Below are 57,671 nucleotides of genomic sequence, written 5' to 3' on the forward strand. Positions count from 1 at the left end.
GTTCATGGGCATACGCATGCGCCGGATAGCGTCAAGGCGCTCGTCGGCGTCATCATTCTGACGACCACCATCTTCGCAGCCGAAGTTATCGGCGGTTTCCTGTCGGGCTCACTATCGCTGCTGGCAGACGCCGCCCACATGCTGTCGGATTCTGCTGGGCTAATCATGGCCCTGGTTGCCGCGATCATCGGCCGCCGGGAGGCCAACAACAAAGCCACCTTCGGTTACAAGCGCGTCGAGGTGTTGACCGCAGCCATTAATGCTGCAGCGGTCGGCGCGATTGGCCTATGGATCATCGTGGAAGCGGTAATGAAGCTCTTCCGGCGGGTCGAGGGCCAACCCATCGATACCGGTTTGATGCTCATCGTCGCCTTGATCGGCCTGGTCGCCAATGGCGCCTCCGCATTGATCCTGGCCAGGGGTTCGCACGACAGCCTTAATATGCGCGGAGCCTACTTGCATGTCTTGTCGGACTTGGCGGGCTCGGTCGCGGTGATCATCGCGGGCTTAATCATCCGCTACACCGGGTTTCATTACGCCGACGCTATCGCCTCGATCATCATCGCGATCATTATTTTGCCGCGCACCAAAAAGCTTCTTGATGACGCCGTGAGGGTCCTTCTCGAACACGCGCCTGCGGGGATCGACGTGGATGAAGTGCAGTGCACTGTTCTCGCCATCGACGGCGTGATTAGCGTGCACGATCTCCATGTATGGTCCCTGGACGGGGCAAAGGCGTTGGTTAGTTGCCACCTTGTCGTCAATGCGGATGCCGATGGCAGCCCAGAGTGCGTGTTAAAAAATCACGTCAATCAGTGCGCGGTGCTTGACGAAGCGGAGCGACGTCTAGGGGAACTAGGTATTTCACACACCACCATCCAGATCGAGGGGGCCCAGCACTTGGGGCATGAACACGACGCTAATGACTGCGGAGCGACCGCAGCCAGCGCGCCCAGTAAGCACTAGTGCTACGCCGTCGGTGCAGGTGAATGGCCCACCGGAGTAGCGTTAAAGCCATGGGTTTTTCTACTCCGAGCTACGACCTCATAGACCTTTTTGCCCGCATTGATCGCGGCGATCTGCAGCTTCCAGATTTCCAGCGGGAGTACTCCTGGGATATTGATCGGATGCGCGCACTAGTAGTGACCGTCCTGCGCGGTTATCCCATGGGGTCGATTATGGCCCTGGATACTCGCAATACGCCGATGCGTTTCCGTCCGCGTCCTTTGGCCGACGCGCCCGACCATGGGGTGAACCCGGGCTTGCTGTTGCTCGACGGCCAGCAGCGTTTGACCACTTTGTATCACTGCCTCCGAGGTGACGGATTTGTCGATGCACGGGATTTTAGGAACAAAAAAATCAGGCGTGCTTTTTATGTGGACATCGCCAAGGCTGTCAGCCAGGATGTGATGCCGGATGGCGCCGTGATTTCAGTAGATGGACGCGGCGTCATACGTAGTCATTTTTCTACCCTAAAGCCGATCGATCTTGATGATCCTGCCAGCGCCCTGTCCCACGGGGTGATCCCTGTTGCCGCATTGCTCAGCGACGAGGGCACCGATATGTTGTTCGATTTGGCCGAGCACAAGCCCGACATGAAGGAGGCAATCAAGAGCTTCCACAATCAGGTCGCAAAGCCTCTTATCCGCTACCAGGTCCCCATGATCAGGCTCGATCGTGAGACCGCTCAAGGTGGAGTTGGTTCCATTTTCGCCGCAGCGAATAATGCGGGCCTGCCGATGGGCATTTTTGACCTACTCACCGCGGTGTTTTCCTCCCAAGACCCAGATTTCAAACTGGTTGAGGATTGGGAACGCACCTCGGCACAACTGCGCCAGCACCCCAACCTCGACGGGATCAAGCGAACTGAGTGGCTCCAGGCCGTCGCCCTGTACGTGACTGCTCGCGCCGGGCATTCCAGCGGTCAGTGCGAAGACATTTTGAACCTCACGTTGAAGGACTACCTCGCCGTGGCACAACCTTTGCGGGAGGGCTTCATCAAGGCTGCAGATTATCTGGCGGAGCGCTGCATGCTGGCCCGCAGTGATGTGCCCTATACCTTCCAGATCGTGCCGTTGGCTGTCATTTTGACGCTGCTTGATCGAAAGCTCGCAGCCGAGGGCGAAGCAGCGATGACTCAACCCCAGCTCGATCGGCTCAACCGGTGGTTCTGGTGTGGTGTGTTCGGTGAGCTTTATGGTTCCAGTGCGGTGATCCATCGGGCCGCCATCGACATCGCTGAGGTACCCGCGTGGGTGCTGGATGCGCCCGCACCGGGTGAAAAGGGCAGTAAAGACAGTAATGACGTCGCGGGGCGACCTGGCGTTCAGGTTCCCTCCAGCGTGCAGGGTGCAACCTTCAACGAATCACGATTGCTGTCGGGCACCGACAAGTCGGCCGTGTACAAGGGCGTGTATGCACTGATCCAGGGGCGTGGTGCTAAGGATTGGCGCAGCACGCTACCCTTCAAGGGCAACCAGGAAGAACTTGACCCGGATTTTGCACCGATGTTCCCACTGGCGTGGTGTGCGGAAGTGGGCATCGAGCCTGCGCTGGCCACCTCGGTGATCAACAGGACACCGATGTCACCAAAAACACAAGTGTTGATCGATGGAACCCTGCCCACCCGATACCTGCCACGGGTGCAGTCGAAATCACTACTTGATGACGCAGAGTTTGACGCTGTGCTCACCTCCCATTTGATTGATCCAGAGCTGCTTCACCGTGGTCAGGCCATGGAATTCTTAGCCGATCGACGCGACCGGCTAATCGGCATGGTCGAATACGCGATGGGTTCTACTGCGGTACGCGACGTCAACGAATCCGATCTCAGGGGCGGCGAGGAAGGACCCAACGCCTTTATCTGATCCCCCCACCCATTAACCCCGGCACCAGCTTTGGCTAGCCTGCCAGCTAAACTTTGTGCCGGTATCGCGCTTGCGATGCAAACAACAAAAGACGCTTTCAGGAGCATGAAGCTAGTGAGCCAACCGGTAGTACTTATTGCAGACAAGCTCGCCCAGTCCACAGTGGACGCCTTGGGCGATAAAGTAGAGGTCCGTTGGGTAGACGGCCCCAACCGACCCGAACTTCTGGCCGCTGTGGCGGACGCCGACGCACTGTTGGTACGAAGCGCCACCACCGTTGACCGGGAAGTCCTCGAAGCCGCACCCAACCTGAAGATCGTCGGCCGCGCGGGCGTCGGTCTCGACAACGTTGACATCCCCGCCGCAACCGAACGCGGAGTCATGGTGTGCAACGCACCTACCTCCAACATCCACTCCGCATGTGAACACGCAATCGCCTTGCTGCTGTCCACGGCCCGTCAGATCCCCGCAGCAGACAAAACTCTGCGTGAGGGCGAGTGGAAGCGTTCCTCCTTCAATGGAGTCGAAATCTTCGACAAGACTGTCGGCATCGTCGGCTTCGGCCACATCGGCCAGCTGTTCGCCCAGCGTCTTGCTGCATTCGAAACCACCATCATCGCCTACGACCCCTACGCCAACCCCACCCGTGCAGCCCAGCTGGGCGTGGAATTGGTTGAGCTTGAAGAGCTCATGGGTCGTTCGGACTTTGTGACCATTCACCTGCCGAAGACCAAAGAAACCGCAGGCATGTTTGACAAGGACCTCCTGGCGAAGGCCAAGAAGGGTCAGATCATCGTCAACGCAGCACGCGGCGGCCTGGTTGACGAGCAAGCTTTGGCAGACGCTATCACCTCCGGCCACATCCGTGGTGCGGGCTTTGACGTCTACGCAAGCGAGCCCTGCACTGATTCGCCTTTGTTTGCTCTGCCTCAGGTTGTCGTTACTCCGCACCTCGGAGCCTCCACCGTGGAAGCTCAGGACCGCGCAGGTACCGACGTTGCAGATTCTGTGCTGAAGGCTCTGGCTGGCGAATTCGTCGCAGACGCAGTCAACGTTGAAGGTGGCCGCGTGGCCGAAGAAGTCGCGCTGTGGCTTGATCTTGCGCGCAAGCTCGGTCTGGTTGCCGCCGAGGTGCTGGATTCTGCCTGCGACACCATCGAGGTTGAAGCACGCGGTGAGCTCTCCCACGAGCAGGTTGACGCACTGGGTCTGTCCGCTATGCGCGGCGTTTTCAGTGGCATTGTCGACGAGCCCGTCACCTTCGTTAACGCTCCTCGCATTGCGGAAGAGCGCGGCGTCACCCTGAAGGTCAGCACTGCACCCGAGTCCGCTACTCACCGTAGCGTTCTGGAGGTCAAGGCCATTTCTGCTAGCGGCCAGGTTGTATCTGTCATCGGTGCGCTGACCGGGCTTGAGCGCATCGAAAAGATCGTCCGTATCAATGGCCGTGGCTTGGACATGCGCGCCGAAGGCCGCAACCTCTTCCTGCACTACAGCGATGTTCCCGGCATGCTCGGCAAGGTCGGCACCATGCTCGGCGCTTCCGATATCAACATCAACGCGGCTGCACTGTCCCAGGACTCTGATGGTGAGAAGGCCACCTTGATCTTGCGTGTAGACAAGGAAGTTCCGGAGGCTTTGCTCGAGGACATCCGCGCCGATCTTGGTGCCGTTGCCTTCCAGCTTGATCTGGACTAGCCCTAGCCCTTAGCTAGAAATCCCGCCGCCCACCCTTGTGTGGGCGGCGGGATTTGTGCTTTGTGCTGTGTTTTAAGTGATTAGTAGACTGCTCGGTCCGTTTAAACTAGACAAAGTAGTCTCTAGGCGGCTAGGGTGGTTAATGCTTCGCCAAACGGCGTCGTTTTACACACATCCTCCGGCCCCGCAAGCCATGGGGCTCGAGTATCGAGTACAAGGAGCACTCACACTATGTCCCTCACCCCGAACCACCTCCAAGGGCAGCCCCTCGAGCCGATCGACGCGCAGCGTCTGAGCGAACTAGCGCAAAAAAATATTGACAACCCGGAGGGTGGCCGCAAGACCATCCGCACCCACACCGAGGCCGACGGCCAGTTCCGCAACTACACCCAGATTCGCGACCTCAAGCCGGTACTCGTATCGGAGCCCCCAGCACTACTTGGTGACGATAGCGCCCCCAACCCCACCGAGGTCGCCCAGTCGGCCTTGGCCGCGTGCATCTCCGTAGGTATTCAGGCAATCGCAACCCATCGCGGCGTCACCCTGACCAACATCTCCATTGATATTGAAGGCGATATCGACATCTCTCCGACCTGGGGCGTGGGCGACCTGGGTGAGCACAAGCGACCGGGTGTATCCGACGTGAGGGTGAAGGTGACGCTCGAGGGGGATGCTGATCGCGAGACGCTGCAAAAGATCCACGATGATGCGATCGCCTGGTCGCCCGTGGTGAATACATACACCCGTCCCGCCACTCTGACCTCCGAACTGGTATAAGCCATGGCACAGCTGAGTACTAAGGTCGCGCGGCGCCTGGACGACAGTAAACCGGCTCTTTTAGACACGGTGGGTGACCGTGCTGCGGCCGTTGATAAAGGAGAGCTCTCGGCGTACTACATTTTCGAGGAGCTCGCCGCCCGGCACGGCTTTGCGTCCAGCAGTCTGGCTGCCCGCGCTCAACTGCTGTTTGATCTTGCAACCAGGGATCTCTCCGTCGCTTTTTCAACCTGGGCTCAGCTGATGACGCTCGAATACTTGCGGCATGGAAATGCCAGCGCTTACATACAACAGCGCATCTCCGAGTTGGAATCTGGTCGTCCCGGTGTCACAGGCATGGCGGCCGCGTTTAAGTACGCCAGTGGCTGCGGCGACATACCGCTCATTGCAGAGCCGCAGCCTGACGGTGCATGGCGAGTCAAGGGGCGTTTGGCCTGGGCGTCAAACCTCTATCCAAACGCGGTGATTATCACGGCGGCGGCTGTCCGGACCGGTATAGAACACGAGTGGGAGGGCTGCGAGCATGCTCGACAGGGCGAGCGTCCGCAGGTGTTGATCTTTGCTGTTGACGCCAATGCACAAGGCGTCACTATTGGCGATGAACTGTCGCTACTTGGATTGAACTCCACGGCAAGTTCCTGGGTCGATATCGACATTAGGGTTAGGAAGGAACAGGTTCTGAGCTTCGATTTCTGCGATTTTGTCGCCGCCGTGCGCCCCACTTTTTTGCTGTTGCAGGTGGCCGAGTGCCTGGGAGTTGCGCAGGCCGCACTCGACGGCGCTGCGCCGCGTTTTGTGGGCGTCAACCAATCCCTAGGGTGTGAATACCGCACCGTTGTTGAATCCTTAACGCGTGCGCGGCGTCATCATTCCGAATTGATCTCCGAGGTCGAGTTGGGTGCTTCTGTAAGTAAGGTGGACTTGCTGACGCTGCGTTTAGAGGCCGCAGAGCTGGCTACCCAGGCTAGCCGCTTGGAAACTCGAGTGGCTGGCGGTGCGGGGTATGCGCGGTTTAGCCCGGCATCGCGCCGGATGCGGGAGGCTGCGTTCCTGCCCGTGCAGTCGCCTTCTGAGGCGCAACTGCGTTGGGAGCTGGCTCGTGCAGAGGCGGCCGAGGTGTCAGAGTTGTTTTCGCAACTGCTGTTGTCTAGCGGTGATCACTCTAGGGGGAGCAGGTAGTGTTGATTGCCATGGATACGGTCACGGGTCAGCAACTGCGAGCTTCGGTGGGTAGCTTCCCCTCTGGTGTCACTGTGGTTACCGGCGTTGATTCTTCGGGTAGAGACCATGGGCTGACTGTCAGTGCTTTTTGTTCGCTGTCTCTGGAACCTGCGATGGTGCTGGTGAGCATTGATAGTCGCTCGCAGACCCTTGGCAAGCTTGAACCTGGCCAGGCCGTGGGGGTGAGTGTGTTGTCCGAGGATCAGCTTCAGATCGCAACCCAATTCGCTCGTCATGTGCCCGATCGCTTCGCTGGTGTCGAGGTGGAACGCCACGGGGGTGTGGCGTTTATTGCTGGCGCTGCGGCGTGGTTCTTGGGCACCGTTGAGAGCTGGCTGCCGGGGGGAGATCACACAATCATTACTATCCGCGTCAATGATTGTGGGCATGATGACGCCGTGTTTCCTCTGCGTTACATGCGGGGAAAGCTTGAAACGTGGGGTGGGGGATCGGGCAGTCGCCCCTGAGGTGGGGGTGTTGGTCGGTGGGGCTGCTACTATAATTGCATTAGTTCCATGTAGTGGGAAAGGTATTCCGCAAGATGAAAATTGCAGTTATTGGTGGGGACGGTATCGGCCCCGAGGTTACCGCAGAGGCGTTGAAAGTCCTGCAGGCAGTCCGCGACGACATCACCACGACCGACTTCGACCTTGGCGCTCGCCGCTACCTGCGCAACGGCGAACTACTCACCGATGCTGACATTGAAGTTCTACGCGAACATGATGCCATTCTGCTTGGCGCCATCGGCGCTCCGGGGGCAGTGCCGCCCGGGGTTTTGGAACGTGGACTTCTGCTCAAGATGCGCTTTGCTCTCGACCACCACGTGAACCTCCGCCCCTCTAAGCTGTACCCCACCGCGACCAGCCCCCTGGCCAACCCTGGAGAGATCGACTTCATCGTTGTTCGTGAAGGGACCGAGGGACTGTACTGCGGAAACGGCGGCACCCTGCGTGAAGGCACGCCACATGAGGTCGCTTCGGAAGTCAGCCAAAACACCCGCTTTGGCGTTGAACGGGTTGTTCGCGACGCGTTCGAGCGCGCGCAGGCCCGCCGCAAGCACCTCACCCTAGTTCACAAGACCAACGTTCTGGTCAACGCGGGTTCACTGTGGCAGCGTACGGTCAACGAGGTCGCCCAAGAGTTTCCAGAAGTCACCGTCGACTACAACCACATCGACGCTGCAACGATCTACATGGTCACCGACCCAGCCCGCTACGACGTCATCGTCACTGACAACCTTTTCGGTGACATCCTCACCGACCTGGCTGGTGCAGTAACCGGCGGTATCGGCCTCGCCGCCAGCGGCAATATTGACGCCACCGGAACAAACCCGTCGATGTTCGAGCCCGTCCACGGCTCCGCGCCTGATATTGTCGGCCAGGGCATCGCCGACCCCACGGCAGCCATCCTGTCAGCCGCAATGATGCTTCGCCACCTCGGTGACGAAGACAACGCCCGGCGCATCGAAGAAGCAGTAGCCGAGGACGTCGCCGGGCGTGGCGATAGCCCCATTCGTACGGTTGAGGTGGGGGACCGTATCGCTAACGCGATCCGTGGCGGGGCCCAGCGATAGCGAACGTCTGTCTTTGTTGCTTGGTGAGCCTTATGTTGCATGCGCGCCACAGGATAAAGTGATTAGCATTGTTATCCAGATGCGCTAGTTGCCTTAGACACACCAGGCAGGAGGATACTTAAACATGAAGGGCGTCAAGGTCTCCGAGGTTGACATTGCTTTTTTAGGCCACCGTTTGGAAGGCGCGCGGACAGTCCGTTTTTTCGTATCCTTCCTTATCGACACCGCACCTGCTGTGTCCCGTAGAGAGTTCAACCAGGCGCCATTAGGGTTGGGTGCTAGCACCCACATGGTCGTCACACCACGCACGAAAGACGGCGAGATCTCAGAGGATTCTCCCGCAGGTCGCTCGGCTGCGCACACCACCACCGTCAAAAGCTATTGGGTTCAGCCTTTGGCCAGTGACAGTCGCAACTGGCTGAGTGAAATCACAGAATGGGCCTCCCGCCAGCACTTTAACGAAGGCCGGGTGGTGCACTACGCCGTTTATGTCGGTTCTGCGGCAGATGACCGGGACACACGTGTAGAAAGCACGATCGACGCCCCGGACCTTCTTCTATTGCACCAAAGTGCCTGCTAAAACCGCACGGAATAGCCCACAAGGTCGCTAGAATCGCCATGTATGAGCGTCGAATTAGAAGAAGTACGCGGTTTTCTTGCAGGAATCGAGCCCTTCGCGCATCTTCCCCAGCAGGAGCTTGAGGGCCTCCCCAGCCGGATGACGATGCGCTACGCACGCCGGGGCGACATCGTGGTGAAACAGGGCGAGGTCAACTCCACCCTCTACATCATCCGCAGCGGCGCGATCGACATTGCTGGTGATGAAGGAATCCTGCTTGACCGACGCGATGCTGGGCGAACCTTCGGGTACTCCACCTTGGCCATCGGCACCCACCCTGCGGCGCCCTCCCGCTACGACATGATCGCCGTGGAAGACACTCTATTGCTGTGCCTACCAGCTGAGGTTGTCACAGAATTGGCCGAACGCCATCCCGACCTTGCCCGCTATTACTCTGGCCAATCCGCCCGCATCAAAGCCGCTGCGGAAGAACTACGCCACCACTCTTCAAGCGAGATCCTGCGCACGAGGGTGGGCGATTTTATGACGTCCGCTCCAGCCCACGTCGATACCAACGCCACTATTCAGCAAGCTGCTCACACCATGGAGCAAAACAAAGTGTCCTCTCTCCTTGTGATGGACGGTGGCACACTCGTAGGCATCGTGACCGACCGTGACATGCGTGGCCGCGTTGTCGCTTGCGCCTTCGACGTCAACACCCCCGTAAACGCCATCATGACGCCGCGTCCGCTCACGGCAGCACCGGACACCCTAGCGTTCGAAGCGATGCTGCTCATGGCCGAACACCGAATCCATCACCTACCCATCAGCGATGGTCAAGGCGGAGTCTGCGGAATTGTCGCCACTGCAGACATCATGCGTTTGCTGCAGGATGACCCCATTTACCTCACGGCGGATCTCAACCAACGCAGTACTCCCGAAGAACTACGTGAAACCTACCAATCCGCCGGAAAGGTTGCTGCGCGCTTTATCGAACGAGGTGCCAGTGCCGAGGAAGTTACCGGCCTACTCACCGTCGCCGCCGACGCGCTCGCCGGACGGCTGCTCACGCTCGCAGAAGAACAGCTAGGCCAGCCACCGGTGCCCTACGCCTTTGTGGTTTTGGGAAGCCAAGGCCGCCGGGGAATGGGGCTTGCGTCAGATCAAGACAACGCCATCATTTTGGGCGACGACTATGACCCAAGCAACCCCCAGCACGTTGACTACTTTTCTGAATTGAGCCAATGCGTATGCACCGGGCTCGACGTAGCCGGCCAAGTACTGTGCCCCGGGGACATGATGGCTAGTAATCCCGAATGGCGAAAAACCACCAGCGAATGGGATCGCACCTTTCACCAGTGGATCACAGCGCCCGAACCCGATGCACTGCTCAATGCACAGGTGTTCTTCGACATGCGTGCCATCCACGGTGACCGCGAACTAGCAGAGCGGGTGCACAGTTACGCCGTCAGTACTGCCAAAAATGCGCGCCGCTTCCATGCCCACCTGGCAGCTCTGGCCGCGCGACGCGAGCCGCCCCTGGGCTTTTTCCGCGGTCTCGTCGTTGAACGCGGGGGCGATTACGCCAACACGCTCGACGTCAAAAAAGGTGGTATTGCGGGCATCGTGCAGATGGCCCGATTGTTCGCCCTGGCCAGCGGTAGTGAAGAAGTTGGCACCCGGCAGCGTCTCGCCGCAGCCGCTGGAGACTCAGTGTCCGAGCGTGGCGCGTCGGACCTAACCGATGCCTTCGACTTCCTTAACTCCATCGTGTTGCGCCACCAAGCAACGCACATCCGTGCGGGGCAAGACCCGGATTATCATATTGATCCGCAGTCGTTGGGGCGTCTTGATCGTGACCACCTCCGCGATGCTTTCCGCATCATCAAATCCATGCAAGACGCGCTAGCAACCAAGTTCCCGGTGAGGAACATCTGATGGCAGGCTGGCTAAAACAACTGATCACGGGCGACACCACCCGCCCAACCTCTGCGATGCGCGCTGCCTCAACGGGAGCTCTCCGCCAGTTTTACGAGGCCGGAACCCCCGCGGCGTCAACACCGTCCGAGCAACTGCGCCTGCTCGCCGTCGACGTCGAAACCGGGGGCCTCGACCCCCACAAACACCCCCTGTTATCCATTGGATGGGTTCCCATTAACGGTCGGGAGATTGACCTGTCTGGGGCCGGATATTATGTCCTCAACGATGGTAATGACGCCGCGGGGGTCGGAGAGTCAGCCACCATCCACGGACTCACAGACGATGCTGTGGCGGCAGGCGCTGACCCACAGCAGGCACTCACGGCGTTACTAAAAGCTCTCAGCGGGCGGGTGATGTTGGCGCATTTTAAAAACATCGAGCAAGGGTTTTTGTCACACGCTTGTCGGCGTTACTTTGGTGCGGCGCTGCATGTTCCCATCGTCGATACCTTCGCCCTTGAGCGCAGACATATGGAAAAAATGGGTACCTATCCACGCGGCGAAGACCTCCGGCTTGCACGAATCCGGGGGAGGTATGACTTACCCTATTATCCGAGCCATAATGCCCTCACGGATGCTCTGGCCTGCGCAGAACTCTATTTAGCCCTTGATGTATCCACGGGCGCTATCCTCAAGCAGCTGCTAAACCCCTGAATAAAGTTGTACACTACTGTTTCATGCGTTACGGACGAATTGCGACACCAGACGGAATGACCTTTTGTGTAGTGGAAGGGGAGGGTGACTCCATCCGCTACAAAGCCATCGAAGGGCACCCTTTTAGCGAATCGGTATACACCGGCAAAGAGTACGGTGCGGAGGAAGCACGCGTGTTGGCTCCCATGCTGCCCTCCAAGATAGTAGCGATCGGCCGCAACTACGCCGACCACGTCGCTGAGGTGTTCAAAAAGAGCGCTGAGTCCCTGCCTCCGACAATGTTCCTGAAGCCCCCGACGGCTGTTGTTGGCCCCGAGGCTCCCATCAAAATCCCGGACTTCGCCACCCGCGTCGAGTTCGAAGGCGAGCTCGCTCTGGTCATCAGTCGCCCCTGCAAAAAGGTCAAGGCGGAAGACTGGAAGTCCGTCGTGCTGGGCTACACCATCATGAACGATGTGTCTTCCCGCGACCTTCAGTTCGCTGACGGCCAGTGGGCGCGTGCGAAGGGCATTGATACTTTCGCCCCGATGGGCCCGTTTATCGTCACCGACCTTGATTCCATCGACCTGGACAACCTGCCTATCAAGGCGTACCTGACTCACGAGGGCAACACTGAGCTGAAGCAGGATTCGAATTCGGATCAGATGATCTTGTCGATCGGCGAGATTATTGAGCGCATCACCGAGTCCATGACTCTCCTGCCTGGTGACGTCGTGTCTACCGGATCTCCGGCAGGTACCGCGCCGATGGTGCCGGGTGACTACATCCGCATCGAGATCCCGGGTGTCGGCACCCTGGGTAACCCGGTCGAGCGCGCCTAAGAGGTGGTTTAGACGCCGAGGGCGCGGCCAATCGTGCGAAGCTTAGCTTCCGCCTCCGCAACCTCGGCGTCAGGCGACGATGCGGCGACAATGCCGCCTCCCGCCCACGCGCGTGCACTCAAGCAATCGGGTGCGACCTCCGCGCAACGAATCGCTACCATGTATTCGCCATCGCCCTGGCTATCGCACCAACCGACCGCGCCGGCATAAAAACCACGATCGAAGGGTTCTAAGTGGGCGATCTGCTCATAGGCATCTGAGGTGGGGGTACCGCAGATCGCGGGCGTCGGGTGCACAGCCATCGCGAGCTCTAATGCTGTCGTCGAGCCGTCCCGCAACCTGCCCGTGATGGGCGTAGCCAAATGCCACATCTCTCGGGTGGCAGTGACCTCCGGCTTTTCCGGGATGCTGAGCTCGCAGAACGGGGCCAAGGACTGCCTGAGGCTCTTTACCACAAAAGCGTGCTCGGCCAGATCCTTAGCTGAAGACAGCAGCGCGTCGCGGCGTCGTAAATCTTCCTGACTGTCTTCGCTGCGGGGCAGGGAACCCGCTAGGGGATACGCGGACACAACGCGCCCGTGGCGCCGAACCAGCACCTCCGGCGAACAGCCAACAAGCATGCCACCGCCAGCCGGAGACAAATCAGCAATAAAACCATTGCCGTGCAAAGATCCATCGATAAGGCGAGCGGCGATCAGCAGGGGATCAGTGGGGGAGTCGAAGCGATAATCCACCGCACGCGCCAAAACAACCTTGTCTAGGGCAGCGTCTGAACGCAGTACATCGACCGCTTGGGCGACTAGCGCGGCGTGCTGATCAGCAGAAGGCGTCGTGTCCACCGTATGCGCGCTGGGAGCCGGCCCCCGATAATGCTGGTGCGGGTGGAGCTTGGTAGCCTCGCGTCGGATCACCTCGGGCACAGTCAGGGCTGCAGCCGCGCCACCAGCTCCTGCTGGGAGGAAAGGCAGCGCCCCCACCACCATCTCCACCCGGGAACTCTTCAGCGCATCCACCGCTGCCGAAGGATCCGTGAACGTCTCTACAGACCCCTGCGTGAGCACCGAACCAGTGGAACGGGAGAGCAAAAAATCCGGAGCCGTTGAAGGGCGATCCGGAAAAAGAGAAGCCATGTGGGAGACGAGAGCAGAAGTCACAACTAGCCGATTCTAGCAGCCAGGTAAGATAGAGCCTTATGTCTGACGTTCGCGTACGCTTTTGCCCCTCACCCACCGGAACACCCCACGTTGGGATGGTGCGCACCGCGCTATTCAACTGGGCTTACGCCCGCCACACCGGCGGCAAACTGATCTTCCGCATCGAAGACACCGATGCAGAACGAGACTCCGAAGAGTCCTACCAAGCAATCATTGACTCGCTGAAATGGTTGCACATGGACTGGGACGAAGGCGTCGAAAAGGGCGGCCCCAACGAGCCTTATCGTCAGAGCCAGCGCATGGACATTTACCTCGACGTGTTGGAAAAGCTTAAGGTAGCAGGGGAGATCTATCCCGCCTACTCCACGGCCGAAGAGGTCAAGCAGCGCCACATCGACGCCGGCCGCGACCCGCAACTGGGTTACGATAATTTCGACCGCGACCTCACCGAAGAGCAGATCGCAGCGTTCGAAGCGGAAGGGCGTAAACCTGTGTGGCGTCTACGGATGCCGAACAAGGTGTGGAAGTGGAACGACCTCGTGCGTGGCGAGATCGAGTTCAAGCCCGAGACTCAGCCTGACTACGTTGTGGCCCGTTCCAACGGTGCCCCGCTGTACACCCTCGTCAACCCAGTGGACGACGCGCTGATGGGCATTACCCATGTTCTGCGTGGTGAAGACCTTCTGCCCTCCACCCCGCGCCAGTTGGCGCTTTACGAAGCCCTGATCCGCATCGGTGTCGCGGAACGCACCCCGGAGTTTGGTCACTTGCCCTTCGTGATGGGTGAGGGCAACAAGAAGTTGTCCAAGCGTGACCCGCAGTCCAACCTGTTCAATCACCGTGATGCGGGCATCATCCCCGAAGGCATGCTCAACTACCTGGCGCTCCTCGGATGGTCCCTGTCCAAGGACCAGGACATCTTCAGCATCGATGAGCTTGTCGCGAACTTCGACGTGGCCGACGTATTGGGTAACCCTGCGCGCTTTGATCAGAAGAAGCTCGAAGCGATCAACGCCGATCACATCCGCTTGCTGGAACTCGATGACTTCACCACACGCCTGCGTACCTACCTGGAGGAGTACAAGGACTTCCCCGCTGATTACCCGGCGGACAAATTCGCTTTTGCGGCAGAGCAGGTGCAGACACGCATCAAGAAGCTCGAAGACGCATGGGGCTTGTTGAAGTTCCTCGTCACTGCAGATGAGGACATCAAGCTGGATGACAAGGCGGCGAAGAAGAATCTCAACGATGACGCCGTGCAGCCACTGACCGAAGCCATCAACGTTCTTGAAGGCGTTGACGACTTCACCACTGACGCCATCGAAAAGGCCCTCTCAGCCAAGCTGATCGAGGAGCTTGAGCTGAAGCCGCGTAAGGCCTACGGCGCACTCCGAGTGGCCGTATCCGGCGAAGCTATCTCACCCCCACTGTTTGAGTCCATGGAACTGCTGGGCAAAGAATCGACGCTCAACCGTCTGCGATCCTGTTTGGCCCAAACCCCGTGGGGGAGCGAGTCTGCGCAAGGCTAGGTCTACACCCTCACAGTTTTAATCACGTGGCCTGCTGATTTGCAGGCGCGTGTTTGCTGTGGTTATATTATTCCTCGTTGCTTACGCGGCCGACTCAGATCGCGAAAGTAAACGATGGCCTATGGTGTAATTGGCAACACTACGGTTTCTGGTACCGTCATTCTTGGTTCGAGTCCAGGTAGGCCAGCTGCAGTTTCTACTGCTAACGCTAGCCCCGTTCGTCTAGCGGCCTAGGACGCCGGCCTCTCACGCCGGTAACACGGGTTCAAATCCCGTACGGGGTACGAAATACAGCGCCTCACCCACATAGTTGGGTGAGGCGCTGTTGCGTATCTGCCTGAGTTCAGACGGGCACCAGGGCGCTATGATGACAGAATGCTTGACCCTTCCCGCATTCCACGCGTCCTCGAAGAACTGCGCGACACCTGGGAAGGGCAGCCAAGACTCTCCCTTCCTGCACTATTCGGAGCGCTCGAACTGCGCGGCATCGGTTGGACATCTACAGATGAAGAACTCATTCAAGCCCTCCAAGACCTACGTGCCACCTACCCCTCACGCATCAGCCAGATAGAACCCGGCACCTGTGTGCGCGTGCAAACCGACGGCAGTGTTGTCTACATCGACCATCGCGACGTCATTACCCTGCCTGGAGGTGAGGTACGGCCATCTGTGTGGCACTACGCCTCGATTGACGTTTGCGAAGTGGGGCGGCCGCTGCGCCTCACCACCGCCGATGGGGTAAATGCGCGGTTGGGAGTAGTCGAGGCACTCAACCCAATGACGATCCCTCGTGCCGGGCTATCGCTGAATTCGACTGAAGGGGCAGCACAGCCGCAACCGTGGTTCGCCGCCGATATCGACCCCCATGGGGTGCGTCTACTCATCGACATAGAAAGCGAAGATTCGCATCCGCACGCAGCGCCGTCTGCTGCGGAAACCACCTCCGACAGGAGCATCGGTGACGCTAGGGATCAGGCGCGGGAGTGTCGGTGCATGCTGGGACACGATATTCATACCTGGGTACAGGGTCGGCGCGAAACCCAGCACGCGTCGCGCGGTTGGGATCGCATTGGGCCGGTGGCGCTGAACCGGTTGGTTATCGTGGACGGTCGCAGCCTGGGTCGGGCACGGGCAGTGTGGGTGTTGCCGCAGTTCAGCGACCTTATTTGGTAAAGATCGCTGCGCTCTATATAGTTGATCTTCGTCGCATAGAGCGCATATGCCCCGTTCGTCTAGCGGCCTAGGACGCCGGCCTCTCACGCCGGTAACACGGGTTCAAATCCCGTACGGGGTACAAAAATAATCCCGGAGTTTTACAGGCTCCGGGATTTGCTATGTCGTCAGCTACTGGGCCGGCGGCTGATAGTCGGTGAAGTCGTCAATCAGCGCTGTGGTCCCCATTGCTGGGTCATCGTCGCCGTCGGCGGTGTAGTGCAGCTCGATGAACAACGACTGGATGTCGTCGTCCTTGGCCTTAGCTGGCAAGTGTGCGGCTACATCGCTGAGCGCCAGCGTGGCGGCAATACGGCCAAGCCCACCGACGTGCGCAGGCTGGACAAGGGTGCCGTCGTAGTGGTGCCGGGCTTCGACGGGTTCGAGGCCCACGTGGGCAAAGACTTCATTGAGGTGAACTACGAAGGGGAAAGCGCGCGTATCACCGACGGCAAGGTCGACTTCTCATAAAACCCTGGGGCTGAGTTTTAGAGCATGGCTTGGGTGATCGCCTCGGATGCGCTGACCAACGTTGGGCCGAAGCGCTTGCCTGGGGTGTCGCCCAAACGCTCTGCAGGGCCTGAAATGGATAAGGCAGCAATAAGTTTGTCCTCAAAGAACACAGGTACCGACACGCTGGCTAGACCCGGTTCGCGTTCGCTGATCGACTCTGCCCATCCTTTAGAGACCACCCCGCTAAGTTCTTCGGTGCTAAACGGGGCTTGCGGTAGTACTGCTTCGCGCAGTGTTTCATCGCCGAAGGCTACAAAGACCTTCGCAGCGCTACCGGCTCGCAGCGTCATCCTCGTACCCACAGGGACAGTGTTTTGCAACCCGGTTTTGGGCTCCATGCTGGCGACACAAATACGTTGAAGCCCTGTCTGGCGGTAGAGCTGCACGGATTCTTTGGTGTCGTCGAGCACCGTGCTCATGATGTGTTCCGCGACGTCAAGAAGCCTGTCCTGTTGCAAACCCGCCAGTTGTTCTGCGCGCGGACCGATTGCCCATTGGTTGCTGCTTGTGCGCCACAAGAGACGGTGTGCTTCTAACGCGGTGGCTAGTCGGTGTGTGGTTGCGCGGGGGAGTCCGGTGGCTTCCGAGAGTTCCCCTAAAGAGCGCGGTTTGGTGGCAATTGCTTCCATGATCAGCACGGCGCGGTCAAGGACTTTGATGCCGCTGACGTCCTCGGGGGTGGAGCGGGTGCCCTTGCTTCGTGTTGTTTCGCCCTCTGCGTTATACTGTCCCATACAGTGATATTAACATCTCGCATTGTGGGAAGCTATCTTGTGAGTTACTCACGCGAGATCGGATAAGGAGACGACGAATTATGACCGCAGTCAGCCAGCCCCTGACTATGGCAGAAAAGGTGTGGAACGACCACATCGTCGCGCACGGTAGCAACGGCGAACCGGACCTCATCTACATCGACCTCCACCTGCTCCATGAGGTCACATCACCGCAGGCTTTCGATGGCCTCCGTCTCGCCGGACGCAGCGTTCGGCGGCCCGACCTGACCATCGCAACCGAAGATCACAACGTCCCCACTGAAGGTATCAAAACCGGGGCCATCACCGAGATTAAGGACATGATTTCTCGGCTGCAGGTGGAAACACTGCGTAAAAACTGTGAAGAATTCGGTGTGCGTATCCACCCGATGGGCGACTTAGACCAAGGTATCGTCCACGTAGTCGGCCCCCAGCTGGGACTCACGCAGCCCGGTATGACGGTGGTGTGCGGCGACTCCCACACCGCGACCCACGGCGCATTCGGGTCTATCGCCTTCGGCATCGGTACTTCCGAAGTCGAGCATGTTCTAGCCACCCAAACCCTGCCGCTCAAGCCCTTCAAAACCATGGCTATTAACGTCTCGGGCGAACTGCAGCCCGGCGTGACAGCCAAAGACCTCATTCTGGCCATCATCGCCAAGATCGGTACCGGTGGCGGGCAAGGTCACATCATCGAATACCGCGGTGAGGCCATCGAAAAGCTGTCGATGGAAGCCCGCATGACCATCTGCAACATGTCGATCGAAGCGGGCGCCCGTGCCGGCATGATCGCCCCCGACGAGACCACCTTCAATTATCTCAAAGGCCGCCCCCACGCGCCGACTGGGCAAGACTGGGACGATGCTGTAGCTTATTGGCGGAGCTTGCGCACAGACGATGACGCCGTGTTCGACACGGTGGTCGACATCGACGCCAGCAGCCTCACCCCCTTTGTTACTTGGGGAACCAACCCCGGACAAGGCCTGCCGCTGGGTGCGGCCATCCCCAGCCCCGAGGACTTCACCAACGACGCAGACAAAGCCGCGGCACAAAAGGCACTGAATTACATGGATCTCACGCCGGGTACCAAGCTGCGTGATATCAAGATCGACGCAGTATTCGTAGGCTCCTGCACCAACGGACGTATCGAGGATATTCGCGCAGTTGCGGAAATTCTCGATGGGCGCAGCATCCATCCCGATGTACGCATGATGGTGGTTCCTGGTTCTGCGCGTGTTAGCCAGCAGGCCCAGGAAGAGGGCCTCGACCAGATCATCACCAAAGCTGGGGCTCAGTGGCGCCAACCGGGATGCTCGATGTGCCTAGGCATGAACCCCGATCAGCTGTCCCCGGGCGAGCGCAGCGCGTCGACCTCAAACCGTAACTTCGAAGGACGCCAGGGCAAAGGCGGTCGCACCCACCTTGTGTCACCTCAGGTAGCTGCCGCTACGGCCATCGTCGGAACGCTAGCCAGCCCCGCAGACATTTAGACAGCTAGCAGAGAGTTAAAGGTCATGGAAAAATTTAGTATTCACATCGGTGCTGGTGTTCCACTGCGCCACTCCAACGTCGACACCGACCAGATTATCCCCGCCCAATACCTGAAGCGTGTGACGCGCACTGGATTCGAAGACGGGCTGTTTTCAGGATGGCGCAACGATCCTGATTTCGTACTCAACCAGAACGGCTACCGCGAGGGCTCTGTGCTGGTCGCAGGGCCGGATTTCGGTACTGGTTCTTCCCGCGAGCACGCAGTCTGGGCGCTCATGGATTATGGCTTCCGCGTGGTGTTTTCCTCCCGCTTCGCCGACATTTTCCGCGGCAACGCGGGCAAGGCAGGTCTGCTTGCCGCCCAAATGAGCCAGGATGACATTGAAACGCTGTGGAAGCTACTGGAACAAACCCCGGGTCTTGAGCTCAGCGTTGATCTTAACGAGCGCCTAGTGACGGCTGGTGGAGTCATCCTCCCCTTCGATGTTGACGACTACACACGTTGGCGTCTGCTCGAAGGCCTCGACGACATTGGGCTTACCCTGCGCAAGGAAGAGGCCATCGCTTCTTTTGAAGCCCAGCGTCCAGCGTTTAAACCAGTCACCCTCTAGCCACTGCGGACCTTAGGCTCTCGGGCATGTGGTGCTGCCGGGGCTATTTCACCGGCAGCGGGGATTCAATATAGTCGGCAGCAACCAGGCTGCCCTTGTGGAAATCAAGCACCCACACGGAGGCTTTTTTCGCGCTCGCGCCACGCAAGGATTCATCGAGGCTGCCTAAAAGCTCCGGGATAACCAGCCCCTGGGAACACACCACTGTGGTGCCGCCGGAGCTGACGATTGTCGACAGCGCTTTGGTTGCTGCCCGGGGGTCTGTGGCATAGGTGTCGTCATCGAAGGCTGGCTCAATTGTGAGGTCCATCATCGTTGCCATGGCGAAGGGGCGGATGGTCGTCATGCATCGATCCGGGCTTGCTGTATACAAGCCCGTCGGATTGTATACGTCCAGCACTCGAACTAGAGCGTCGGCCTGGCGGCGTCCTTTTTTATCCAGTGGGCGCATCGAATCGTCCCCGGTCCAGGTACGGCGAGGGTGTGCATGTGCGTGGCGTACCAACAATACGCGCGCATCGACGGGGTGGGCGGTGCGCTTTACAGCGCGTTCGATGATGTCTTTATCCATCGGGTAGCTGACCCTGGCGGTGGCTTCCTCCGGGGACAGCCACAGTAGCTGATCGCATTCATTGTTGGGCTCGAATTCGCCCTCGGGTGCGTCCGCAGTGAAGTAGTAGACCACTTTGGTGCGCTTGCCCAGGGGATAGCTGACATGGCCGAGTAACCCTCCGAGGGTAACGTCAAACCCGGTTTCTTCCTTGATTTCCCTCACTGCGGTTTCGGGTAGCGACTCACCGGGGTCGACTTTGCCTTTGGGTAAAGACCAGTCGTCGTATCGGGGACGGTGTACTACAGCGACGCGTCCCTGTCTGAACAGCACCGCTCCTGCGGCGAAAACTGGCTTGGTGAATAGTTGCGCGGGGTGCGCGGGAATCACGTTGAGAGGGGCGAGTGAATCAGTGCTGTGTGTAGCTTGCATACCACAAACTTACCGCCTATTCGGGTAGTTTCGTCTGTATGGATACCCACATGTCTTCTCCCACGGTTGCTGTTATGGGGGCTGGTTCCTGGGGAACCACGCTGTCGAAGGTTTTCGCGGACGCAGGTTCCAGCGTGCGTTTGTGGTCCCGGCGCGCGGATGCTGCGCGTAGCATCCAGATCACGCGGGAAAATCATGATTACCTGCCTGGTTTGATTCTGCCTTTTGGTATTTCGGCTACTGCGGATGCGGCGCAGGCTTTGGATGGTGCGGATATCGTGGTACTTGCGGTTCCTAGCCAGACGCTGCGCGGTAACTTGGCCCAGTGGCGGGATTTGATTGGCTCGGATGCGTCGATTGTGTCTTTGGCTAAGGGCATCGAAAAGGGGACGGGTAAGCGGATGAGCGAGGTTATTGCTGACGTCGCGGGGGTTGATGCTCAACGTATTGCGGTGTTGTCTGGGCCAAACCTTGCTCGCGAGGTTGCGTTGGAGCAGCCTGCGGCGACGGTGATTGCGTGCCCTGATCAGCAGCGTGCTGAGTTTATTCAGAATGCGGTTGCAGCTCCGTATTTTCGTCCCTATACCAACCCGGATGTGGTTGGCTGTGAGATCGGTGGTGCGTGTAAGAACGTTATTGCTTTGGCCTGTGGCATGGCTAGTGGCCAGGGGTTGGGGGAGAACACTGTGGCGTCGTTGATGACGCGTGGGCTTGCGGAGATTACGCGTTTGGGTGAGGCGTTGGGGGCCGATGCGCGGACGTTCGCGGGGCTTGCTGGTGTGGGTGACTTGATTGCTACCTGTTCGTCTCCGTTGTCGCGCAATCGTAGTTTCGGTGTGCGTTTGGGCAAGGGGGATACGTTGGAGCAGGCGGCTCATGCAACACACGGTCAGGTGGCGGAGGGTGTGACTAGTTCGCGTTCTGTGTATGAGCTGGCTGTGGAACATGGTGTGGAGATGCCTATCACCCGCGCGGTGTTTGATGTGTGCCACAACGGCTTGGCGGTAGCCGACATGGTCGGCGCGCTCATGGGGCGCTCTAAGAAAGCAGAGTAGCGGGGGGTAGAGTAGTTGGTCGTGACTGAGCAATCCGCTAAGAATTCTTCCGCACCCATCCGAGTAGCGATCATTTATGGTGGTCGCAGTTCGGAGCACTCTGTATCCTGCGTGACCGCCGGTGCGATTATGAGCCACCTTGACCCTGACGCCTATGAGGTTTTCCCCGTGGGTATTACCCGCGAGGGTGTGTGGACGGTGGGGCAGCGCGACGTCACCAAATTGGTGGTTGATGGGCGCACGTTGCCCGAGGTAGAGCTCACTGAGGCGATTACTTTGGCGCTCGACCCCGTGCACAAGGGGCAGTTCACAACCTCTGACGGGCAGCTGCTATTCGAGGCGGACGTGGTATTCCCCTGCCTGCATGGCCCCTTCGGTGAAGACGGCACGATCCAGGGCCTGTTCGAGCTATCCGGTGTGGCCTATGTTGGGCCCGGTGTGCTCGCATCGGCTGCCTGCATGGACAAGGAATACACGAAGAAGATTCTGGGTGCCGCGGGTCTTGCGATCGGCCGCGAACACATCCTCTACCCAGGCGACAGCACAGACTTGGGCCAGCAACTGCGGGAAGAACTCGGGCTCCCGGTGTTTGTGAAGCCCGCCCGTGGTGGTTCCTCCATCGGTATCTCTCGTGTCACCTCCTGGGAGAATTTCGATGACGCCGTGACGCTAGCCCGCGAACACGACGCGAAGGTCATCATAGAATCGGAAATCATCGGCGACGAAGTAGAAGTAGGTGTTCTTGAACTTCCTGACGGCCGTGTCATCGCATCCGTACCCGCGCAATTGCAGGGAACAGATGAAGGGGAAGAAGGTTTCTACGATTTCGACACCAAATACCTCGACAACGTAGTTGCGCCGCTAATTCCCGCCCCAATCGGCGAAGAAGCAACATCACAACTGAAAAACCAGGCCATCACAGCGTTCCGCGCTCTCGGCTGCCGTGGACTCAGTCGCGTGGACTTCTTCCTCACTGACAACGGGCCCGTCGTCAACGAGGTCAACACCATGCCCGGATTCACCCCGATCTCCATGTACCCGCAGGTGCTTCAAGCCAGCGGCTACAGCTACCAGCAGCTACTCGACATACTGATCGAGCGAGCACTGAGCACTAACTAACTCACTCCAGCCGAATCCAGCCCTAGCAAGGCCAGCCCCGCGCAACCCCCGCCTCTACAAACCTGGGGCCAGCGTAGAGGACTAAGGGCTAGGGCTGGGGCTGTTCGGGCAGATTCTTCGCAATCGCATTCGATAAAGGCGTCAACACTTCGGTACCAAGAGCTTGCGGTAAATTAACAGCCACAACCTCCTGATAACCCAACCCATACAACGTCGACGCAGTCGTACCGTTGCCCAACGTGCTGTCCTCCAGCCACGCGACGTCATTAACCTGCTGCAACGCAGCACCGGGCTCATAGGCTTGGGGGAGCGCCACACCACAACGCACCACGACCGGCTCTCGGCCCTCAGCCACCCACGCAGCCATCGTCCTATCAGCAACCCCAGGGCCCACCTCGGAGGCATCCAACACACGCAACGTGTAACCATGCACCTGCGGCAGGGCCGCCATCAAACCACGGCATTGTCGCGACAGCACCTCGGCCCCATCTCCGGAAGGATCAAGAGTTGACAAAGCCACCGGATGCGGATCAGCCGCAGGCCCATCACCACTACCAACCTGCTCAAGCAACTCAGACACAGCAGAATCCGCATCTTGATCCGCCGTCACAGCCACAACAGGGGTAGAACCCACCCGATACCACGTCGACAACGTCGACCCAGGGGTCTCATCCCCGACACGCATCCACCCGTCATCCACCACACTCAGCGCACTAAACTGCGCAGGAGCATCAACACCACACCGCAACGTCACCCGCTGCTGGGAACTCTTCGCCCACGCAGCAGCACCCTCCGGCGCAGGATCCACAAGATCGACCGCCCGAAAACTCCCAACCTTCGACGGCAGGCGCTCAAGAAGATCAGAACACTGCTGGCTGGACGCCTCTGGAGCATCAATAATAGACAAAGCCACCGGAGCCTGAGCATCAGACAACGCCAGATGACGCCCCACCCCGATAACACCAGCGACCAAACCCACAGCCAACACCAACGATACGATCGAACCGTTGACCACCACACGCGACGACGAATCCATGGGCGTCATACTAGTGTTAAACCCCTATGAATACCGCACCCACTCCCGCCACGCTATCCAGTGTCGGCGAAAGAGCAGCTATCGACGCCATGCTGGAGCACATGCCCAGCAGCAGAAACGGTGATGACGCCGCGGTCCTGCCGGTTCTCGCACCGAACTCGCGCACCGTCGTATCCACCGACACCCTCGTCGAAGGTCGCCACTTCCGCCTCGACTGGTCCACCCCCTATGACGTCGGCGTGAAAGCAATCACCCAAAACTTCGCCGACATCGAAGCGATGGGCGCACGCCCCATCGCCGCATTACTGGCCATCAGCGCGCCGGGCACAACGGAACTGTCCGTTCTCACGGAACTAGCGCGCGGCGTCGGCGACAGCGTGGAACGCTACAGTGCACAGACCGTCGGCGGCGACCTTTGCTCGGCAGACAGCATCATTATCGGGGTGACAGCCATCGGAGTGATCGGGGGGAGCATGTCCGCCCTCACCCTCGACGGCGCACGCCCGGGGCAGCGACTGGTGGCAGCAGGAAGGATCGGATACTCGGCAGCGGGTCTAGCGTTACTGAATTACTTCGGCCCCGATGAGCTACCGCTGGGATTCGATGCACTCATCGACGCTCACTGCGCCCCCACCATTCCCATCGGCCGTGGCGTCGTGGCACGCGCAACCGGTGCTACCGCTATGACTGACAACTCAGACGGACTTGTCCACGACCTGAACACCATGGCCGAGCGCAGTGGCGTGTACATCGATCTCAGCCGCCAAGCGATCGCTCCGGACGCCCTGATGATTGCGGCCGGGCGGGCCGTCGGCACCGACCCCTGGGAGTGGGTGCTGCACGGTGGGGAGGATCACACGCTGCTCGCCTGCATCAATAAATCCACCCCCTCGGGGTTCCGCACCATCGGAAAAATCCTCAGTACGCAGAACAATCAACAAGCGCAAACACACGCGCACAGTCGCATCACCCTGGATTCGCAACCCGTCCAGCCCCACGGTTGGGATAGCTTCGCATGACCACCGCCGACTGCTACCACGGGTGCGACTACACAGAAGCAGCACTGCTGGCCCCCGTCGACCACAGTTGGCTTGATGCCGGCCTACAACCGGAAGCGCTCCGCGACGTCATCAATCACCTTGCCCAGGACACGCGCACGATCCATCCGAACCCCGAGAACGTCCTCCGAGCGCTCAGCATGCCCGTCGCCGAAGTCAGAGTGCTCATCCTTGGGCAAGACCCGTACCCCACGCCAGGACACGCAGTCGGATTGAGCTTTGCCAGCGACGCACCCCGACTGCCCCGAAGCCTCGCCAACATTTACAAAGAACTGCATGACGACACAGCGACCACCCGAACCACCGGCAACCTCGATGATTGGGTAGACCAAGGCGTGCTGCTGCTCAACACAACACTGACCGTGGCCTCCGGGCAAGCGGGTTCCCACAGTCGCATCGGGTGGAAGAAGTTCACGGACACCATCATCGGCATCGTCGACCGTCCCGGTGTGGTGGCCCTGGCATGGGGTGCACACGCGGCACACGCACTCGCCGACTGCCAGCACATGGAGGTTATCGCCAGCGCCCACCCCTCGCCACTATCCGCACGCAGGGGTTTCTTCGGCTCCCGCCCCTTCAGTCGAGCCAATGAGGCCTTGATCGCAGCCGGCCGCCAACCCATCAACTGGTAGAATTTCAACCTATGGATTCAAAGGTTACGGGGGCGTCTGCGGATTCCCCCTATCCGACCGCCCTTGACGGCGCCGGCGTGTATCGCTGGGCATGCGTAGCAGCTGCCGCGCTAGGGGAGCACAGGGCGGAAATCAACGCCATGAATGTCTTTCCCGTCCCCGATTCCGATACCGGATCCAACATGGCACACACCATGGCGGCGGCGGTGGAAGAAGTTCACCGACGTTTCGGGCCCGACCCCGACGTAGAATCCCTCACCCTTGATGACGTCGCGGGGGCACTGGCGGCAGGATCCGTGCGCGGCGCGCGCGGCAACTCCGGGGTTGTGCTCAGCCAAGTGTGGCGGGGGATAGCCGAAGCAACCGCAGGTGGTCGAGTAGATGGCAACACCATCAGCCGCGCTCTTACCCTCGCTCGAGCCATGGTCGACCGGGCTATCGCGGACCCCGTCGAAGGGACCGTCATCACCGTGCTGCGCTCCGCAGCAGTCGCCGCCGAAGACGCCGTCAATCACCAGGCGCCCCTGTATGACGTCGTCCAGCAGGCCACAACAGCCGCAAAAACAGCATTGCAAAATACCCCCTCGCAACTCAGTGCCCTGCGCGAAGCAGGGGTGGTAGACGCAGGTGGTGCAGGCTTCGTCGTGCTGCTATCCAGCCTGCTGTCCTACCTCGAAGGCACACCGGTTGAAACGCATCCGACAATTGTCGATGACCTAGCCAACCAGCCAGAAATGGAGGTCATGGCGTACCTGGAATCGACTGGTGAGCGGCAGATCGACCTTGACGCCCTGCGTACAGCACTCGAAGGCATGGGCAACAGCCTCATCATCGCCCCCGAAGGCCACGCCGCCCAGACCCACATTCACACAACCCAACCAGGCGAGGTCGTGGAACTGCTCTACACCAGCGCCCCCATCGTCAGCGGCCTGAGGCTCGAAGTGCTGCCCCCAGCTCCCGCGACGTCACAACCCGAACGCGTCCTGGTGGCCGTGGTGCCCGAAGGGCCCCTCGTGAACCTCTTCGAGGACGCAGGCGTGCGCGTGCTCAGCCCCAGCAACAACACCAGCCCCACTGCCACCTTCAACGAAGACGCCGTCAATGCCTTCGCCGCATCCCTACGGGCAGAAGCCGCCACAGAAGTCGTCCTCATCCCCAACGGTGTGCTCAGCCGCCGCGACTTGATCTCCGCAGAACTCGCGTGCACAGCCGCCGGCAAAACACTGAGCATCGTCCACAGTGACTGCCCCGTCCGCGGAATCGCCGCCCTCGCCGTCCACGACCCCGCATCCCCCTTCGCCGTCGACTGCTTCAGCATGGGCGACGCAGCCTCCAGCATGCGGGTCGCACGCATCGTCGATAACACCACCCCCAACACCTACGCATCCTACGCAGACTGGCAATACGGAGCCTTCAACGCACGTGTCTTCGACGACGCACCACTAGCCACCGCAACCACCGTCCAACAATGCCTCCTAGACACCTGCACCCACATGCTCCAACGTGGCGGCGAACTAGTGACCCTCCTACAGGGCGAACCCTTCCTAGACGACAATGACGTCGCTGAACTTCAGCAACAACTCAACCACGCGCGCGACGGACTCGACGTCGGCGACATCTCTGTCGTCAGCGTCCACGCCGAGGGGATCCGCCCACTGGTTGAAATCGGGGTCGAATAATGCTTGGCTGGCACGACGATCGCCCACTCGGCAGCATCATCCCACCCAAACAAGCCGCCAAGCTCGACTTCGACAACGTCTACGAACTACTGACCTACTATCCGCGCGCCTGGGCATCCCACGGCAGCGGAGTAGACATTGACGCCGCGAACGACGGTGACGTCGTCACTTTCGTCGGCACCATCGCACGGGCACAATCCGGCTACACCTCCGCCGGAAAATTCATGCACCGGGTCGACGTTGACGTCCAGTCACCCCTAGGGGCACGAAGCATCAACGCCACCTTCTTCCAAGCACGCCTGCCCGCCAAACAACTCACACAAGGCGCCCGCGTGATGATGTCCGGAAAAGTAAAATTCTTCCGCGGCAACCCCCAAGTCTCACACCCCACCTACGTCGTCATCACCGACCCAGACGCACACACCACCACACCCCGCCGACGCACCACCGGTGGAGGGGGCCTGACACAGCTCAGCGACTACGGATCCCCCGAACAACTCCAAGAACTCATGGAATCCCTGGACTACCTCGCCATCTACCCCGCGCGCAAAGGCACAACCTCCTGGGCCATCCTCGGAGCAGTCAACGCCGTCCTCCAAGCCACACCACCCATACGCGAACCACTCGGCGACACACCAGAAGACCTCCCCAGCTTTGACGAGGCAATCCGCGGCATCCACCAACCAGACCACCGCGGCCCACGCCCCTTCGTCGACCGCATTAAGTACAACGAAGCCCTCGCCCTCGCCCTCGTCATGGCACTGCGCCGAGCGGACACCGCCCACCGCACAGCACCCCCATGCCCACCCACACCAGAGCCCTCATGGCAGCAACTCACAGCAAGCCTGCCATTCGAGCAAACCAGCGGCCAACGCGATGTCATCGCTGACATCTCCCGCGACCTCAGCAGCACCCACCCCATGAGCCGACTACTACAAGGAGAAGTTGGCTCGGGTAAAACACTGGTCGCCCTGGCTGCCATGCTCCAAGTCGTCGACGCCGGAAAGCAATGCGCCTTCCTCGCCCCCACCGAAGTACTCGCGGTCCAACACGCACGCGGCATCACCAACATGCTCGGCCGCGCGGGGCTGGGAACTTCTGTGGTGTGCCTGACCGGCTCCATGAGCACCGCCGCCAAACGCGACGCCCTGCTATCGATCATCTCCGGGCAGGCCGACATTGTCGTTGGCACCCACGCGCTCATTCAAGACAGCGTCGAATTTTTCGAGCTGGGGCTCGTGATCGTCGACGAGCAGCATCGCTTCGGTGTCCAACAGCGCGATCGTCTGCGGCACACCGGTAGCGATGTCATACCCCACCTGCTGGTCATGACCGCCACCCCCATTCCCCGCACCATCGCGATGACAACATTCGGCGACTTGGACGTCTCCACACTCACCCAGCTACCCGGCGGGCGTAAACCCATCACCAGCGTCGTTGTGCCCGAAGAAAAACCCGCGTGGGTGGCGCGCGCCTGGGAACGCATTCGTGAAGAAGTCAACGCAGGCCACCAAGCGTATGTAGTGTGCCCGCGCATCGAAGGCGACGGTGGGGTAGAGGCCGTTGCCCTCATGCTCGGACAACAGATTTTCCCGGACCTGCGGGTGGCAGCACTCCACGGGCGCATGCACCCAGAAGACAAAGATGCTGTGATGGCATCCTTCGGTCGAGGTGATATTGATGTGCTGGTGTCAACCACCGTCATCGAAGTTGGCATCGACGTGCCCAATGCCACCGTGATGTACATCCGCGAGGCCGATAATTTTGGGGTATCACAGTTGCATCAGTTGCGGGGACGCGTCGGGCGTGGCGGGCACGCGTCATTGTGCTTGCTGCACACCCACCAGCCGATCGACAGTGATTCCTATACCCGGTTGAGCGACATCGCCGCCACCAGTGACGGTTTTAAACTTGCCGAACTTGATCTGCGCTCCCGTCACGAGGGCGACGTGTTGGGTACCGTCCAGTCCGGAAAAACGAAGTCCGTCAAGCTGCTGTCGTTGATTGATGACGCCGCGTTGATTGAACGCGCAAACCGTGACGCGGCGTCATTGGTGGAAAAAAATATTGAGCTTGCCCGCCGCTTAGTCAGTGATATTGAAGTGGACGCGCGCGAGTTCATCGATAAGAGTTAGACTTTATCCCCATGAACATTTGTGCCCCCTTCGCTGGCATCGTGCACTACCGGGTTGACCCCGGTACGCGGGTTGAAACCGGCACTATTGTGGCGACGATTGAGGCTGTGAAGTTGGACGCCCCATTACTGGCGCCAGGTCCGGGGATCGTTGGGCAGAAATTATGCGCGGACTATGCCGATGTCGAAGGCGGGCAAGCAGTGTTGACCCTAGAGGAAGGCTGACAGCACAGTGGGACAAACTCGAATCATTTCCGGTGTAGCCCGTGGACGCAAGATTAGCGTTCCGCCGCGTGGCACCCGGCCGACCTCTGATCGCGCGCGAGAGGGACTTTTTTCATCCCTTGCCGTTCGTTTTGGATTCGAAGGCCGCCGCGTACTCGACCTGTTTGCCGGTTCGGGGGCGCTAGGGCTGGAGGCCGCCTCACGCGGGGCGGAAGAGGTTGTTTTGGTAGATGAATCCCCGGCAGCCGTGGAAACCATCCGGCGCAATATCGAGGTCGTTGGTCACCCGCGCGTCAGCGTGGTGGAGATGAAAGCCTCGAGCTATGTGGCATCTGCACAGGCCGGCTACTTCGACATGGTTTTGGCTGATCCTCCATATGATCTCTCGGACGAGGCCGTCAACGAGATGGTGCGGGCGTTGCTTCCCTGTCTGAGGGACGGCGCCGCAGTGATCGTGGAACGGCACGTGGATTCCCCCAATACCGACTGGCCTGAATGCCTTATCCCTACCACCCAGAAGTTAAAGAAACGTACCTTTGGCATCGCACGCATGGACATGGCTGTGTTTGATGCGGAACTATACGCTCCCGCGAGCGGAGAGGAGTCCTAGTGCGCGTCGTATGCCCAGGCTCATTCGACCCTGTCACCATGGGGCACTTAGATGTGTTCGAACGAGCCGCACGGCAGTTTGAGCGCGTCACAGTGCTAGTGACGCACAACCCGAACAAGCAAGGGATGTTCACGGTCGAAGAACGCATGCAGCTCATAGAGCAGGCCGCCGCTGATCTAGACAACGTTGATGTTGATTCTTGGAGCGGGCTGCTGGTTGATTACACCACCAACCATGGGGTGAGCGTACTGGTTAAGGGTCTACGCAGCGGATTGGACTATGAATATGAGCTGCCCATGGCTCAGATGAACCACCGCATGACGGGCTTGGATACATTTTTCCTGCTCACTGATCCCAAATACGGCTACATTTCCTCCACGCTCAGCAAAGAAGTTGCTCGCTACGGTGGGGACACATCGGGGATTCTTCCACCGAACGTGGTTGAAGCGTTGAATAAGAAATTGGCTTAAGCGCCATGGCCCTCGCGTTGACAGTCGGGCTCGTGGTGGCTCTTGGCGCCGGTCTGCAGCGTGTTGCGGGCATGGGGCTCGGTCTGATTGCCGCAACAATCCTGTCCATAGTTATCGGCCCTGTTGAAGGCGTCATGATTGTCAATGTGCTGGCGGTCATCACAGCCTTCGGGACGGCGTGGGCTGCGCGCGCGGATATCGACTGGAGACATTTCGCGCTGATCGCGCCTGTGCTCGTGCTTGGTTCGATACCCGCGGCGTTATTAATCACTCGCATTGATAAATCCGGATTGCAGGTGCTCGTCGGGGTAACGCTGCTTATCGCTCTGACTACCGTGATGTTTGGACAACGTCATATTCCCCGCGTGCATTCACCTGTGTGGGCAGTCATCGCTGGCATCATCGGTGGTTTCACGAACACCTTGGCTGCCATCGCCGGCCCCGTGATCACCGTGTATGCTCAGGCATCTCGTTGGGACCACCATAAATTCGCAGCCACGTTGCAGCCCCTGTTCATTGTCACGGGTGCGGTGTCTGTTGCGACGAAAACCCGCTTTGGTGCCGGCAGCGTGGCGCACACAGCACCCAGCGTGTGGGTGGCTGGTGTCATCGGCTTGACTGCTGGACTCGTAGTGGGCGGTAAGGTGGCGCGCCGTGTGCCGCGGAAACGGGCCAGGCAGCTGGCGCTCAGTGTCGCATTCCTTGGTGCGATCGCTGCGCTGGTCCGTGGCCTAGTTGGCTAAAAAGCGCAACATAGAGCGGTGGGGATTTATCGTGGGGATGAGCCCTGCAGATTAGGGCAGTGGCTTAGAGCAGGTTAGATAGGAATTCACGGGTACGGTTGTGCTGGGGGTTGTCGATTACTTGCTGGGGCGTTCCGTGTTCGACGATGACGCCTCCGTCCATGAACGCAACCTGGTCGGCAACCTCCCTGGCGAAACCAATCTCGTGTGTCACCACGAGCATGGTCATGCCTTCACGCGCAAGGGAGCGCATGACCTGCAAAACCTCGCCGACCAATTCGGGGTCAAGCGCAGAGGTTGGCTCGTCAAAAAGCATCAGCTTAGGTTGCATAGCAACCGCCCGGGCAATAGCCACACGCTGCTGCTGACCGCCAGATAGCTGGACGGGGTAGGCGTCGGCCTTGTGCGCCAAACCAACTTGTTCAAGCAGCTCCATTGCGCGTTTTTTCGCCGTTGCCGGCGGCTGAGATTTAACGTGTACGGGCGCCTCAATGATGTTGTCCAGCACAGTGCGGTGGGGGAACAGGTTGAAGTTTTGGAACACCATGCCGATGTCGGCACGTTGGCGGGCGGCCTCCTTGGCGGAGATCTCATAGAGGACGCCGTCTTTTTCCTTGTAGCCGATGAGTTCGCCGTCTACATACAACCTGCCTGCATTGACTTGTTCAAGGTGGTTGACGCATCGCAGGAAAGTGGACTTGCCTGAGCCCGAAGGGCCGATGAGGCAGGTGACGCTACCGCGGGGGACTTGAAGGTCGATTCCTTTGAGGACTTCCAGGTGGCCGAAGCTCTTGCACACTTTCTGTGCATCGATCATGAGTTGTTGGTCAGTCATGGGAAGTCCTTAATTTTCGTCCGTGATGGTCACGTTTGCAGGTGGCTTACCTTCAGCATCGGCCAGCGCAGCCAGTTGGCGTGCAGTTAACTGCCGGGAAGCGCCCTTAGAGAAGAATCGTTCAAGGTAGTGCTGGCCGACCATCAGTAGCGAGGTGATGACCAGGTACCAGGTCGCGGCAACGAGAAGCATTGGAACCGGTAGGAAGAGGTTGTTAGCAATGTCCATCGAGCGCCCGTACAGCTCGAGGGTGTAGGGGATCGCCACGACCAGGGAGGTGGTTTTAAGCATGGAGATGAGCTCGTTGCCCGTCGGCGGGATGATGATGCGCATTGCTTGGGGCAGTACCGTGCGGCGCATGGTGAGCCACCAGCTCATGCCCAACGCTTTAGAGGCTTCAGTTTGGCCCTCGGGGACGGCTTGAATGCCGGCCCTGACGATTTCTGCCATATATGCGGATTCGTTGAGCCCCAAGCCGATAACAGCCAAGAAGAAGGCGTTTGAGAGCATAGTTTCGAGGCTGATCTGGGTGAAGCCAAGGTCTATGAATTTATAGATGTTGCTTAGCAGCCCCCAGAACACCAGCTGAACATAGACTGGGGTGCCGCGGAATACCCACAGATAGGCCAGGCTGACCGCGCGCAAAACGGGGTTGGGTGACATGCGCAGCACCGCCAAAATCGCGCCAAGGACCACACCGATGAGCATCGCAAGGACAGTGATTTCGAGGGTGTGTAGCGCGGCAATTGCGACGCGAGTGTCCAAAAGATACGCGAAATAGGTGTCCCAGTGGTATGCCTCGTTGGTGACGCTAGACCACACAAACTTTGTGGCAATCAGCAGGAGTATCGCAGCGGCGATCCAGCGCCCCGGATGATGGAGTTGCTTTGCCTCGATCGGCGCGGGGGTTGCGGGGGAAGAAGAGTGAGTAGCCATTATTGTCCGTTCATTACAGCTGTGTCGACGGCGCCGGCTTCGACGCCCCACATGGTCAGGATGCGTTGGTAGTCACCACTGTCGATAAGATGCTGCAAAGCAGCTTGCAGAGCCGGCCCCAAGTCAGAGCCCTTGGCTACCGGCCAGCCGTAGGGTGCTGCATCAAAAATCTCACCCGTTAGTTCGATAGCCCCATCGGAGCGTTCAACCGCCCATGCGGTCACCGGTGAGTCAGCGGAAAAAGCATCAGCCTTGCCAAGCACGAGTGCTGTAGCCGCAGCATCGGAAGAATCATAGGCAAGTTTTTTAATGGGTTGTTTACCGGCCTCCACGCACGCGTCTGATCGGGGAGTGATGTCGTCGGTATCGGAGACAGTGAGGCGCTGGACCGACACAGTCAGCCCACAGGCATCATCAGGATCAACCGGAGCCCCTGTCTGGGATGCCCACTGGATTCCAGCGTTGAGAAAATCAACAAAGTCGTACTGTTTGCGGCGTTCCTCATTATCGGTAAAACCCGATGCGCCGAAGTCCACGGATCCAGCCTGCACGGCGGGCAAAATCATGGAGAAATCTTGATCTTGGATGTTGAGTTCGAGGCCCATTACTGCGGCAGCAGCGCGGGCGAGGTCGATTTCGAAACCAATGATCTCACCAGCGGAATCCTTGAATTCGGCTGGTGCGAAAGGCGGATTGGTTCCGATGGTGATGGAGCCTTTATCCGCGATCTCTTGGGGCACGAGTGCCTGAACGTCAGCAACGGGGTCGGGGATGACAGGCTCCCACCCTTCTGGGTGCCCGCCCTCTTCATTGGTGACGCATCCCGCGAGCGCTAGTGCGCCAGCGAGCAGTGATGCGAGGGGAGCGAGCCCCCTGGGGCGAAGGATTTTCATGGTTGATGAGTCTAGTGAATCTGAAGCAAAGTTCATGTTTGTGTACCCCCGCTTAGGGCTTTCCGTGTGGTGTGCAGTGTGGAGCTGGTACTGCTTAGCCCGTCACATGCGCGTGGGTTTTTGGCCCTTAAATGGCCCCTAGACCCCAAAACAAGAAAAGAGCAACACTAAAAGTGCTGCTCAATGGTGCCCCAGGTGAGACTCGAACTCACACTGGACGGGTTTTGAATCCGTTGCCTCTGCCAATTGGGCTACTGGGGCGCGCTTGGATAGTTTAGCGCATGGTCAACATTGTTCAAATTTAAGTAGGATCGACGCCGTGACTTCCCCCAAACGACTGATGCTCATCGACGGCCACTCCATGGCTTTTCGCGCTTTTTATGCGCTGCCAGCGGAGAAATTTTCCACCTCTTCTGGCCAGTGCACGAATGCCGTCTACGGCTTTGTATCCATGCTTTCCAACCTGATTTCCAAGGAAAAGCCCACGCATATCGCCGCGGCCTTCGACGTTGGGCGCACAACGTTCCGCAGCGAAATGTTTCCGGAGTACAAGGCTCAGCGTGAAAGTGCGCCGGAAGAGTTCAAGGGGCAAGTGGGGCTGATCAAGGAGCTTCTCGAGACACTTGGTATCGCGACCCTTGAGAAAGAAAATTATGAGGCTGACGACATCATCGCTACCCTCGCCACCGAGGCTACCGCCGAAGGGGATTTTGAAACCCTTATCGTTACCGGCGACCGCGACTCTTTCCAACTAGTCAATAGTGCGACTACGGTTCTGTACCCGATGAAGGGCGTCAGCGTGTTGCACCGTTTCACCCCCGAGGCCGTGGAGGAGAAGTACGGCCTCACTCCACAGCAATACCCAGACTTTGCGGCGTTGCGGGGGGACCCTTCGGACAACATGCCGGGGATTCCCGGGGTTGGGGAAAAGACAGCGCAGAAGTGGATTGTTGGCTATGGCAGTCTCGCGCAGTTGCTCGAGCAGGCAGATTCAGTCAAAGGCAAAGTTGGTGAGAAGCTGCGGGAGCGGGTCGAGCAGGTCCGTCTCAACCGTGAGCTTACGGAAATGGTCAAGGACCTTGACCTGCCCTACAAGCCTGAAGATCTAGAGTTCCGCCAGGCCGACATCGTCGCGATCGCGGACGCCTTTGATTCTTTGGAATTCGGCAACCAACTGCGTCAACGTGTTCTGGCAACGCTTCCCAACCTGGGGTCCGATAACGATCAATCGCAGCAGATGCAGCCTTCCACGGGCACCGGCAACGCTAGCGCCGGCAGTGATGTCGATCTTTCCTCCGTCGAGGTCGCCGAACAACCTCTGGCGGAGTTCCTTGAAACCCCGGGCGGACGCGCCGTGGTGTGCGCGGGTAGTGCCAAGCCTGGTGACGGCGATTGCACAGCGTTAGCGATCGTGGATGCGGATTATCGCGGCGTCATTATTCGTACATCCGACATGTCTGAAAACGATGAGCGCGCCTTGGCTCAGTGGCTTGCAAGCGATCAGCCGAAGTTCTTCCACGGGGCGAAGGCCGCCTGGCACATGCTGCGCGGCCGTGGGTTCGACCTGGACGGCATTGCACACGACACCCTCTTAGCTGCCTACCTGTTGCTGCCCGGTCAGCGCACCTACGACCTGCACGATGTGTACCAGAGGCACACGAAGAAAACCCTAGATATCGAGCAGCCTTCTGGCCAAATGTCTTTGCTTGATGACGCCGCGGATGATTCTGCCGCACTGAAGTATCTGCTTCACGAGGCAGCGGCGGTGATGGAATTGTCAGCGGTGCTCACCCAGCAACTCCAAGAGATTGAATCCTTCGAGCTCTATGTCGACCTGGAGCTGCCACTGGTGCCAATCCTGGCGCAGATGGAGGCGGTGGGTATCGCTGTTGACATCGACAAACTGCAGGAGCTGAAAGACCATTTCCAGCTGAAAGTCAATGAAGCCCAGGACGCGGCGCGCGAACTAGCCGGGGATCCAAATTTGAACCTGTCCAGCCCCAAGCAGCTTCAGGTGGTGCTTTTCGACACGCTCGAGATGCCGAAAACTAAGAAGACCAAAACCGGATATTCCACGGCTGCGAAGGAAATCGAGGCGCTGGCCAAAAATCACCCGCACCCATTCCTCGATCAGCTCCTAGCCCATCGAGAAAACCAGAAGATGAAGACCACCCTGGAAGGGCTGATCAAGTGCGTAGCCGCTGACGGTCGCATCCACACTACGTACAAGCAGACGGTGACGTCCACGGGTCGTTTGTCTTCGACCGACCCGAACCTGCAGAACATCCCGGTCCGTACACCTGCGGGGCGTGAGATTCGCTCCGCGTTTGTGGTCGGGGATGGATACGAGACTTTGCTGACGGCTGACTATTCGCAGATCGAGATGCGCGTGATGGCGCACTTGTCGGAGGATGCAGGCCTCGTCGAGGCGTATCGTCAGGGCGAGGACCTACACAACTATGTGGGCTCCCGGGTGTTTGACGTGCCGGTGGAGGAAGTCACGCCGGAGTTGCGACGCAGGGTGAAAGCCATGTCTTACGGCCTGGTTTATGGCCTGTCTGCCTATGGGTTGTCCGGCCAGTTGGATATCACCCCGGGCGAGGCCAAATCGATCATGAATAACTACTTCAAGCGTTTCGGTGGGGTTAAGGCCTATTTGGACGGTGCGGTCACGCAGGCTCGCCAGTCTGGCTACACGGAAACGATGTTCGGGCGGCGTCGCTATCTGCCGGAGCTGGACAGTGATAACCGGGTCGTACGGGAAAACGCGGAGCGTGCCGCACTTAATGCGCCGATTCAGGGAACTGCAGCTGACATCATCAAGGTTGCGATGCTGCGTGTTGACGCCGCGTTGCGTGACGCAGGCGTGCGCAGCCGGGTGCTGCTGCAGGTACACGACGAGCTCGTTGTTGAGGTGGCGAAGGGCGAGCTGGATAAGGTGCGCAGGATCGTTGAGGATGAGATGGACAACGCCATCGAGCTAAGTGTTCCTTTGGAAGTCAGCAGTGGGCACGGTTCTAACTGGGACGAGGCGGCGCACTAGGCGGCATAAGCAGCGGGTATGTGCTATTGTTGATTCCGTGCGTCAGCTCGCGGTTTCGCAGCTTGGGTAAACACTAGGAAGGCCCGGCCGCGTCGCTAGCAGGAAAGCCTCTCGGCTTGGAATTATATCTTCCAGTTCAAGGGTGTTTTCTGACGTGCCTAATCTGTCCGTTTACAGACTTCCTAGGCCATTTTCGGAGCACTTTTACATATGCCCACAAATAACGTCCCTCAGGTAGCCATTAACGACATTGGCTCTGCTGAGGATTTCCTCGCCGCGGTCGACGCAACCATCAAGTACTTCAACGATGGTGACATCGTCGAAGGTACCGTCGTCAAGGTTGACCACGACGAAGTCCTTCTGGACATCGGATACAAGACCGAGGGTGTCATCCCCTCCCGCGAGCTGTCCATCAAGCACGATGTTGACCCCGGTGAAGTTGTTTCCGTCGGTGACGAAATCGACGCACTGGTCCTCACCAAGGAGGACAAGGACGGTCGCCTGATCCTGTCCAAGAAGCGCGCACAGTACGAGCGCGCATGGGGCGCCATCGAGGAGCTCAAGGAGAAGGACGAGCCCGTTACCGGTACCGTCATCGAGGTCGTCAAGGGCGGCCTGATCCTGGACATCGGCCTTCGCGGCTTCCTGCCTGCTTCCCTCGTCGAGATGCGTCGCGTTCGCGAGCTGGATCCGTACATCGGCCAGCAGATCGAAGCTAAGATCATCGAGCTGGACAAGAACCGCAACAACGTTGTTCTTTCCCGCCGCGCATGGCTCGAGCAGACCCAGTCTGAGGTTCGGTCTGAGTTCCTGCACCAGCTGCAGAAGGGCCAGGTCCGCAAGGGCGTCGTGTCCTCCATCGTCAACTTCGGTGCATTCGTTGACCTTGGCGGCGTTGACGGTCTCGTCCACGTCTCCGAGCTGTCCTGGAAGCACATTGATCACCCCTCTGAGGTTGTTGCAGTTGGCGACGAGGTCACCGTTGAGGTTCTCGACGTCGATCTCGACCGAGAGCGCGTGTCCCTGTCTCTGAAGGCCACCATGGAGGATCCGTGGCGCGTCTTCGCTCGCACTCACGCTGTGGGCCAGATTGTTCCGGGCAAGGTCACCAAGCTCGTTCCCTTCGGTGCGTTCGTTCGCGTTGAAGAGGGCATCGAGGGTCTTGTTCACATCTCCGAGCTGGCTGAGCGCCACGTTGAGGTTCCGGACCAGGTTGTTGCCGTTGGTGAAGAGGTCATGGTCAAGGTCATCGACATCGACCTCGAGCGTCGTCGCATCTCCCTGTCCCTCAAGCAGGCTGACGAGGACTACACCGAAGAGTTCGATCCCTCCAAGTACGGCATGGCTGACTCCTATGACGAGCAGGGTAACTACATCTTCCCCGAGGGCTTCGACCCCGAGACCAACGAGTGGCTGGAGGGCTTCGAGACCCAGCGCGCCGAGTGGGAAGCTCGTTACGCAGAGTCCGAGCGTCGTCACCAGCTCCACACTGCTCAGATCGAGAAGCACCGTGCTGCTGCCGCAGAAGCTGCAGAAGCCGGCGCAACCAACTACTCCTCCGAGACCTCTGAGGCAGCTCCGGCCGCAGAGGCTACCGAGACCGCTGGTTCCCTCGCATCTGACGAGCAGCTCGCTGCTCTCCGCGAGAAGCTCGCTGGTAACTAGTTACCAGTAGCTCTAGCTAGCACAAGCCGCCGGGCGCCATTAGCGCCCGGCGGCTTTTTCATACCCTCGTGCACGGATAACTAGATCAGTAGTAAATCTGCGCCTATGTTGTTTTTCACACTTATTTGGGGTCGTGTGGAGTATCGCTTAAGAAAAGCGCAGTAAGAAGCGTGCGATGTGGTTTATCACGGTCAGGTGTGTTGTTTTTGTATTTGTTTGCTTCTGTTTTGGGGCCATACACTGGGTGAGACCATTAATTGAGCACAACTTAGAAAGGTTCGCTCATGTCGACAAACACCGCGACCGTGTCACAGTTCATTCTGGACAAGGTCGGTGGCGCTGAGAATGTCACCAGTTTGACTCACTGCGCGACACGACTGCGCTTCCAACTGGCTGACCAATCAAAAGCCGATATTGAGGCACTCGACAGCAATGACGCCGTGATGGGCGTCGTCCCCCAGGGATCTACCGGCCTTCAGGTGATCATGGGTGGGGGAGTCGCCGAATACTACGCAGGCATCAAAGCATTGCCTGGTATGGCCGACTCTGATGCCAAGGCCGCATCCTCCAAGAAGGAATACGGTGGCGTTCGTGGAAAGTACTCATGGATCGATTACGGGTTCGAAGTTCTTTCCGACACGTTCCGCCCGATTCTGTGGGCTCTGCTGGGCGCCTCGCTGATTATCACCATGCTGGTCCTAGCAGACACTTTCGGTCTGCAGGACTTCCGCGCTGAGAACCAGCCGCCCACGTACCAATTCATGCACGCCATGTGGCGTTCGGTGTTCTACTTCCTGCCGATCATGGTGGGCGCTACCGCAGCTCGCAAGCTGGGCGCCAACGAATGGGTGGGTGCCGCCATCCCGGCTGCATTGCTCACGCCGGAATTCCTGAAGTTCTCTGATCCTGAATACGCCAAGGGCCTCGCAGACATCTCTGAGGTCGCCGGTAGGACGGTGTACACCTACCATGTCTTCGGGCTGCCGATGGTTATCAACGACTACGGCGGACAGGTTTTCCCACCGCTGATCGCTGCCGTCGCATTGTTCTTTGTGGAGAAGCTGTTTAAGAAGATTATTCCTTCTGCAGTGCACATGGTTTTCGTGCCCTTCTTCTCCCTGCTGGTGATGATCCCGGCTACCGCTTTCGTCTTTGGCCCCATCGGTATCGGCGTAGGTAACGGCATTTCTCACTTCCTCGAAGCAGTCAACAACTGGAACTCCTTTGTTCTTGCGATCATCATTCCGCTGCTGTACCCCTTCCTCGTTCCTCTGGGTCTGCACTGGCCGCTCAACGCCATCATGCTGCAGAACATCAACAGCCTCGGCTACGACTTCATCCAAGGCCCCATGGGTGCCTGGAACTTCGCCTGCTTCGGCGTCGTGACTGGTGTTTTCGTCATGTCTGTACGTGAGAAAAACACCACCATGCGCCAGGTTTCCCTAGGTGGCGCACTGGCCGGGCTCCTCGGTGGTATTTCCGAGCCTTCCCTCTACGGTGTGCTCTTGCGCTTCCGCCGCTCTTACCTCTCGTTGCTGCCGGGCTGTGCCCTAGGTGGCGCTGTGATGGGCTTCTTCAACGTCAAGGCGAGCGCGTTCGTGTTCACCTCCTTGCTGACCATTCCCGCGATGAGCCCGATGCTCGGCTACATGGTGGGCATTGCAGTTGCCTTCTTTACTTCTTTCTTCCTGGTTATCGCCCTGGATTACCGCACGAAGGACGAGAAGGCTGAGATCTTGGCGAAGCTTGCTGCAGAGCGCGGAAACGGTTCCGAGGCTGTCGCTGCCGAGGCCGCCGACGTTAATGAGGTCGTGGAGACCAGCGAACGTGTCGACGCTGCCGAGGACGCGGTCAATAATGGAGGCAACGTTGCCGCCGCAGCTGCTGGTGCTGGTGCAGCCACTGCGGTAGCTGCCAAGCCCGCGAAGCCCCTCAAACCCGCCATGCAGCCGGGTGCAGAGACCATTATTTCTTCCCCGATGGAGGGTACTTGCGTGCCCCTGTCAGAGGTTCCGGACGCTGGTTTCGCCTCGGGCGCCGTTGGCAAGGGTGTTGCCATTGAGCCGACTGGTGACAGCGTGTATGCCCCTGCAGATGGGGTTGTGGCGGTTGCTTTCCCCACCGGCCATGCAGTTGCACTGAAGCTGGATAGCGGTGTGGAGTTTCTGATGCACGTCGGCGTTGACACCGTCAACATGAAGGGCGATGGCTTCCAGCTGCACGTCAAGCAGAAGCAGCGTGTGTCGAAGGGGGACAAGCTGATCACTTTCGACCGCGAAAAGATCGCCGCAGCAGGTTACCCGGCGATTACTCCGGTTCTGGTGACCAACCACAAGAAGTTTGGTTCCGTTGAGGGCATGAACTTCGGCACCGCAGGTCTTGACACCGATGTTATTAAGGTGGACGCCAAGGACGCCTAAGCCACGGCTGAGCGCCTATGTTGTTAGCGCAGCGGCTCCGAAGATTCTTCTGAGCCGCTGCGCTTGTTTCTATCTGCTGCTTCGTATACCGGTGGCTGTGCTTTGCTAGGGTTGCTGCCATGTTGAAAGTTGGGCTCACCGGTGGGATAGGTAGCGGCAAGTCCACGGCCGCTGCGCAGCTGATCAAGCTGTTGGGTAATGACGCCGCGTTGGTTGACGCCGACCAGATCGCCCGGGACGTCATCACGCCTGCGCTGCCCGAATTGGTCCAAGCGTTCGGGCAGGGGATCCTCCAAGCAGACGGCAGTGTTAATAGGGGTGAACTTGCAGCACGGGCGTTCGTCGATCGTGAGCACACCGACATGCTCAACGCCATCATGCACCCCAAAATCAACAAGCTCACCGAGCGTCGATTCCAGCACGCTGCGGCGGAAGGCAAGCTCATCGTCCTCTATGACAATCCACTGTTGGTAGACATGAGCAAGCACAAGGACGTTGATGTAGTCATCGTGGTGGATGTGGATTCGCAAGAACGCGTCCGCAGGCTTGTGGCCCACCGGGGGCTTGATCCGGATGATGCTCGCCGCCGCATCGCCCAGCAGATCGACGACGACACTCGACGTGCCGCAGCCGATCTGATTATCGACAATAATGGGGGACTGGAGCAGCTCGAGCCACAGGTTGCGCGCATAGCTGACCAGCTACGCCAGCAAGCGCACACCACTCCAGCGACCGATTAGCCGGGCGCGTAGAATAGCCCGCATGGCCTTCGCTGCAGAAAACCCCAAGCTGTCCTATTCCGAGTACCGACCACTGGGCGAAGTAGAACGCAGCGATGCACGCTTTGAGGTCATTTCTGAGTATGAACCTGCAGGTGACCAGCCTGCAGCGATCAAAGAGTTGACCGAACGCATCAACCGTGGGGAGCGCGACGTCGTGCTCTTGGGCGCCACAGGTACTGGTAAATCTGCAACCGCTGCGTGGCTCATTGAACAGGTGCAGCGACCGACCCTCGTGTTGGCGCCGAACAAAACACTCGCGGCCCAATTGGCCAACGAACTTAAACAGCTGCTTCCGAATAACGCAGTCGAGTACTTCGTGAGCTACTACGACAACTACCAGCCGGAAGCCTACATCGCGCAGACGGACACCTACATCGAAAAGGACTCCTCCATCAACGAGGATGTGGAGCGTTTGCGGCACGCTGCGACCTCTGCGCTGTTGTCCCGACGCGACGTCGTTGTCGTTTCTTCTGTGTCGTGCATTTATGGTCTGGGCACCCCCCAGTCCTATTTGGATCGTTCCATCGTTGTGCGGGTGGGGGAGGAAATTGAACGCGACCGATTGCTGCGCCTGTTGGTCGATATCCAATATGGGCGCAATGACGTCGCGTTTACTCGCGGCACCTTCCGGGTCAAAGGTGACACGGTGGATATCATCCCCGCCTACGAAGATCTGGCCGTCAGGGTGGAGTTTTTCGGTGATGAGGTCGATGCGTTGTATTACATTCATCCTCTCACAGGCGATGTTATCCGGCAGGTTGACGAACTCCGCATTTTCCCTGCTACGCACTATGTTGCGGGTCCCGAACGGATGGAAAAAGCTGTCGCGGCGATCAAGGAGGAGCTTGCTGAGCGTCTTGACGACCTGGAGAATCGAGGCAAACTGCTGGAGGCTCAGCGGTTGCGTATGCGCACCGAGTATGACCTGGAGATGATCGAGCAGGTCGGTTTTTGCTCCGGTATCGAGAACTATTCCCGCCATATTGACGGGCGCGCCGCGGGCTCTGCACCAGCGACATTGATTGACTATTTCCCGGAAGACTTCCTCACAATTATCGACGAGTCACACGTTACGGTTCCACAAATCGGCGCGATGTTTGAGGGAGATGCCTCCCGCAAGCGCAACCTGGTCGATTTCGGTTTCCGCTTGCCAAGTGCCCTGGATAACCGCCCGCTGACGTGGGATGAGTTCGAATCCCGCAAAGGTCAGTGCGTTTACATGTCTGCAACGCCGGGTAATTACGAGGTGGCGGCTAGCGGGGGAGAGTTCGTCGAGCAAGTCATTCGCCCCACGGGCTTGGTCGATCCTGAGATCATTGTGCGCCCGACCAAGGGACAGATCGATGACTTGATCGGGGAGATCAACACCCGCGTCGAGCGAAAAGAACGCGTGCTGGTGACGACGCTGACCAAGAAAATGGCCGAAGACCTCACAGATTACTTCTTGGAACACGGCATCAAGGTTCGTTACTTGCACTCCGACATTGACACCCTGCAGCGTGTGGAATTGCTGCGGCAGTTGCGTTTGGGTGAGTACGACGTGCTGGTCGGTATCAACCTGTTGCGTGAGGGCCTTGACCTTCCCGAAGTATCCTTGGTCGCCATCCTTGATGCGGACAAGGAGGGCTTCCTGCGTTCAACCCGCTCGCTTATCCAGACGATCGGTCGTGCGGCACGTAACGTTTCTGGCCAGGTCATTATGTATGCCGACAAGATCACCGATTCCATGGAGCAGGCTATCGGGGAGACCGAACGCCGCCGAGCCAAGCAGTTGGCTTACAACAAAGAACATGGGATTGATCCCCAGCCGTTACGTAAGAAGATTGCCGATATTCTCGATGACGTCGCGGAGCTTGAAGCCAACACGACACCCGTGTCTGCAACACCCACGAGGGATATCAGTTCGATGCCTTCGGATCAGGTGCGTACGTTGATTGACGAATTGGGTGTGCAGATGAAGGAGGCTGCGCGGGAGCTCAAGTTTGAGCTTGCCGGACGGCTTCGTGACGAGATAGCTGACCTGCGTAAAGAGTTGCGGGCGCTCGAAGACACCGGTATGTAAGGCGGGTCGGGGTTGGCTCCGCTAGAGTAAGAGACAGTTATTCAACCACTTTGGAAGGTTTTTCTATGAGCTCCTACAGCACGATCGTTGTTGGCACCGACGGGTCGAAGTCTTCGATTCTCGCAGTCGAGCGCGCAGCAGCAATCGCCGCCGCTTTCGATGCCACCCTCATCATCGGGTGCGCCTACTACGAAAGCAAGGAACAAGCATCCAAGACCCTCCGCCAGGATTCCGTCACGGTCCTCGGCGATGACCCGGCACAGCGCAATCTCGAAACCGCTGCTGATGCTGCGCGCGCTGTTGGATGCGAAAGCATTAAGACAGCAATCAAGCCCGGCACTCCCGTTGAAGCACTCATGTCGATCGTCAACGAGAACCACGCGGATCTTTTGGTTGTCGGAAACCGCGGAATCAACTCTTTGACCGGCCGCCTTCTGGGTTCGGTACCTGCCGATGTTGCCCGCCAGTCCGAGTGCGACGTCATGATTGTTCACACCGTCAACTAACAATCAAATAGCAGTGTGTGGCGTGGCTACCGTCTGGGAGGCGGCAGCCACGACCAAGGGGGTCAACGCGACTGAGGGGGCTTAAGGTAGCTCGCCGATAATGTGCAAGCTATGTGTGGCTCGCGTCAGGGCGACGTAGAGGTTATTGCGCCCTTGGGGGGACTCGGCGATCTGCGTTGGGTTGACCACAATAACGTGGTCGAACTCTAAGCCTTTGAATTGCTCAACATTGCTCGAGTCGATGACGGCCACAAGGCCATCGCCCACCTTGACACAGTGTGGGTCGGTGCCTTCCGGATAGAACACGACCATCCCGCCCTCCCTAATAGACTGGCTGGCTGTTGCGCTGCCGTAGCGCGCAGCGACATCCATGATCGTCGCAGGGGTGCGGTAGTTGACAGTGAGCTCATGGGTGCGCAGGCGACAGCCAGAAAGATCAGCAATATCGGACCAGGCGTCCATTCCAGCCGGCGAGCTGGTCTGATCGGCGTCACCAACCAGCGTCATCCACCGGGAGGGACAACGTCTAAACACCATTCGCCACTCCATCGGAGTAAGCTCTTGGGCTTCATCAACCACCACATGTCCGTATGCCCACTCACGGTCAGCCACAGCTCGCTGCGCGGTGGAACGGACATCTTGCTCTTCTTGCCGGGCTGCTAGTGCCTGAGCATCGATGACGTCGTAGGCACTCAAAATCTCAGCATCGAAACCATCATCGAGGTCAGCATGCTCGGAGCTGCGAAGCACATCTAGAGCATCCTGAGCTTCCTCCACAGCGGTCCGCGCAGCCACCTTCTGCGCATCGCCCCTAGTGGGGGCATCCCCAAGAAGGACAGCCAGCTCGTCAAGCAACGCAGCATCCGAAGAAGACCAACGGGTTTCGTCTGCACCTTCGCGGTACAGTGCAGTTTGAGTATCCTCATCGTATTCCGCGCATACCTGCGCGATGCGCTCGCGCGATCCCAGCAGATCAACTAACACGCGTTCGGGCGTCACCACCGGCCACAGGGTGTCACACATGTCCATAAAACGCTCATCTGCTTTGAGGTCATCATGCAACTGGGCGATGTCGCCAGCACTCAAAAGGTTGCCGCCCAAAGGATCCGCTCCAATGTCTTCGGCACAGGCCCGAGCAACCAGGGAACACAACTCATCAACAAACACCGAGCGCGCATGGTTGTGCGGCTTGCGACTGCGACGCGCACGCGTCCGGGCGCGCTTGACCATCGCGGCGTCAACACGCACATTCATATCGGCGGCGCGGAACTCTAACGCCTCATCCGGGACAACCTGGTACGCCTTCACAGCCTCAGACAGGATGTAGGCCATCTCCTCGCTGCCCTTAATCTCGCGGGTGAGCAGCGAATCTTCGATAGTGGGAACAACTCCCGGATACATCTCGCCGACTGTGGACAACACCACACCAGTCTCGCCAAGCTCAGGCAGCACCCGAGAGATGTAATCCAAAAAGCGGCGATTCGGGCCCAGGATCAGCACGCCAGTTTTCTCCAACTGCTCACGCCACGTGTACAACACATAAGCTACGCGGTGCAGCGCCACAGCAGTTTTTCCAGTACCGGGGCCGCCCTGAACCACCATGACGCCGCGGGAGGGATCACGGATGATCGCGTCCTGCTCTCGCTGAATAGTCTCAACGATGCTGTTCATATGGGTGCCGCGGGCCGCGCTCAACGCGCGCATCAACGCGGTCTCCCCGCCAATACTTAAGTCAACAGTCGAGCTGTCTACATCACTCAGACAGCTGGAATCAGCCACCAGAATTTCATCGTTGATGTCGGTGACTGTGCGGCCCTTGGTGCGAATGTGGCGTCGGCGCACCACCGACTCAGGATGGGCGGTCGTCGCCAGATAAAACGGGCGCGCCATGGGTGCCCGCCAATCCAACAACAACGTCCGATAATTGTCCTCACGGTCGACTATGCCCAGACGACCGATATACACCGGGTCGCTACCGGCCGTAGACGCAGCAGGGTCTGTATCCCCGTCCGCCTCCGACGGCGTAGGGCAGAGGTCAATGCGGCCAAACACCAATCCAATCTGGGCCAAAGCTAGGGTGTCGAGTTTGGCATTGAGGGAGTGATACTCGGTTTCACGGCGGATCAAGTCCTCCGGATCAGGGTCGCACCGATCCACACGGAGCATCACGTCCCGCAAGGCAGCTTGGGCTTTAGAAACATCCTCGTCGATCCGGGCAAATAACCCGTCGACATAGTCTTGCTCTTCAGCTAAAACAACGCTGGTCTTTTGTCGTCCCACACCCACCACTAATTAGTGCTCGATGACGTTCATCGTAGCCTTGCGGGCCTTTTTAGTCGCGCGCAAAGCATCATCGGTAACGTCTTCGACCAGCTTGTTTGCGCGCCACTTCAAGCCGGGCTTGCCAGCGGTATCCGCAGAAGCAATCAGCAAACCGCCAAGCAACGCGACGTCACTAATAAAACCAGAACGGCGCAAGCGCTTGACCTCAGGATCCTGAGCTTCCCAGAAAGCATTGCGGCCAACCAAAGAAGGAACCTCTATCGCGGCAAGCACGGCGGCGCTAGTGCGCGGCGCTTTACCCAGTGCAAGAGCTAGCGCGGCCACAATGCGGGCAGCACCAATGCCTTGAGTCAGTACAACCGGATTGTTCGGCACAGCCAGACGGTACTGGCGGGGGAGCATCTTACGGACGCGCTGAATAAGGGTGGCGGTCGTGTCGACCTCCTGCTGCGCATTTTTGACAGTGCTCACACCATCCGCGATGTAGGCAGATGCAACCATGGGGCGGGCAATCTTCCTCAACATAAAAAACTCACCTTCACAACCACGTAAAACCGATAAAGTCCATGTCCGACTCTACCAACCTCTACCAACCGCGCTCGCGCCAACGATCCAAACTGCCACGTTCTTCGGCAAGGGTGGTGGGCTCACCATGGCCGGGATGAATAATCGCGTCATCGTAGCAATCAAACAATCGATAGGTGACATCGTCGAGCAACTGGTGGAATTCCTCGGGATTCTCAGTTTTGCCGACCCCTCCGGGGAAGAGACTATCGCCCACAAAGGCGTGTGTATCGCCATCGATTTCAGCGATGACAGCAACCCCACCAGGAGTATGGCCGCGCAAAATCCGCACATCCAGTGTGGAATCACCCAGTGTGATCGTGTCGCCATCGTCCAAACGCACATCCACCGGAGCGGGCAAAGCATCGGCGTCTTGCACAGATGCATAATGGCGTGCACCGGTAGCTTCCAGAACCTCCTGGAGAGCCCGCACATGGTCGGCGTGGCGATGGGTTGTCAGCACCGCAGTGATCTTCGCTCCGGCCTGTTCAGCGAGCTCCAGGAGCGCTGTGGCATCATCGGCAGCATCGATGAGCATCGCTTCCTCGCCATCCACCAACAAGTAGCAATTGTTGTCCATCTTCGATACAGAAATTTGGTGCAGTTCGAGCTCTCTAGTTTTGGCACTCATGGCCTCAATGCTAACCAAAGTGTTATCTTCAAGTGGTTTCTAGAGCGCAGCGGGCGCTCATATACCCATAGAGGAGGCACGTAACGGTGGCAGATACACTCATCGTCAAAGGGGCGCGCGAGCACAACCTCAAGGGGGTTGATATCGAGATCCCCCGAGACACGCTCACCGTCTTCACAGGCCTGTCAGGTTCCGGCAAATCCTCCCTGGCCTTCGACACCATCTTTGCCGAGGGGCAGCGGCGTTACGTTGAATCTCTGTCTTCTTATGCGCGTCAGTTCTTGGGGCAGATGGACAAGCCCGATGTAGATTTCATCGAAGGTTTGTCGCCGGCAGTGTCCATCGACCAAAAGTCCACGAATCGCAACCCCCGATCTACTGTCGGCACAATCACAGAGGTCTATGACTACCTGCGTTTGCTGTATGCGCGTGCTGGAACTGCGCACTGTCCGGAGTGCGATGCTGTTATCGAGCGTCAAACCCCGCAGCAGATAGTCGACCAGGTTCTTCGCATGGACGAAGGCCTGAAGTTCCAGGTGCTGGCTCCAGTCGTGCGGACGCGTAAAGGCGAGTTTGTGGAGCTCTTCGCTGACCTCGCCTCCCAGGGGTATTCGCGTGTGATGGTCGACGGGCAGGTCCATCAGTTGTCCGATCCACCCAAGCTGGAAAAACAAGTCAAGCATGATATTGACGTCGTGGTCGACCGGTTGCAGGTGAAGGCTTCGCAGCAGAAACGTCTGACGGACTCGGTGGAAACCGCATTGGCTTTGGCTGACGGCGTCGTTGTGTTGGATTTCGTTGGTTTGGATGACGATGATCCCAACCGCGTGCGTCGTTTTTCGGAAAAAATGGCCTGTCCTAATGGGCACAGGCTAGGGGTTGATGAGCTCGAGCCGCGGTCGTTTTCCTTCAATTCTCCCTACGGTGCGTGCCCCACGTGTGATGGTTTGGGTACGGCCTTGGAGGTTGATGTCGATCTACTTGTTCCTGATAAGCAAGCGTCTTTGCTGAAAGCCATTGCTCCGTGGGCTTCGAGCCCGAACCACAAGTACTTCGACAAGTTGTTGACGGCGTTGGCTGGAGAAATGGGCTTTGACCCTAAAACCCCCTTCGATGAGCTAAGCGACGAGCAGCGTGACGCTGTGCTTAACGGCAGCAGCACTCGGGTGAACGTACGTTACAAGAACCGCTTTGGTCGTATGCGCAGCTGGACTGCGGCGTTTGAAGGCGTGTTGCCCTATCTGCACCGCAAGATCGATACAGCGGATTCCGCGTCGCAAAAAGACCGCTTGATGGAATACATGCGCTTTGTTCCATGTCCCGCCTGTGATGGGGCCAGGCTGCGTCCGGAGATTTTGTCTGTTCGCTTGGCCTCGGGTGCACATGGGCAGATGAGCATCGCTAACTTGACGCGTCTTTCGGTGGCGGATGCTGCAGCATTCCTCAATGATCTGGCTTTGGGCAAGCGCGAAGAAATGATCGCCGGCGCGGTGCTGCGTGAGATTCAGGCCCGTTTAAAATTCCTTCTTGACGTCGGGTTGAACTATCTTTCCTTGGATCGTGCTGCGGGCACGTTGTCCGGTGGTGAGGCCCAGCGTATTCGCCTGGCAACACAGATCGGGTCTGGTCTGGCAGGGGTGCTGTATGTGCTGGATGAGCCTTCTATTGGTTTGCATCAGCGTGACAATCAAAGACTCATCGCTACCCTTGAGCATTTGAGGGATATCGGCAACACATTGATCGTGGTCGAGCACGATGAAGACACCATTAATGCCGCCGATTGGTTGATCGACATTGGGCCGAAGGCCGGCGAATACGGTGGGGAAGTCGTGTATCAAGGAAAGCCCTCGGGCATCCTCAAAGCGCGCGAATCGATCACCGGGCAGTACTTAAGTGGCAAGCGGGTACTTGGGGTTCCTGATAGTCGCCGTCCGATCGATAGTGAGCGGGTTCTTAAAGTTGTGGGCGCACGGGAAAACAATCTGCAGGACATTGATGTCACGATTCCCTTGGGGGTTCTGTGCGCGGTCACTGGAGTGTCCGGCTCTGGTAAGTCCACGTTGGTGAATCAAATTCTGGCGAAGACTCTGACCAATAAGTTGAATAAAGCCCGGCAGGTCCCTGGTCGGGCGACCCGCGTGGAGGGAATTGAGCATCTCGACAAGCTCGTCCAGGTAGACCAATCTCCCATTGGTCGTACGCCGCGTTCCAATCCAGCAACCTACACAGGTGTATTCGACAAGATCCGCACGCTGTTTGCGGAAACTACAGAGGCGAAGGTTCGCGGATACAAGGCTGGTCGCTTCAGCTTCAACGTAAAGGGCGGACGCTGCGAAGCCTGCTCGGGTGATGGCACCTTGAAGATCGAAATGAACTTCCTACCTGACGTCTACGTGCCTTGCGAACAGTGCCATGGCGCTCGATACAATCGCGAAACACTCGAGGTGAAGTACAAGGGGAAGTCCATCGCAGAGGTGCTGGACATGCCGATTAGCGAGGCTGCGGAGTTTTTTGCACCTATCACCAGCATTGCCCGTTACCTGAACACGCTCGTCGACGTCGGGCTGGGCTATGTGCGATTGGGCCAGTCCGCCACCACTCTGTCGGGTGGCGAAGCGCAGCGCGTCAAGCTTGCCGCCGAGCTACAGAAGCGATCGAATGGGCGCACCATCTACATTCTGGATGAGCCGACAACCGGTCTGCACTTTGAGGACATCCGCAAACTGATGCTCGTGGTGCAGTCTTTGGTGGACAAGGGCAATTCGGTGTTGGTTATCGAGCACAACCTCGATGTCATCAAGGCTGCGGACTGGGTAGTTGATATGGGGCCCGAGGGCGGCTCTGGTGGCGGAACGGTCGTCGCGGAGGGAACACCCGAGCAGGTTGCTGCGGTAAAGCAGTCCCACACCGGGCAGTTCCTCAAAGCGATGCTCGCCTAGCTTATTTGATGCTGAGCGGGTGCGGATTCTTTCTTTTTGGAACTGCGGAGGGCGGATACGCCCAGCAGTGCCAAACCGCCGAGGATGAATGCGAGGACTCGGGGGACGCCGCTCAAGTTTCCTAAATCGAAGAAGATCAACTTGGTTGCTCCCGCTCCGGCAAGCACTAGGGCTGCTACCAGGGCTGCGGTGCTGTTGAGGAATCGGCGTCCCAGCATAAGGTAGGCCGCCAGGAGCAACCACGTAACAGAAACGCATGCATGGCCCACCATGAACCACAGTTTGATGGTGGACTTTGCTCCACTCTCGCCTGCAAGGAAGTATCCCAAGGAACCGCACAGTGTCACTACCGCGACCATGAACAGCCACAGCCCACACAGCGCGAGGATGAAGAGGCTCTTCTGACTGAATCCCTTCATCGCAGATCGAGCTGCCAGTACCAGTGCTACAAGTACCAGCGCTGTGAGCGCGTTGAATGGGGAGTCAAGGTCTTGGGCGTCACTTGGTGTTAGGCCTAGTGCGATACCACCGAGCGGAAGCGAGGCGAGTACAGCGGCCACTGCGACCATCAACCATGGCGCCACCGTGAATCCTTCACGCTTCCACAGCACCATGACTACGGTGATACAGGCGACGAAGGTCACCCAGGGGTAGAACGCGGTCATAGCGATGACCGAAACCACCAACCAGGCGGCTATCGCACTGTTGGCGAGAGTCGGAGCGACAAAGGCAGCGGGCGAGGGGGAATCCGTAGGCTTCGGCATCCACGCTTTGTTGAAAGCAATAACGACGAGAAGTGCGGCGGCAATAGCGGGCCACAGCAACCACCACTTAGCTACGCTGATGCTGTTTAAGGGCGCGTGGGCAGTGGTGTATGCAGCTTGATGAATGAGGATCAAAGCTGGAACAAAAGCTGCTGACCACTGTTCGGTCCTAGCCACAGTCGGTCGGGGGTCGCGCATGACAACCAGGGTGAGACCAAGCGCGAACGCTACTGACAGGGGCACGTACCACAACACAGTGATCGGCCGCATAACGCTGTCGGCGACGTAGATAAACGGCGGTGGGCTATTGGTTGGAACAACCCATGTGCCCACCAAAGCCAGTCCGGTAGACCAATTGCGCAGCATCGAATTGCCACTCTTGCGGGTGAGCAGCATCATCAGCAAACCGATGAAGATCGCGGGGACAAGCACTATGCCTTGGGTTGCGTAGAAAGCAGTCAGCGCGACAAAGGAACTGACCCCAGAAAGGATCATCAAGATATCCGAACGGAAGATCTTAGCTACCACGAGCCAGGCTATTGCTAGGGCTATGGCGATAGCCTGGCCGAGAACAGAGGGCATCCACTCTAGAAGTCCGGTGATCGTGTGGGTTGTGATGATGGCGGTAATAAAACCAGTGAAGGCAAAAGCAGAACGAGCTATAGCGAATCCGTGGGAGTCGCTGCTCTTCTTTCCTTCGGACCTGGCCGCAGCATCCTGTGCTTTATGGTTGAGGCCAAAGGCTGCCAACACCAGCAACGCGGAGATCGTGTAGGCCAGTACAGTCCGCCCCACCGGGCCGAGTAGGCCGCGTTGGATGGCTAAAGCTACGAGGAAGCCGATCCCGAAAATGGTCAAGATAGCACCGGCGATCGCAACGAGGCGGATCACAGTGGTCTCGTTGGAATACCAGGGAGCTTGTGGAGTGACGGCGGGCCGTCGTGTCGGCGGCAGTGTTGGCACCAAGCCGCCGGGGGTGGAGCCTTCACCAGTGTGTGCGGCTGCGGGTTGTGGGTTTGCCTCGGTAGTGTTTGGTGCCGCTGCGTTCACCGCCGGGGTGGGCCAAGGCGCGGGCTGCGGAGCGATTGGTTGCGCAGCGGCTGCTTCCTGTTGTGCCGGCTGCTGAGCAACACTAGCTTGGGGTTGCTGAGCCTGCCGTGCATATTGCGCACTGAGCTGCAGTCGAATATGACCGAGCGTATTGTGTGCGCTGTTAACCAACGCTTGGGCGTCGGCTAGTTCGCGTTCAGCAATGCCCAACTGTTCAATCAACGGATCGACACGGGGGTCATTCGTTGGGTTGGAAAAGTTGTTCATGTTGACGAGTCTACAAACGCCACACGCATAAAGGCCCGCTTAGGGGTAACCGTTTTAAAATTGTGACCAGACAGTGACGCAATAGGGATGAACTAGAACCGCAGCACACCTCTAGTTTGTCTGAGTGTTGTTGTATTGAAAGGTTAGAAACGTGGCTCAAGATCCCACCCTGGATCGCCTTTTTCCTCGCCCCCTCTGCCAATGTCCGGTCGTGATGGACAGTCTGGCTCGGCGGGGAGAAACCCCTTCTAGCAGAGTGCGCTCCCGACCCAGGCGTTCCCGCCGGTGTATAACAATGGACCTAAGCCACAGGCGCAACCGATGGGACAGCAGCCGGGGCCTACGCCATTCCAACCTGGGATGCTTCCCCCGCAGACAAGCCGCGTTCCAAGCTGCTGCCGATTGCGGTCGGATCACCGCGTGGTGGAGCGAGTAGATACTTGGTCGACGCTTACAGTTCTGTCACCGGGCGTAGTTACTCGATGAATTGTACGGAGAAAACCAACGGAGAGACCCGCTGCACGGGCGGTAACAACGCGGTGGTTGTGCTCACTGAACGCTAAACAACTGATTGCTCTGGGGGATGGTCGGCGTTTGGTAGCTGCGATTGGCATGCTGGCAGCATGCGGGTTGTCGGCCTACACAATCAATGTTGAGCGAAACGAGCAGGGTAGTGGCACGCCCACGGCTACGGAGACGACGGTTGTGCCTCCGAAGAGCTCTGAGCTTCCGGTGCCCCGGGACGCTGGGGTGTCTGATATCCAACACACTATCAGTCTTGCTGTTGAACATGCGGTTGCAGATTTCGGCGGGCAGGCTTCAATTGCTGGCGCTAGGTTTAAAGGAGGCTGGGGGGCCGACGAATCTGGTGGTTACATGGCGCGCCAGATGGGATGCGTCCCGCAGGCCGGAGTAGACGGATGTGTGGGTGTTGCTGTGTTGGCGCGACCTGCCGATGGTACGTACGGCACGGCGCAACAGATGCTGAACTCCATGGTGCGGGACATAAGCGGCGTACTGGAAGGGGGCGACACAGCTGCCGGCTGAGTTGTGTTGCTTTAAGGGGCGTGTTAGTATTTCCTTCAACTACCGCCTCGACTTGTTTAAGGTCGGGGCCGCAAGTGGAGGTCCCTCCCACCAGAAGCCGCTACATCTTATAGCTGGACAATGGTCGCAAGAGTAGCCTTGAAAATCGGTGCACGCACTAGTGATGCATCTTAAGACCTGGTTTTAGATCTGGTGGTTTCGAGGTTTGGATCTCCCGTTTACCTCCGGGTAAACGGGTTTTCTCATGTCTTGTGGGGGATGTTGCTTGCGGTGAGCGTTAGTTCGCGTTTTACCTTTATATTCATTGCAACTTGAGGAGCAAACAATCAGCGCTGAAGCTCGAATTAATGAGCGCATTCGGGTACCCGAGGTCCGCCTCGTCGGCCCCGGTGGCGAGCAGGTAGGCATCGTTCGTATCGAAGATGCACGCAGGCTTGCCTACGATGCCGATCTGGACCTTGTCGAGGTCGCACCGAATGCCAAGCCGCCGGTCTGCAAAATCATGGACTACGGCAAGTTCAAGTACGAGGCCGCCCAGAAGGCGCGCGAGTCTCGTAAGAACCAGCAGCAGACTGTCGTCAAGGAGCAGAAGCTTCGTCCCAAGATCGATGATCACGATTATGAGACGAAGAAGGGTAATGTCATCCGGTTCTTGGAAAAGGGCTCAAAGGTCAAGGTAACCATCATGTTCCGTGGCCGCGAGCAGTCCCGCCCGGAGCTTGGCTTCCGGTTGCTGGACCGCCTCGCTAATGACGTCGCGGAATACGGCGTTGTTGAGACGAAAGCCAAGCAAGACGGCCGCAACATGACAATGGTCCTTGGCCCAGTGCGCAAGGGCAAGAAGTAGATTTCTACTACTAAAAGCTACAAAGGAAGAGACTAATGAAGCAGAAGACCCACAAGGGCACCGCTAAGCGCGTCAAGGTCACCGGCTCCGGCAAACTCCGCCGCGAGAAGGCTAACCGCCGCCACCTGCTCGAGGGCAAGCCCTCCACCCGCACCCGCCGCCTGAAGGGCACCGCGGATGTCGACAAGTCCGACACCAAGCGCGTTAAGCGTCTGCTCGGCATGGCCTAATTGGTCGCCTGTTCATTTCCCACATAAATAAAGAAAAGGAAGTTTAACCGTGGCACGTGTCAAGCGCTCAGTTAACGCCAAGAAGAAGCGTCGCGAAATCCTGAAGTCCGCCAAGGGTTACCGTGGCCAGCGCTCCCGCCTGTACCGTAAGGCCAAGGAGCAGTGGCTGCACTCCATGACCTACGCTTACCGCGATCGTCGCGCTCGCAAGGGCGAGTTCCGTAAGCTGTGGATCCAGCGCATCAACGCTGCAGCCCGCATGAATGGCATCACCTACAACCGGCTCATCCAGGGCCTGCGTCTTGCTGAGATCGAGGTGGACCGCAAGATCCTCGCTGACCTTGCTGTCAATGACTTCGCCACCTTCACCGCTATCTGTGAAGCTGCTAAGGCTGCTCTGCCTGAGGACGTTAACGCTCCTAAGGTCGCTTAAAGTCTTTCCTTAGAGGTTCTAACCCAGCACCCGCTAATTTCGGGGGGTGCTGGGTTATTGCTTTTTAGGATGCACACTGGGTACATTTATCGCGGCAAATATTGAATCGTATCGGAGGCTCTACGTGACAACCCCCAGCGCCAACCCTTTTGACCCAAACTACATCGGGGGATCTAACCAGAATGGACCCCAAGGATTAGGGGAGGGGGCTACTTGCCCGACCGGTAGCCAGCAGAACTACCCTGTCCAGCAGTCATACCAGCAGCAGTCATACCAGCAGCGGTCCTACCCGCAGCCGGCCTTCCAGCAGCAAGCTCCGATGCTAGCTCAATACAACCAGCCCGCCATGTATACAGGTGGTGTGATGCCTGGCCTGCAGCCCAAGAGCTACGCGGTTGCTGCGCTACTGTGCTTCTTCCTCGGTGAATTCGGGGGCCACGATTTCTATCTTGGGTACAACGGACGCGCCGTGTTCAAGCTGCTGTTGTTCTTCTCCTGGTTGATTCCCTTCGTGGATTTCCTTACGATCCCTCTGTTGCTCATCTGGGTGCTTGTTGATTTCATCTGTATTCTCGCGCGAGCCGGCGCCTACCACGTGGATGCCCGCGGGATGCGCTTGAACTAACACCCTCCACTAAAGTGAAGGCATGCCGAGTCTCAAGGATGACCTAGATTTCGAAAACTCCTTCACTGAACGAACCCCTCGGATCGTGGCTGCAGCAAAATTGCTGAAGTCGCAAGGTCGGCGCAAAGCCGATGCTTTTCTAGCCGAGGGGTTTAACTCTGTCGAGGCTGCGGTCGTCACTGGTGCAGCCTCCGATGTGTTTACTACGCAGAAGGCAGCCGCGCGATACCCAGAAGTCATCGCTGCAGCACGAAACATGGGTGTGTATGTGCATCCCATCAGCGACCGCGCAGCGCAGCACCTCAGCGATACCGTCACCCCGGCGGGACTGTTTGCTCTCTGCTCTCCCGTGCTCTGGTCAGCGAAAGAGGTGCTCGGCAAAGCCCCTCAGATCGTTGCTGTCCCAGTGCAAACGAGTGACCCAGGCAATGCAGGCACGCTCATCCGGGTATCCGACGCCATCGGCGCCGACTGCGTGTTGTTCGCAGGGGAGACAACGGACCCCCAAGGACCCAAAGCTGTTCGCTCGAGCGCAGGCTCCTTATTTCACATCCCTGTGGCTCGCGATACCAACTTCCAAGCTGTTATCGACCGGCTCAAGGCCAAGAACTTGACTATCCTCGCGACGACCGCGGACGGTGAGCATAGCCTCGACGACGGGCATTTCGAAAAAACCGTGTTGAGGCAGCCCGTCGCCTGGCTATTTGGCAACGAAGCCCACGGCCTACCTCAAGAACTGATCGACCGTGCCGACTACACAGTGCGCATCCCGATTCATGGGCGTGCAGAAAGCCTCAACCTGGCTACTGCCGCATCGATTTGCCTTTACGAATCCGCCAAACAGCGACACACATCGTCATAAGCGTCGAGGTGCCCCAGAACATCACCACGATGAGGGGTACCGCCCATACCTAATGATCAGTCGGTCTTCTTTCTCGCGTACAATCTAGGGTTTAGCACTGGCCGACTACCACAAAGGGGATACGACGTGTCTGAAGATTTCAGCGCTCATCTCACCGAAGAAAAACTCAATGCCGCAGCACAACAGGCTCTACAAGCCTTTGAAGCAGCTGACAACCTCGAAGAATTGTCTGAAGCGCGGCGAGCCCACCTAGGTGATGACGCTTTTATCCCCACGGCCCGCAAAACCCTCGGATCTCTCCCCAAAGAACAGCGCAAAGATGCTGGTCGACTGGTCAACATGGCCCGGGGGGCCGTTGAAAAGGCTTTCGCAGAAACTAAAGTGCGCCTTGAAGAAAAGCGTAATGCCGAGGTTCTGGTTGCCGAACGCGTCGATGTGACAGTTCCAACGCGGCGTCAACAATTGGGCGCTTTGCACCCCATCACCCAATTGTCCGAGCAGATCTCTGACATCTTCATCGGCATGGGATGGGAGATTGCAGACGGCCCCGAAGTCGAAGCTGAATACTTCAACTTCGATTCCCTGAATTTCCTTCCCGATCACCCCGCCCGTACCTTGCAGGATACCTTCCACATTGCACCACACGGCTCCAAGCAGGTGCTCCGAACCCACACCTCGCCGGTGCAAATGCGCACCATGCTGTCGCGCGACGTGCCAATGTACATCGCATGCCCGGGCCGCGTGTTCCGAACCGACGAACTGGACGCCACCCACACCCCGGTCTTCCACCAAGTTGAGGGCCTCGCCGTTGATAAAGGCCTGACGATGGCTCA

51 protein-coding genes and 4 tRNA genes (2 of these 55 running past the window's edge) are annotated in these 57,671 nt (G+C 58.5%); 42 read left to right on the top strand and 13 right to left on the bottom strand.

The features are described from left to right. The 11 genes from CARG_RS03940 to CARG_RS03990 all read left to right on the top strand — a co-directional run. On the top strand, positions 1–966 hold the 3' portion of the coding sequence (locus CARG_RS03940) for a cation diffusion facilitator family transporter (protein ID WP_020976111.1). 111 nt of this gene lie to the left of the window's left edge; 966 of the gene's 1,077 nt are visible here — the last part of the coding sequence; the start codon falls outside the window, past its left edge; the stop codon is at positions 964–966. Positions 967–1,016: 50 nt separating this feature from the next. Beyond that, positions 1,017–2,867, top strand: a complete 1,851-nt coding sequence (locus CARG_RS03945) for a GmrSD restriction endonuclease domain-containing protein (protein ID WP_020976112.1) — start codon at positions 1,017–1,019, stop codon at positions 2,865–2,867. Between the two features lie 105 nt (positions 2,868–2,972). Next, the gene (serA, locus tag CARG_RS03950; RefSeq protein ID WP_020976113.1) at positions 2,973–4,565 is read left to right on the top strand and encodes a phosphoglycerate dehydrogenase; all 1,593 of its coding nucleotides are present in this window, start codon (positions 2,973–2,975) and stop codon (positions 4,563–4,565) included. Between the two features lie 231 nt (positions 4,566–4,796). Then, positions 4,797–5,342, top strand: a complete 546-nt coding sequence (locus tag CARG_RS03955) for an OsmC family protein (RefSeq protein WP_020976114.1) — start codon at positions 4,797–4,799, stop codon at positions 5,340–5,342. Between the two features lie 3 nt (positions 5,343–5,345). Next, entirely contained in the window at positions 5,346–6,521 is a 1,176-nt protein-coding gene (locus CARG_RS03960) for an acyl-CoA dehydrogenase family protein (protein ID WP_020976115.1), read from the top strand. 11 nt (positions 6,522–6,532) lie between these two features. Continuing rightward, positions 6,533–7,030 carry a flavin reductase family protein gene (locus CARG_RS03965; protein WP_041747392.1) on the top strand — a complete coding sequence of 166 codons (498 nt, stop codon included), beginning with the start codon at positions 6,533–6,535 and terminating at the stop codon, positions 7,028–7,030. Between the two features lie 74 nt (positions 7,031–7,104). Continuing rightward, entirely contained in the window at positions 7,105–8,136 is a 1,032-nt protein-coding gene (locus tag CARG_RS03970) for a 3-isopropylmalate dehydrogenase (RefSeq protein ID WP_020976117.1), read from the top strand. 124 nt (positions 8,137–8,260) lie between these two features. Continuing rightward, a complete protein-coding gene (locus CARG_RS03975) occupies positions 8,261–8,716 on the top strand; it encodes a hypothetical protein (protein ID WP_020976118.1) in 456 nt (151 codons plus the stop codon). 42 nt (positions 8,717–8,758) lie between these two features. Further along, the gene (locus CARG_RS03980; protein ID WP_020976119.1) at positions 8,759–10,633 is read left to right on the top strand and encodes a putative nucleotidyltransferase substrate binding domain-containing protein; all 1,875 of its coding nucleotides are present in this window, start codon (positions 8,759–8,761) and stop codon (positions 10,631–10,633) included. Between the two features lie 56 nt (positions 10,634–10,689). Beyond that, the gene (locus CARG_RS03985) at positions 10,690–11,328 is read left to right on the top strand and encodes an exonuclease domain-containing protein (protein WP_041747393.1); all 639 of its coding nucleotides are present in this window, start codon (positions 10,690–10,692) and stop codon (positions 11,326–11,328) included. Positions 11,329–11,351: 23 nt separating this feature from the next. Beyond that, entirely contained in the window at positions 11,352–12,149 is a 798-nt protein-coding gene (locus CARG_RS03990) for a fumarylacetoacetate hydrolase family protein (protein ID WP_041746964.1), read from the top strand. 8 nt (positions 12,150–12,157) lie between these two features. Here the strand turns inward: CARG_RS03990 and CARG_RS03995 are convergent, their stop codons facing one another. Continuing rightward, the gene (locus tag CARG_RS03995; protein WP_041747394.1) at positions 12,158–13,279 is read right to left on the bottom strand and encodes an isochorismate synthase; all 1,122 of its coding nucleotides are present in this window, start codon (positions 13,277–13,279) and stop codon (positions 12,158–12,160) included. A 62-nt stretch (positions 13,280–13,341) separates the two neighbouring features. Between CARG_RS03995 and gltX the strand changes: the two genes are divergently transcribed. The 5 genes from gltX (at position 13,342) to CARG_RS04020 (ending at position 16,126) form a co-directional block, all read left to right on the top strand. Then, the gene (gene gltX, locus CARG_RS04000; protein WP_020976123.1) at positions 13,342–14,832 is read left to right on the top strand and encodes a glutamate--tRNA ligase; all 1,491 of its coding nucleotides are present in this window, start codon (positions 13,342–13,344) and stop codon (positions 14,830–14,832) included. A 115-nt stretch (positions 14,833–14,947) separates the two neighbouring features. After that, positions 14,948–15,019: transfer RNA gene (locus CARG_RS04005), tRNA-Gln, on the top strand. A 24-nt stretch (positions 15,020–15,043) separates the two neighbouring features. Next, positions 15,044–15,116 (top strand) — tRNA-Glu (locus tag CARG_RS04010). 91 nt (positions 15,117–15,207) lie between these two features. Next, positions 15,208–16,005, top strand: a complete 798-nt coding sequence (locus CARG_RS09615; protein WP_020976124.1) for a hypothetical protein — start codon at positions 15,208–15,210, stop codon at positions 16,003–16,005. Positions 16,006–16,053: 48 nt separating this feature from the next. After that, a tRNA-Glu gene (locus CARG_RS04020) sits at positions 16,054–16,126 on the top strand. 50 nt (positions 16,127–16,176) lie between these two features. On the opposite strand, the gene CARG_RS10050 is transcribed toward CARG_RS04020, so the two are convergent. Together CARG_RS10050 and CARG_RS04030 are read right to left on the bottom strand one after the other, a co-directional pair. Then, complete coding sequence (locus CARG_RS10050; RefSeq protein WP_144198538.1) at positions 16,177–16,437, bottom strand: hypothetical protein; 261 nt, start codon at positions 16,435–16,437, stop codon at positions 16,177–16,179. 95 nt (positions 16,438–16,532) lie between these two features. Continuing rightward, positions 16,533–17,291: an IclR family transcriptional regulator gene (locus CARG_RS04030; protein WP_020976127.1), complete on the bottom strand. Its 759-nt coding sequence runs from the start codon at positions 17,289–17,291 to the stop codon at positions 16,533–16,535. Between the two features lie 80 nt (positions 17,292–17,371). Here CARG_RS04030 and leuC point away from each other — a divergent pair, with 80 nt between their 5' ends. Together leuC and leuD are read left to right on the top strand one after the other, a co-directional pair. After that, entirely contained in the window at positions 17,372–18,799 is a 1,428-nt protein-coding gene (gene leuC, locus CARG_RS04035) for a 3-isopropylmalate dehydratase large subunit (RefSeq protein WP_020976128.1), read from the top strand. A gap of 24 nt (positions 18,800–18,823) precedes the next feature. Further along, a complete protein-coding gene (gene leuD / locus CARG_RS04040; protein ID WP_020976129.1) occupies positions 18,824–19,411 on the top strand; it encodes a 3-isopropylmalate dehydratase small subunit in 588 nt (195 codons plus the stop codon). A 43-nt stretch (positions 19,412–19,454) separates the two neighbouring features. Here the strand turns inward: leuD and CARG_RS04045 are convergent, their stop codons facing one another. Beyond that, entirely contained in the window at positions 19,455–20,393 is a 939-nt protein-coding gene (locus tag CARG_RS04045) for an NUDIX hydrolase (protein ID WP_020976130.1), read from the bottom strand. 50 nt (positions 20,394–20,443) lie between these two features. Between CARG_RS04045 and CARG_RS04050 the strand changes: the two genes are divergently transcribed. Together CARG_RS04050 and CARG_RS04055 are read left to right on the top strand one after the other, a co-directional pair. After that, positions 20,444–21,448 (top strand): NAD(P)H-dependent glycerol-3-phosphate dehydrogenase, encoded by a 1,005-nt coding sequence (locus CARG_RS04050; protein ID WP_020976131.1) that lies wholly within the window; start codon positions 20,444–20,446, stop codon positions 21,446–21,448. Positions 21,449–21,463: 15 nt separating this feature from the next. Beyond that, positions 21,464–22,567 carry a D-alanine--D-alanine ligase family protein gene (locus tag CARG_RS04055; RefSeq protein WP_041746968.1) on the top strand — a complete coding sequence of 368 codons (1,104 nt, stop codon included), beginning with the start codon at positions 21,464–21,466 and terminating at the stop codon, positions 22,565–22,567. An 88-nt stretch (positions 22,568–22,655) separates the two neighbouring features. On the opposite strand, the gene CARG_RS04060 is transcribed toward CARG_RS04055, so the two are convergent. Then, entirely contained in the window at positions 22,656–23,603 is a 948-nt protein-coding gene (locus CARG_RS04060) for a DUF3515 domain-containing protein (RefSeq protein WP_169733202.1), read from the bottom strand. 26 nt (positions 23,604–23,629) lie between these two features. Here CARG_RS04060 and CARG_RS04065 point away from each other — a divergent pair, with 26 nt between their 5' ends. The 8 genes from CARG_RS04065 to CARG_RS04100 are packed head-to-tail and all read left to right on the top strand — an operon-like array spanning position 23,630 to position 31,154. After that, positions 23,630–24,622: a thiamine-phosphate kinase gene (locus CARG_RS04065; protein ID WP_041746970.1), complete on the top strand. Its 993-nt coding sequence runs from the start codon at positions 23,630–23,632 to the stop codon at positions 24,620–24,622. Next, positions 24,619–25,293: a uracil-DNA glycosylase gene (locus tag CARG_RS04070; protein WP_020976135.1), complete on the top strand. Its 675-nt coding sequence runs from the start codon at positions 24,619–24,621 to the stop codon at positions 25,291–25,293. The genes CARG_RS04065 and CARG_RS04070 overlap by 4 nt, the downstream gene beginning before the upstream one ends. 11 nt (positions 25,294–25,304) lie before the next feature. After that, a complete protein-coding gene (locus CARG_RS04075; RefSeq protein ID WP_020976136.1) occupies positions 25,305–26,972 on the top strand; it encodes a DAK2 domain-containing protein in 1,668 nt (555 codons plus the stop codon). Beyond that, complete coding sequence (locus tag CARG_RS04080) at positions 26,972–29,107, top strand: ATP-dependent DNA helicase RecG (RefSeq protein ID WP_020976137.1); 2,136 nt, start codon at positions 26,972–26,974, stop codon at positions 29,105–29,107. The genes CARG_RS04075 and CARG_RS04080 overlap by 1 nt, the downstream gene beginning before the upstream one ends. Before the next feature lie 11 nt (positions 29,108–29,118). Beyond that, positions 29,119–29,331, top strand: coding sequence for an acetyl-CoA carboxylase biotin carboxyl carrier protein subunit (locus CARG_RS04085; protein WP_020976138.1), 213 nt, complete (start codon positions 29,119–29,121; stop codon positions 29,329–29,331). Positions 29,332–29,338: 7 nt separating this feature from the next. Next, positions 29,339–29,941 (top strand): 16S rRNA (guanine(966)-N(2))-methyltransferase RsmD, encoded by a 603-nt coding sequence (gene rsmD, locus CARG_RS04090; protein WP_020976139.1) that lies wholly within the window; start codon positions 29,339–29,341, stop codon positions 29,939–29,941. Continuing rightward, on the top strand, positions 29,941–30,411 hold the full coding sequence (gene coaD, locus CARG_RS04095) for a pantetheine-phosphate adenylyltransferase (RefSeq protein WP_020976140.1): 471 nt from the start codon (positions 29,941–29,943) through the stop codon (positions 30,409–30,411). The genes rsmD and coaD overlap by 1 nt, the downstream gene beginning before the upstream one ends. Positions 30,412–30,416: 5 nt before the next feature. Then, positions 30,417–31,154, top strand: coding sequence for a sulfite exporter TauE/SafE family protein (locus CARG_RS04100; RefSeq protein ID WP_020976141.1), 738 nt, complete (start codon positions 30,417–30,419; stop codon positions 31,152–31,154). Positions 31,155–31,218: 64 nt separating this feature from the next. Here CARG_RS04100 and CARG_RS04105 read toward each other — a convergent pair whose 3' ends face one another. From CARG_RS04105 to CARG_RS04120, 4 genes are all read right to left on the bottom strand, one after another. Continuing rightward, a complete protein-coding gene (locus tag CARG_RS04105; protein WP_020976142.1) occupies positions 31,219–31,989 on the bottom strand; it encodes an amino acid ABC transporter ATP-binding protein in 771 nt (256 codons plus the stop codon). A 9-nt stretch (positions 31,990–31,998) separates the two neighbouring features. After that, positions 31,999–32,925 (bottom strand): amino acid ABC transporter permease, encoded by a 927-nt coding sequence (locus CARG_RS04110; RefSeq protein WP_020976143.1) that lies wholly within the window; start codon positions 32,923–32,925, stop codon positions 31,999–32,001. Continuing rightward, positions 32,925–33,818 (bottom strand): ABC transporter substrate-binding protein, encoded by an 894-nt coding sequence (locus CARG_RS04115; RefSeq protein ID WP_041747401.1) that lies wholly within the window; start codon positions 33,816–33,818, stop codon positions 32,925–32,927. The genes CARG_RS04110 and CARG_RS04115 overlap by 1 nt, the downstream gene beginning before the upstream one ends. A 184-nt stretch (positions 33,819–34,002) precedes the next feature. After that, positions 34,003–34,079 (bottom strand) — tRNA-Leu (locus CARG_RS04120). 79 nt (positions 34,080–34,158) lie between these two features. Here CARG_RS04120 and polA point away from each other — a divergent pair. The 6 genes from polA (at position 34,159) to CARG_RS04150 (ending at position 44,296) form a co-directional block, all read left to right on the top strand. Then, positions 34,159–36,861 carry a DNA polymerase I gene (gene polA / locus CARG_RS04125; RefSeq protein WP_041747402.1) on the top strand — a complete coding sequence of 901 codons (2,703 nt, stop codon included), beginning with the start codon at positions 34,159–34,161 and terminating at the stop codon, positions 36,859–36,861. A gap of 210 nt (positions 36,862–37,071) precedes the next feature. Further along, positions 37,072–38,526, top strand: a complete 1,455-nt coding sequence (gene rpsA / locus CARG_RS04130; protein ID WP_020976146.1) for a 30S ribosomal protein S1 — start codon at positions 37,072–37,074, stop codon at positions 38,524–38,526. A 284-nt stretch (positions 38,527–38,810) separates the two neighbouring features. After that, positions 38,811–40,946, top strand: a complete 2,136-nt coding sequence (locus tag CARG_RS04135) for a glucose PTS transporter subunit IIA (RefSeq protein WP_020976147.1) — start codon at positions 38,811–38,813, stop codon at positions 40,944–40,946. A 119-nt stretch (positions 40,947–41,065) separates the two neighbouring features. Beyond that, the gene (coaE, locus tag CARG_RS04140; RefSeq protein ID WP_020976148.1) at positions 41,066–41,686 is read left to right on the top strand and encodes a dephospho-CoA kinase; all 621 of its coding nucleotides are present in this window, start codon (positions 41,066–41,068) and stop codon (positions 41,684–41,686) included. Between the two features lie 22 nt (positions 41,687–41,708). Further along, positions 41,709–43,790: an excinuclease ABC subunit UvrB gene (gene uvrB / locus CARG_RS04145; RefSeq protein WP_020976149.1), complete on the top strand. Its 2,082-nt coding sequence runs from the start codon at positions 41,709–41,711 to the stop codon at positions 43,788–43,790. Positions 43,791–43,855: 65 nt separating this feature from the next. Continuing rightward, on the top strand, positions 43,856–44,296 hold the full coding sequence (locus tag CARG_RS04150; protein ID WP_020976150.1) for a universal stress protein: 441 nt from the start codon (positions 43,856–43,858) through the stop codon (positions 44,294–44,296). Between the two features lie 81 nt (positions 44,297–44,377). Here the strand turns inward: CARG_RS04150 and CARG_RS04155 are convergent, their stop codons facing one another. The 3 genes from CARG_RS04155 to CARG_RS04165 form a co-directional block, all read right to left on the bottom strand. Then, the gene (locus tag CARG_RS04155) at positions 44,378–46,576 is read right to left on the bottom strand and encodes a HelD family protein (RefSeq protein WP_052331955.1); all 2,199 of its coding nucleotides are present in this window, start codon (positions 46,574–46,576) and stop codon (positions 44,378–44,380) included. 12 nt (positions 46,577–46,588) lie between these two features. Then, entirely contained in the window at positions 46,589–47,104 is a 516-nt protein-coding gene (locus CARG_RS04160) for a DoxX family membrane protein (protein ID WP_020976152.1), read from the bottom strand. A gap of 61 nt (positions 47,105–47,165) precedes the next feature. Further along, positions 47,166–47,774: an MBL fold metallo-hydrolase gene (locus tag CARG_RS04165; RefSeq protein WP_041746973.1), complete on the bottom strand. Its 609-nt coding sequence runs from the start codon at positions 47,772–47,774 to the stop codon at positions 47,166–47,168. 86 nt (positions 47,775–47,860) lie between these two features. On the opposite strand from CARG_RS04165, the gene uvrA reads away from it, so the two are divergent. After that, positions 47,861–50,713, top strand: coding sequence for an excinuclease ABC subunit UvrA (gene uvrA / locus CARG_RS04170; protein WP_020976154.1), 2,853 nt, complete (start codon positions 47,861–47,863; stop codon positions 50,711–50,713). On the opposite strand, the gene CARG_RS04175 is transcribed toward uvrA, so the two are convergent. After that, the gene (locus tag CARG_RS04175; protein WP_020976155.1) at positions 50,710–52,794 is read right to left on the bottom strand and encodes a DUF2339 domain-containing protein; all 2,085 of its coding nucleotides are present in this window, start codon (positions 52,792–52,794) and stop codon (positions 50,710–50,712) included. The two genes, uvrA and CARG_RS04175, sit on opposite strands and share 4 nt — an antisense overlap. A gap of 543 nt (positions 52,795–53,337) precedes the next feature. Here CARG_RS04175 and CARG_RS09620 point away from each other — a divergent pair. The 7 genes from CARG_RS09620 to pheS form a co-directional block, all read left to right on the top strand. Then, positions 53,338–53,841 carry a hypothetical protein gene (locus CARG_RS09620; protein ID WP_144198541.1) on the top strand — a complete coding sequence of 168 codons (504 nt, stop codon included), beginning with the start codon at positions 53,338–53,340 and terminating at the stop codon, positions 53,839–53,841. A gap of 304 nt (positions 53,842–54,145) precedes the next feature. Further along, on the top strand, positions 54,146–54,688 hold the full coding sequence (gene infC, locus CARG_RS04185; protein WP_020976157.1) for a translation initiation factor IF-3: 543 nt from the start codon (positions 54,146–54,148) through the stop codon (positions 54,686–54,688). Between the two features lie 35 nt (positions 54,689–54,723). Next, positions 54,724–54,918, top strand: coding sequence for a 50S ribosomal protein L35 (gene rpmI, locus CARG_RS04190; protein ID WP_020976158.1), 195 nt, complete (start codon positions 54,724–54,726; stop codon positions 54,916–54,918). 49 nt (positions 54,919–54,967) lie between these two features. Further along, positions 54,968–55,351: a 50S ribosomal protein L20 gene (rplT, locus tag CARG_RS04195; RefSeq protein ID WP_020976159.1), complete on the top strand. Its 384-nt coding sequence runs from the start codon at positions 54,968–54,970 to the stop codon at positions 55,349–55,351. Between the two features lie 124 nt (positions 55,352–55,475). Beyond that, positions 55,476–55,976 carry a TM2 domain-containing protein gene (locus tag CARG_RS09625; RefSeq protein WP_020976160.1) on the top strand — a complete coding sequence of 167 codons (501 nt, stop codon included), beginning with the start codon at positions 55,476–55,478 and terminating at the stop codon, positions 55,974–55,976. Positions 55,977–55,998: 22 nt separating this feature from the next. Next, on the top strand, positions 55,999–56,838 hold the full coding sequence (locus CARG_RS04205) for a TrmH family RNA methyltransferase (RefSeq protein WP_020976161.1): 840 nt from the start codon (positions 55,999–56,001) through the stop codon (positions 56,836–56,838). A 126-nt stretch (positions 56,839–56,964) separates the two neighbouring features. Continuing rightward, positions 56,965–57,671 carry the 5' portion of a phenylalanine--tRNA ligase subunit alpha gene (gene pheS / locus CARG_RS04210; RefSeq protein ID WP_020976162.1) on the top strand. 340 nt of this gene lie beyond the right edge of the window, so only the first 707 of its 1,047 coding nucleotides appear in the window; its start codon is at positions 56,965–56,967; its stop codon lies beyond the right edge, outside the window.

The organism is Corynebacterium argentoratense DSM 44202 (genome assembly GCF_000590555.1).
Classification (GTDB): domain Bacteria; phylum Actinomycetota; class Actinomycetes; order Mycobacteriales; family Mycobacteriaceae; genus Corynebacterium; species Corynebacterium argentoratense.

Excerpts from the sequence above, each read along its gene's own strand:
- CARG_RS03945 (WP_020976112.1), top strand. The coding sequence starts at position 1,017 with ATGGGTTTTTCTACTCCGAGCTACGACCTCATAGACCTTTTTGCCCGC.
- serA (WP_020976113.1), top strand. The coding sequence starts at position 2,973 with ATGAAGCTAGTGAGCCAACCGGTAGTACTTATTGCAGACAAGCTCGCC.
- CARG_RS03955 (WP_020976114.1), top strand. The coding sequence starts at position 4,797 with ATGTCCCTCACCCCGAACCACCTCCAAGGGCAGCCCCTCGAGCCGATC.
- CARG_RS03960 (WP_020976115.1), top strand. The coding sequence starts at position 5,346 with ATGGCACAGCTGAGTACTAAGGTCGCGCGGCGCCTGGACGACAGTAAA.
- CARG_RS03965 (WP_041747392.1), top strand. The coding sequence starts at position 6,533 with ATGGATACGGTCACGGGTCAGCAACTGCGAGCTTCGGTGGGTAGCTTC.
- CARG_RS03970 (WP_020976117.1), top strand. The coding sequence starts at position 7,105 with ATGAAAATTGCAGTTATTGGTGGGGACGGTATCGGCCCCGAGGTTACC.
- CARG_RS03975 (WP_020976118.1), top strand. The coding sequence starts at position 8,261 with ATGAAGGGCGTCAAGGTCTCCGAGGTTGACATTGCTTTTTTAGGCCAC.
- CARG_RS03980 (WP_020976119.1), top strand. The coding sequence starts at position 8,759 with ATGAGCGTCGAATTAGAAGAAGTACGCGGTTTTCTTGCAGGAATCGAG.
- CARG_RS03985 (WP_041747393.1), top strand. The coding sequence starts at position 10,690 with ATGCGCGCTGCCTCAACGGGAGCTCTCCGCCAGTTTTACGAGGCCGGA.
- CARG_RS03990 (WP_041746964.1), top strand. The coding sequence starts at position 11,352 with ATGCGTTACGGACGAATTGCGACACCAGACGGAATGACCTTTTGTGTA.
- CARG_RS03995 (WP_041747394.1), bottom strand. The coding sequence starts at position 13,279 with ATGGCTTCTCTTTTTCCGGATCGCCCTTCAACGGCTCCGGATTTTTTG.
- gltX (WP_020976123.1), top strand. The coding sequence starts at position 13,342 with ATGTCTGACGTTCGCGTACGCTTTTGCCCCTCACCCACCGGAACACCC.
- CARG_RS09615 (WP_020976124.1), top strand. The coding sequence starts at position 15,208 with ATGCTTGACCCTTCCCGCATTCCACGCGTCCTCGAAGAACTGCGCGAC.
- CARG_RS04030 (WP_020976127.1), bottom strand. The coding sequence starts at position 17,291 with ATGGGACAGTATAACGCAGAGGGCGAAACAACACGAAGCAAGGGCACC.
- leuC (WP_020976128.1), top strand. The coding sequence starts at position 17,372 with ATGACCGCAGTCAGCCAGCCCCTGACTATGGCAGAAAAGGTGTGGAAC.
- leuD (WP_020976129.1), top strand. The coding sequence starts at position 18,824 with ATGGAAAAATTTAGTATTCACATCGGTGCTGGTGTTCCACTGCGCCAC.
- CARG_RS04045 (WP_020976130.1), bottom strand. The coding sequence starts at position 20,393 with ATGCAAGCTACACACAGCACTGATTCACTCGCCCCTCTCAACGTGATT.
- CARG_RS04050 (WP_020976131.1), top strand. The coding sequence starts at position 20,444 with ATGTCTTCTCCCACGGTTGCTGTTATGGGGGCTGGTTCCTGGGGAACC.
- CARG_RS04060 (WP_169733202.1), bottom strand. The coding sequence starts at position 23,603 with ATGGATTCGTCGTCGCGTGTGGTGGTCAACGGTTCGATCGTATCGTTG.
- CARG_RS04065 (WP_041746970.1), top strand. The coding sequence starts at position 23,630 with ATGAATACCGCACCCACTCCCGCCACGCTATCCAGTGTCGGCGAAAGA.
- CARG_RS04070 (WP_020976135.1), top strand. The coding sequence starts at position 24,619 with ATGACCACCGCCGACTGCTACCACGGGTGCGACTACACAGAAGCAGCA.
- CARG_RS04075 (WP_020976136.1), top strand. The coding sequence starts at position 25,305 with ATGGATTCAAAGGTTACGGGGGCGTCTGCGGATTCCCCCTATCCGACC.
- CARG_RS04080 (WP_020976137.1), top strand. The coding sequence starts at position 26,972 with ATGCTTGGCTGGCACGACGATCGCCCACTCGGCAGCATCATCCCACCC.
- CARG_RS04085 (WP_020976138.1), top strand. The coding sequence starts at position 29,119 with ATGAACATTTGTGCCCCCTTCGCTGGCATCGTGCACTACCGGGTTGAC.
- CARG_RS04100 (WP_020976141.1), top strand. The coding sequence starts at position 30,417 with ATGGCCCTCGCGTTGACAGTCGGGCTCGTGGTGGCTCTTGGCGCCGGT.
- CARG_RS04105 (WP_020976142.1), bottom strand. The coding sequence starts at position 31,989 with ATGACTGACCAACAACTCATGATCGATGCACAGAAAGTGTGCAAGAGC.
- CARG_RS04110 (WP_020976143.1), bottom strand. The coding sequence starts at position 32,925 with ATGGCTACTCACTCTTCTTCCCCCGCAACCCCCGCGCCGATCGAGGCA.
- CARG_RS04115 (WP_041747401.1), bottom strand. The coding sequence starts at position 33,818 with ATGAAAATCCTTCGCCCCAGGGGGCTCGCTCCCCTCGCATCACTGCTC.
- polA (WP_041747402.1), top strand. The coding sequence starts at position 34,159 with ATGCTCATCGACGGCCACTCCATGGCTTTTCGCGCTTTTTATGCGCTG.
- rpsA (WP_020976146.1), top strand. The coding sequence starts at position 37,072 with ATGCCCACAAATAACGTCCCTCAGGTAGCCATTAACGACATTGGCTCT.
- CARG_RS04135 (WP_020976147.1), top strand. The coding sequence starts at position 38,811 with ATGTCGACAAACACCGCGACCGTGTCACAGTTCATTCTGGACAAGGTC.
- coaE (WP_020976148.1), top strand. The coding sequence starts at position 41,066 with ATGTTGAAAGTTGGGCTCACCGGTGGGATAGGTAGCGGCAAGTCCACG.
- uvrB (WP_020976149.1), top strand. The coding sequence starts at position 41,709 with ATGGCCTTCGCTGCAGAAAACCCCAAGCTGTCCTATTCCGAGTACCGA.
- CARG_RS04150 (WP_020976150.1), top strand. The coding sequence starts at position 43,856 with ATGAGCTCCTACAGCACGATCGTTGTTGGCACCGACGGGTCGAAGTCT.
- CARG_RS04160 (WP_020976152.1), bottom strand. The coding sequence starts at position 47,104 with ATGTTGAGGAAGATTGCCCGCCCCATGGTTGCATCTGCCTACATCGCG.
- CARG_RS04165 (WP_041746973.1), bottom strand. The coding sequence starts at position 47,774 with ATGAGTGCCAAAACTAGAGAGCTCGAACTGCACCAAATTTCTGTATCG.
- CARG_RS04175 (WP_020976155.1), bottom strand. The coding sequence starts at position 52,794 with ATGAACAACTTTTCCAACCCAACGAATGACCCCCGTGTCGATCCGTTG.
- rpmI (WP_020976158.1), top strand. The coding sequence starts at position 54,724 with ATGAAGCAGAAGACCCACAAGGGCACCGCTAAGCGCGTCAAGGTCACC.
- CARG_RS04205 (WP_020976161.1), top strand. The coding sequence starts at position 55,999 with ATGCCGAGTCTCAAGGATGACCTAGATTTCGAAAACTCCTTCACTGAA.